The organism is bacterium, assembly GCA_030018315.1.
Lineage (GTDB): Bacteria > Hydrothermota > UBA3073 > JACQXS01 > JAGMCI01 > JASEGA01.
On the sequence record JASEGA010000011.1, the window covers coordinates 1 to 57,671 of the forward strand.

General features: G+C 37.2%; 43 protein-coding genes and 6 tRNA genes (1 of these 49 running past the window's edge). 11 read left to right on the forward strand and 38 right to left on the reverse strand.

The features are described 5' to 3' along the window. Positions 1-176: 176 nt before the first annotated feature. From QMD71_04845 to rplJ, 17 genes are all read right to left on the reverse strand, one after another. Complete coding sequence (locus QMD71_04845; GenBank protein MDI6840163.1) at positions 177-368, reverse strand: hypothetical protein; 192 nt, start codon at positions 366-368, stop codon at positions 177-179. Positions 369-567: 199 nt separating this feature from the next. Next, positions 568-4,200 carry a sigma 54-interacting transcriptional regulator gene (locus QMD71_04850; GenBank protein MDI6840164.1) on the reverse strand — a complete coding sequence of 1,211 codons (3,633 nt, stop codon included), beginning with the start codon at positions 4,198-4,200 and terminating at the stop codon, positions 568-570. A 144-nt stretch (positions 4,201-4,344) separates the two neighbouring features. After that, positions 4,345-5,664 (reverse strand): RNA polymerase factor sigma-54, encoded by a 1,320-nt coding sequence (gene rpoN / locus QMD71_04855; GenBank protein MDI6840165.1) that lies wholly within the window; start codon positions 5,662-5,664, stop codon positions 4,345-4,347. Further along, complete coding sequence (gene lptB / locus QMD71_04860; GenBank protein MDI6840166.1) at positions 5,661-6,383, reverse strand: LPS export ABC transporter ATP-binding protein; 723 nt, start codon at positions 6,381-6,383, stop codon at positions 5,661-5,663. Before lptB ends, rpoN begins: the two co-directional genes overlap by 4 nt. After that, on the reverse strand, positions 6,371-7,171 hold the full coding sequence (locus QMD71_04865) for a hypothetical protein (GenBank protein ID MDI6840167.1): 801 nt from the start codon (positions 7,169-7,171) through the stop codon (positions 6,371-6,373). The genes lptB and QMD71_04865 overlap by 13 nt, the downstream gene beginning before the upstream one ends. Continuing rightward, positions 7,155-7,652 (reverse strand): LPS export ABC transporter periplasmic protein LptC, encoded by a 498-nt coding sequence (gene lptC / locus QMD71_04870; GenBank protein ID MDI6840168.1) that lies wholly within the window; start codon positions 7,650-7,652, stop codon positions 7,155-7,157. The genes QMD71_04865 and lptC overlap by 17 nt, the downstream gene beginning before the upstream one ends. A 333-nt stretch (positions 7,653-7,985) precedes the next feature. Beyond that, positions 7,986-8,747, reverse strand: a complete 762-nt coding sequence (locus tag QMD71_04875) for a hypothetical protein (protein MDI6840169.1) — start codon at positions 8,745-8,747, stop codon at positions 7,986-7,988. Between the two features lie 68 nt (positions 8,748-8,815). Then, on the reverse strand, positions 8,816-9,457 hold the full coding sequence (locus QMD71_04880) for a hypothetical protein (GenBank protein MDI6840170.1): 642 nt from the start codon (positions 9,455-9,457) through the stop codon (positions 8,816-8,818). 231 nt (positions 9,458-9,688) lie between these two features. Further along, complete coding sequence (locus QMD71_04885) at positions 9,689-10,792, reverse strand: DegT/DnrJ/EryC1/StrS family aminotransferase (GenBank protein MDI6840171.1); 1,104 nt, start codon at positions 10,790-10,792, stop codon at positions 9,689-9,691. 136 nt (positions 10,793-10,928) lie between these two features. Further along, positions 10,929-12,434 (reverse strand): DHH family phosphoesterase, encoded by a 1,506-nt coding sequence (locus tag QMD71_04890; GenBank protein MDI6840172.1) that lies wholly within the window; start codon positions 12,432-12,434, stop codon positions 10,929-10,931. Positions 12,435-12,501: 67 nt separating this feature from the next. Beyond that, a complete protein-coding gene (locus tag QMD71_04895; GenBank protein MDI6840173.1) occupies positions 12,502-13,818 on the reverse strand; it encodes a hypothetical protein in 1,317 nt (438 codons plus the stop codon). Next, positions 13,790-14,812 carry an S-methyl-5-thioribose-1-phosphate isomerase gene (gene mtnA, locus QMD71_04900; protein MDI6840174.1) on the reverse strand — a complete coding sequence of 341 codons (1,023 nt, stop codon included), beginning with the start codon at positions 14,810-14,812 and terminating at the stop codon, positions 13,790-13,792. Before mtnA ends, QMD71_04895 begins: the two co-directional genes overlap by 29 nt. Positions 14,813-14,846: 34 nt before the next feature. Then, positions 14,847-15,230: a 30S ribosomal protein S12 gene (gene rpsL / locus QMD71_04905; GenBank protein ID MDI6840175.1), complete on the reverse strand. Its 384-nt coding sequence runs from the start codon at positions 15,228-15,230 to the stop codon at positions 14,847-14,849. A 28-nt stretch (positions 15,231-15,258) separates the two neighbouring features. Continuing rightward, positions 15,259-19,224: a DNA-directed RNA polymerase subunit beta' gene (gene rpoC, locus QMD71_04910; protein ID MDI6840176.1), complete on the reverse strand. Its 3,966-nt coding sequence runs from the start codon at positions 19,222-19,224 to the stop codon at positions 15,259-15,261. 69 nt (positions 19,225-19,293) lie between these two features. Further along, positions 19,294-22,845: a DNA-directed RNA polymerase subunit beta gene (rpoB, locus tag QMD71_04915; protein ID MDI6840177.1), complete on the reverse strand. Its 3,552-nt coding sequence runs from the start codon at positions 22,843-22,845 to the stop codon at positions 19,294-19,296. After that, positions 22,842-23,234 (reverse strand): 50S ribosomal protein L7/L12, encoded by a 393-nt coding sequence (rplL, locus tag QMD71_04920; GenBank protein MDI6840178.1) that lies wholly within the window; start codon positions 23,232-23,234, stop codon positions 22,842-22,844. The genes rpoB and rplL overlap by 4 nt, the downstream gene beginning before the upstream one ends. A 1-nt stretch (position 23,235) precedes the next feature. After that, on the reverse strand, positions 23,236-23,751 hold the full coding sequence (rplJ, locus tag QMD71_04925; GenBank protein MDI6840179.1) for a 50S ribosomal protein L10: 516 nt from the start codon (positions 23,749-23,751) through the stop codon (positions 23,236-23,238). 765 nt (positions 23,752-24,516) lie between these two features. On the opposite strand from rplJ, the gene QMD71_04930 reads away from it, so the two are divergent. Beyond that, positions 24,517-25,020: a transposase gene (locus QMD71_04930; GenBank protein ID MDI6840180.1), complete on the forward strand. Its 504-nt coding sequence runs from the start codon at positions 24,517-24,519 to the stop codon at positions 25,018-25,020. A 251-nt stretch (positions 25,021-25,271) separates the two neighbouring features. Here QMD71_04930 and rplA read toward each other — a convergent pair whose 3' ends face one another. The 12 genes from rplA to QMD71_04990 all read right to left on the reverse strand — a co-directional run bounded on the left by rplA (position 25,272) and on the right by QMD71_04990 (position 29,738). Beyond that, positions 25,272-25,967, reverse strand: a complete 696-nt coding sequence (gene rplA, locus QMD71_04935) for a 50S ribosomal protein L1 (GenBank protein MDI6840181.1) — start codon at positions 25,965-25,967, stop codon at positions 25,272-25,274. Then, complete coding sequence (gene rplK, locus QMD71_04940; protein MDI6840182.1) at positions 25,964-26,389, reverse strand: 50S ribosomal protein L11; 426 nt, start codon at positions 26,387-26,389, stop codon at positions 25,964-25,966. The genes rplA and rplK overlap by 4 nt, the downstream gene beginning before the upstream one ends. Before the next feature lie 3 nt (positions 26,390-26,392). Then, the gene (gene nusG / locus QMD71_04945) at positions 26,393-26,914 is read right to left on the reverse strand and encodes a transcription termination/antitermination protein NusG (protein MDI6840183.1); all 522 of its coding nucleotides are present in this window, start codon (positions 26,912-26,914) and stop codon (positions 26,393-26,395) included. Beyond that, positions 26,911-27,096, reverse strand: coding sequence for a preprotein translocase subunit SecE (secE, locus tag QMD71_04950; GenBank protein MDI6840184.1), 186 nt, complete (start codon positions 27,094-27,096; stop codon positions 26,911-26,913). The genes nusG and secE overlap by 4 nt, the downstream gene beginning before the upstream one ends. A gap of 2 nt (positions 27,097-27,098) precedes the next feature. Continuing rightward, positions 27,099-27,173 (reverse strand) — tRNA-Trp (locus QMD71_04955). A 22-nt stretch (positions 27,174-27,195) separates the two neighbouring features. Next, a complete protein-coding gene (gene rpmG / locus QMD71_04960; protein ID MDI6840185.1) occupies positions 27,196-27,345 on the reverse strand; it encodes a 50S ribosomal protein L33 in 150 nt (49 codons plus the stop codon). Between the two features lie 52 nt (positions 27,346-27,397). Beyond that, a tRNA-Thr gene (locus tag QMD71_04965) sits at positions 27,398-27,469 on the reverse strand. 206 nt (positions 27,470-27,675) lie between these two features. Beyond that, a tRNA-Gly gene (locus QMD71_04970) sits at positions 27,676-27,748 on the reverse strand. A 47-nt stretch (positions 27,749-27,795) separates the two neighbouring features. Next, positions 27,796-27,878: transfer RNA gene (locus QMD71_04975), tRNA-Tyr, on the reverse strand. A gap of 92 nt (positions 27,879-27,970) precedes the next feature. Next, positions 27,971-28,045 (reverse strand) — tRNA-Thr (locus tag QMD71_04980). Between the two features lie 107 nt (positions 28,046-28,152). Next, the gene (locus QMD71_04985) at positions 28,153-28,797 is read right to left on the reverse strand and encodes a DUF799 family lipoprotein (GenBank protein MDI6840186.1); all 645 of its coding nucleotides are present in this window, start codon (positions 28,795-28,797) and stop codon (positions 28,153-28,155) included. A gap of 2 nt (positions 28,798-28,799) precedes the next feature. Further along, positions 28,800-29,738, reverse strand: coding sequence for a CsgG/HfaB family protein (locus tag QMD71_04990; protein ID MDI6840187.1), 939 nt, complete (start codon positions 29,736-29,738; stop codon positions 28,800-28,802). Positions 29,739-30,514: 776 nt separating this feature from the next. On the opposite strand from QMD71_04990, the gene QMD71_04995 reads away from it, so the two are divergent. Further along, positions 30,515-34,192 carry a FlgD immunoglobulin-like domain containing protein gene (locus QMD71_04995; GenBank protein MDI6840188.1) on the forward strand — a complete coding sequence of 1,226 codons (3,678 nt, stop codon included), beginning with the start codon at positions 30,515-30,517 and terminating at the stop codon, positions 34,190-34,192. Positions 34,193-34,206: 14 nt separating this feature from the next. Further along, positions 34,207-36,030 (forward strand): PorV/PorQ family protein, encoded by a 1,824-nt coding sequence (locus QMD71_05000; GenBank protein ID MDI6840189.1) that lies wholly within the window; start codon positions 34,207-34,209, stop codon positions 36,028-36,030. Positions 36,031-36,260: 230 nt separating this feature from the next. Here the strand turns inward: QMD71_05000 and QMD71_05005 are convergent. The 7 genes from QMD71_05005 to lysS form a co-directional block, all read right to left on the reverse strand. Next, positions 36,261-36,334, reverse strand: a tRNA-Met gene (locus QMD71_05005). 39 nt (positions 36,335-36,373) lie between these two features. Next, complete coding sequence (locus QMD71_05010) at positions 36,374-37,093, reverse strand: type III pantothenate kinase (GenBank protein ID MDI6840190.1); 720 nt, start codon at positions 37,091-37,093, stop codon at positions 36,374-36,376. A 12-nt stretch (positions 37,094-37,105) separates the two neighbouring features. After that, entirely contained in the window at positions 37,106-38,143 is a 1,038-nt protein-coding gene (locus QMD71_05015; GenBank protein MDI6840191.1) for a protein arginine kinase, read from the reverse strand. A gap of 9 nt (positions 38,144-38,152) precedes the next feature. Then, positions 38,153-38,635, reverse strand: coding sequence for a UvrB/UvrC motif-containing protein (locus tag QMD71_05020; GenBank protein MDI6840192.1), 483 nt, complete (start codon positions 38,633-38,635; stop codon positions 38,153-38,155). After that, positions 38,632-39,321 carry an ABC transporter ATP-binding protein gene (locus QMD71_05025; GenBank protein ID MDI6840193.1) on the reverse strand — a complete coding sequence of 230 codons (690 nt, stop codon included), beginning with the start codon at positions 39,319-39,321 and terminating at the stop codon, positions 38,632-38,634. The genes QMD71_05020 and QMD71_05025 overlap by 4 nt, the downstream gene beginning before the upstream one ends. Continuing rightward, complete coding sequence (locus QMD71_05030; GenBank protein ID MDI6840194.1) at positions 39,314-40,474, reverse strand: ABC transporter permease; 1,161 nt, start codon at positions 40,472-40,474, stop codon at positions 39,314-39,316. Before QMD71_05030 ends, QMD71_05025 begins: the two co-directional genes overlap by 8 nt. A 2-nt stretch (positions 40,475-40,476) precedes the next feature. Next, the gene (gene lysS, locus QMD71_05035) at positions 40,477-41,928 is read right to left on the reverse strand and encodes a lysine--tRNA ligase (GenBank protein MDI6840195.1); all 1,452 of its coding nucleotides are present in this window, start codon (positions 41,926-41,928) and stop codon (positions 40,477-40,479) included. Between the two features lie 157 nt (positions 41,929-42,085). Here lysS and QMD71_05040 point away from each other — a divergent pair, with 157 nt between their 5' ends. The 3 genes from QMD71_05040 to QMD71_05050 all read left to right on the forward strand — a co-directional run bounded on the left by QMD71_05040 (position 42,086) and on the right by QMD71_05050 (position 51,582). Further along, positions 42,086-45,694: a sigma 54-interacting transcriptional regulator gene (locus QMD71_05040; GenBank protein ID MDI6840196.1), complete on the forward strand. Its 3,609-nt coding sequence runs from the start codon at positions 42,086-42,088 to the stop codon at positions 45,692-45,694. 193 nt (positions 45,695-45,887) lie between these two features. After that, positions 45,888-46,079, forward strand: a complete 192-nt coding sequence (locus QMD71_05045; protein ID MDI6840197.1) for a hypothetical protein — start codon at positions 45,888-45,890, stop codon at positions 46,077-46,079. After that, positions 46,072-51,582: a C25 family cysteine peptidase gene (locus QMD71_05050; GenBank protein MDI6840198.1), complete on the forward strand. Its 5,511-nt coding sequence runs from the start codon at positions 46,072-46,074 to the stop codon at positions 51,580-51,582. The genes QMD71_05045 and QMD71_05050 overlap by 8 nt, the downstream gene beginning before the upstream one ends. A gap of 32 nt (positions 51,583-51,614) precedes the next feature. Here the strand turns inward: QMD71_05050 and hypE are convergent, their stop codons facing one another. Together hypE and hypD are read right to left on the reverse strand one after the other, a co-directional pair. After that, positions 51,615-52,592 (reverse strand): hydrogenase expression/formation protein HypE, encoded by a 978-nt coding sequence (hypE, locus tag QMD71_05055; protein ID MDI6840199.1) that lies wholly within the window; start codon positions 52,590-52,592, stop codon positions 51,615-51,617. A 3-nt stretch (positions 52,593-52,595) separates the two neighbouring features. After that, positions 52,596-53,699: a hydrogenase formation protein HypD gene (gene hypD, locus QMD71_05060; protein ID MDI6840200.1), complete on the reverse strand. Its 1,104-nt coding sequence runs from the start codon at positions 53,697-53,699 to the stop codon at positions 52,596-52,598. A 356-nt stretch (positions 53,700-54,055) separates the two neighbouring features. Between hypD and tgt the strand changes: the two genes are divergently transcribed. The 5 genes from tgt to uvrB form a co-directional block, all read left to right on the forward strand. Next, positions 54,056-55,138 carry a tRNA guanosine(34) transglycosylase Tgt gene (tgt, locus tag QMD71_05065; GenBank protein MDI6840201.1) on the forward strand — a complete coding sequence of 361 codons (1,083 nt, stop codon included), beginning with the start codon at positions 54,056-54,058 and terminating at the stop codon, positions 55,136-55,138. 13 nt (positions 55,139-55,151) lie between these two features. Then, the gene (locus QMD71_05070) at positions 55,152-55,781 is read left to right on the forward strand and encodes a SatD family protein (GenBank protein MDI6840202.1); all 630 of its coding nucleotides are present in this window, start codon (positions 55,152-55,154) and stop codon (positions 55,779-55,781) included. Positions 55,782-55,869: 88 nt separating this feature from the next. Next, entirely contained in the window at positions 55,870-56,031 is a 162-nt protein-coding gene (locus QMD71_05075) for a hypothetical protein (GenBank protein ID MDI6840203.1), read from the forward strand. Between the two features lie 21 nt (positions 56,032-56,052). Then, positions 56,053-56,238: a hypothetical protein gene (locus tag QMD71_05080; GenBank protein ID MDI6840204.1), complete on the forward strand. Its 186-nt coding sequence runs from the start codon at positions 56,053-56,055 to the stop codon at positions 56,236-56,238. A 1-nt stretch (position 56,239) separates the two neighbouring features. Continuing rightward, positions 56,240-57,671: the 5' portion of an excinuclease ABC subunit UvrB gene (uvrB, locus tag QMD71_05085; GenBank protein MDI6840205.1), read on the forward strand. The gene runs 647 nt beyond the window's last position; the window shows 1,432 of its 2,079 coding nt (coding positions 1-1,432); the start codon lies at positions 56,240-56,242; the stop codon falls past the right edge of the window.

Consider the following 57,671-nt stretch of genomic DNA (forward strand, 5'->3'; position numbering starts at 1 on the left):
TCTTCCCTGCAAGAGCGGGATTTCCGCTACGTTTCAACATTTTACACCTCCCTTTCGGCATCTGTATACCCTTTTTAGCAAAGGATTTACAAGTGCCATAACTTTTTAACAGACCCAAAGGTCTGTTTCTACAGAGTTTGTCCAAACCCACAAAAAATCCCAAAATCCTCTTCATCTTACACCTTCTTGTAATTCTCCTTTTTTATTATTAAATAATTGGAATTAACAATCTCCTCATATTTCCTAATACTTTCTTCACTTAAACCCGTTAGCTTCTTGATCTCCTCTACCTTATATCCTTTAAAAAGTGAGTCTTTCACCACATTATAATTTTCAACCCAATAAGCAAATACAGTATCTTTCTCCATGACCTAATGATTTATATAGCAAAATCTGTGTCAAATTATCTACGGCTCAATTTTTCAAATTCATAACCTATTGAAAAACAAGGGGATAAGTTTATAAAAAATTTTTTATAAAGTCAAAAGAGACTTATAAAATGGAATTAAACTGTAGCATATCCGCACGGGGAGTGTGCGATATTGCGCTAATATGCTCTACATCTAATTAATGTAGGTTAAGAGCTTTCATCCTTCGGTATAATTTCCATCTACTCCAGCCAATTATTTTTGCAGCTTTAGTTTTATTTCCGCCAGTCTTTGCGATAGCATTTATAATCATTCGTTGCTCCTCACTCATTATTTCTTCTTTCACAGGCGTAGCTATGCGGAGATTATCAGCTCTAATTATATTATCACGACATAAAACTACAGCCCTTTCAATCTCGTGCTCAAGTTCTCTAACATTCCCTGGCCAGTTATAAGCGAGTAGTAAATCTATTACCTCTTTTTCAAAGCCTTTGATTTCTTTGCCTATTTGAGTTGAGTATTTTTTTAAGAAATGTTGTGCTAATAAAGGTATGTCACTTTTTCGCTCTCTAAGAGACGGCAATTCAATCTTAACCACAGCTAAGCGATAGTATAAGTCTTCCCTGAATCTACCTTCTTTTACCTCTTTTTCAAGCTCTTTATTTGTAGAAGCAATAATGCGGACATTTACTTTCTTTGAAGATACCCCACCTACAGGTCTTATCTCCTTATCCTCTAATACCCTTAATAGTTTCGCTTGTATTCCTGGAGTCAAATTAGCAACATCGTCCAGAAATAAGGTACCCCCATCTGCTTCTTCAAATAAGCCTTTCTTTGTACTTACTGCTCCAGTAAATGCACCTTTTACATAACCAAATAGTTCACTCTCTAATAAGGTCTCAGGTAAAGCACCACAAGCTAAAGCGATAAATTTATTATTCTTTCGTTTACCATTGTAGTGTATAGCTCCTGCAACCAGTTCTTTGCCTGTACCTGTTTCCCCAGTAATTAAGACTGTTGCATCTGTATCAATTACCTTGTCTAAAATGGAATATAATTCCTGCATTTTAGGATGTTCACCTATTATATCTTTAAATCTATACTTTACTTCCTTTTCAGGCGCATAAACTACTTCTTTTGGAGCTCTCTTTACTTTTTTGAGACGGTTAATTGCTGAAGAAATATTTTCCTTAAGTGCCTGTTTTCCGATAGTAGGGGTTTGATTAATCAAACCCCTACATTTTTCTAGCCAATGTAATGTTTGCTCATCCCCAATCCGCCCAAGGTGGACTAATCCTTCTATTACCCATCTTTGGATTGATTCGTCTTTTATTTCAAACAACGAAGTTAGAGTATCAAATACAGGAGGACCAATCTGTGATAGTATAAAAATTGCGTATCGGGGTTCAATTTTGTTCCTAACTGCAAAATCAAGAAAAGAAGGATTATGTCTACAATTTTTAATTAAAAAGTAGTCATACCCATGCTTCCTTGCTATGCTCAGTGTCTTTTTCATGTAATGCATTAGCCTCTGTTCTTCTTGAGATTGCTTCGTCGTTTTGCTCCTTGCAATGACACTCGGCAGTGCTTTTTTAAGATAAAGTTGAGCCAGCCAAAAGTAAACCTGCATTAAATCGTAATTAGCATCAAGATTTTCAATTATATGGAGGGATTTCAACAAAGTACTTTCGGCTTTTTCGAAAGCTCCGGTTGCTATTTCAATCTCACTTTGGGTCATAAGCACTTGGGCAAACCGCAAACTCTTATCACTTTTTTCGACAGCTTTCAATGTTTTGTTAATGTATTGCTCTGCACGATAATAATCACCTTGAAGCAAATATAGCTTGGCAATACCTTCCAAACACTCGCTTTCTGTCTCCTTATCTTTAAGCTCCAAATTAAGCGTCAATGCTTCTTGATACTTTTTCATAGCAGACTCGTATTCTTCTGTTTCGCCCAGCATCTCACCCATTACCAAATAAGCATGCGCTAATCCCCCTTTATCATTAAAATCTTTACAAGTTTTGATACCTTTCTCTAACCATGTTTTACACTGAGGATAATCTCCTTTCATCAATGAGAGCTCAGCCATATTATTATAGGCAGTTCCCGTCCATAGAAAGGGGGTCTTGCTATATATTTCTATAATCTCCTTATAGCTTCGGTCTACGCGAGTAAAATCGCCTTGACAGTAATAAATCGCCCCCATGTTATGCAATATTTTGGTTTGAAGAGGTAAATTCTCTATTTTTTTACATAAAGAAAGCGCTCTGGTTAGATTTCTAATTGCTTCCTTGTATTCACCCATTCTTCGCAAAGCACGACTCATTTCGCTTAATATCTCTGCCTTGAGAAGGTGTTCTTCCTCTTGTATCAAGTACATAGCATCTTTCTCAATCTTCAGTCCTTCACTTGCGTCCCCTCGATTGATAGCTATTGTTCCAATCCAACTAAGTGAGTAGGATAATCCAAGCTTATTATCTCTCTTTTCAAAGATTTTCTTCGCCTTCTCAAACATTTGCAATGCATCATCCCATTCGCCCCACCTATAAAGTATTTCGCCCTTATAAGCCAAAAGCCAAGGATGATTATCTACCAAATCTTGTGGTAAACTATTTATCCAATTATTAACTGTGTCTATTCTTCCCTTATTAAGCCTATCACCTGCCACTTTTTCTATAAGGGCCGCTGCTTCCTTCCAGCACTCTGAAGCAAGCCAATAGGAAATTGCACTTTCTATATCACCTACCCGAGCAAAGTATGTAGCAGCTTTTTGATACAAATCTTTAATTAACTCTTTGCCAAAAATTTTGTTTAGCTGATTCATTAAAAAATCTCTAAAAAGTGGGTGATACTTATAGACATCCTTCTCACCGGGAACGGTAGAGACGAAAAGATTAAGTTCCATTAGCGAATTTAATGTCTCATCTGAGTTATTTATTTCAAGTAAATTGTTTAAGAGTCTTGGGTCCATTGATTCCAAAATAGATGATTTAAACAGAAAAGATTGCAGTTTTTCTGGTAGTTTCTGGATTATCTCATTACCAAAATATTCAAATGCTCTTTTACCAGCTTTTGAGTAAACATCTATCACTTCATCTGTTTTTTTATAGCTCAATTCCTGTAATATAAGCTGAAGTGCAGTAATCCAGCCTTTAGTATACTCTTCAATCTTGCTCAATTCTACCTCTGGAACCTCCGTATGGTAAATATCGTTAAAGAGAGCTTTTACCTCTTCTTCCGTGAATTGCAGCTCCTCTTTTTTTAGTGCAAATAATTGCTGTTTTGCAGTTAACTTTGCTAATTGAATAGTAGGTAAAGTGCGGGTTGAGATAATCAGATGTAATTTTTGAGGCTGATGCTCGATAAGATAGTTTAAAGCATCGTTTATTGGCTTTGATTCACTTACCTCCTGATAGTCATCTATGAATACAAAGAGCTCATCCTTTAAAGTGTCTATGAGTTCATTAATGAATGTACCAACTAAAATTTCAATGTTAGGAGATATCTCCTTTATATTCTTAATCACAATCTTAGTTTTATTACCAAAATTTGGATAAGCTTGGCTAATACTTTCTACAAGATAAGACATAAAGACCACAAAGTCAGCATCACCTTTATCTATAGTATGCCATGCTTTTCTATGTTGCTCAATCTCTGACGCCAAGTCTGAAATTAGTGTCGTCTTCCCATAGCCAGCGTCAGCTGAGATTAGGACAAGTTTCTTATCCAGATTATCACGAAGTAAGTCTAACAGTCTTTGTCGTTTAAGTATATTTTTACCAAGCTTAGGTGGGGTAATCTTTGTCTTTACAATTAAATAATTCTCCATCTGATTTAATATATAAACAATTTATCATAAAATAATTAATTAGCAAGAATTTTTAAGCAGGGGCGTCTAAATTTTATTGAATAAGGCGAATGTTAACAGGCTGTAAAAACTACAGATTACGAATTACATATTTCAGATTACAAATTAATAGCTGACTCTTCTCTTATCAGCGGCTGGTATTCCGAGTTGAGCTCTATATTTTACTATAGTAGTTCTTGCAATATCAAATTTTTCTTTTTTTAAAATGTTCATAATTTCTTTATCTTTCAATGGGCAAGCTTTGTCTTCTTTGTCAACTAACTCTTTTATCTTGTACAATATTTCTGCGTAGCTTTTTATCTTTCTACCCGAAAAAAAGCTCTTGAGCTCAAAGATACCGTCAGGCAGTTGTATCCACTTTCCTTTAATTGCCCTTGATATAGTAGATGTATCCCTCCCTATAGCTGCTGCCACTTTTTGCATAGTAATTGATTTGAAAAAATTGGTCTTATGTGTCAAGAAGTCAATTCCCCTTTTTGTAATATAGTCTGCGATAGCAGTCAATGTCTCTCTTCTTTTTTCTATCCCTTTAATTAAAAGATTGGCTTCGTTCCATTTCTTCTTAATATATCCAATTTCCTGTGCATTGAGCTTGGCAGGATTTCTGAGCATTTGCCGATATGAATCCGACAACTTAATTTTTGGTATCCAATCCTCCACTAATGAGACAACCCATCCATCCATGTTGTGTTCAACTACTAAATCTGGCAAAACATAAGTAGCCTCGCCTTCCCATATTCTACCGGGTTTAGGTCTACACGATTTAATCCGCTGTATTGCATCTTCTAATTCAGAGACTGAAATTTTCATCTCTTTCATAATTTTTTTGTAATTTTTATCCATGAACTCTTTAAAGAATTTTTCAACTATTTTTATAGCATTCTTTGAAGTCCTTTGTTTAGCTCTGAGCTGTATAAGTAAGCACTCTTGTAAGTTCCTAGCAGCCACTCCAATTGGGTCAAATTCCTGAATCTGTTCAAGTATAAGTTCAACACTCTTTTGGTCTACTTGTCCACATGATCCTTTGGCTAAAGCTTCAGCAATCTCTTTTGTTGATATTGGTAAATATCCGTCTTCATTAAGTGAGTAAATTATGTACTCACCAATTTTAATAAGATTAGGCTCTTTAAGTGTAACTCTAAGCTGTGATAACAGGTATTCTTTAAGTGTAGGTTTAGGTGCAATCACTGGCATCTCTCTTTCTTCAGTCGGGTTATAGTCTACAGATTTTGGATACTTATCCCAATCGTCTATATCTTCTGGTAATGGAAGCTCCCTTTCTTCTGGTTCTCTTTCCAGAACTGGGTTTTCTTCAATTTTTTGCTCAATTAGTTGTCGCAACTCAAGTTGTGGCAACTCAAGTAAATTAAGCCTTGCCAATAAAACCTGTGCTAACCTAAATTCTAACCTGTGTTCAAGTCTCATAATCTAAATTTTTCACCCAGGTATAACTTTCTTGCAGTAGGGTCTTCAACTAATTCACTTGAACTACCTGACATCAGTATCTTACCCTCATACATTATATATGCACGGTCAGTAATTTCAAGTGTCTCTCTCACATTATGGTCTGTGACAAGTATTCCAATTCCCTGTGTTTTCAGTTCTTTAATTATCTGTTGTATATCCTCACGTACAATAGGGTCAACTCCTGTAAATGGCTCATCTAACAGTAAGTAAGTTGGGTTTATTGCAAGCACTCTCCCAATTTCAACCCTCCTCCTTTCACCACCTGAAATTCTATTTCCTAATTGTTTTCTAATCTTGTCTATACCGAGCATTGATATAATCTGTTCAAGTCTATCGCTTCTAACTTTATGTGATGTCTCAACAATTTCTAGTACAGCCATAATATTTTGCTCAACAGTCAGCTTCCTAAAAATAGATGCCTCCTGTGGCAAATACCCAATCCCCATCTTAGCTCTTCTGTGCATAGGCTCATAAGTAATATCTTTCCCATTAATAAATACTTTCCCATATTCTGGAGCAATAAGTCCTATAACCATATAAAAAGTAGTCGTCTTTCCTGCGCCATTTGGACCAAGTAGCCCAACAACTTCACCCCTTTTAAGCTCAAGTTCCACATTATCTACCACTTTTCTCCGTTTGTAACTTTTAGAAAGAGATTCAGTTCTTAAAATCTCCATCTTGTCCCCCAGACTCTACCTCCAACAATAATCTTATCAACCTTTCTCTTGTTAAGTATAATCTTAAGCTCATCTCCTCCAAGGCTGTCTGTGTCAGACACAATCCATGGGCTCCCGTAAAGAAAAGTTTCGTTTCTTTTTATGAAATATGATAAGCTATCAGCATGGCACACAATTGAACTTAATTTAATAGTGACATTACGATTAACTTGTGCTAAAGTATCGCTAAAAAGTTTTATAGTATCACCTGTAATTTCAATGGAATCGGTATGGGCTTCAAATTTAGGTAATAGAGTCATTATCCCATAATTAGTATCCAAATTATAGAAACACTCGTCTCCGCATACTGTCATACTGTCAGCCTCGTTTATATATTTTACATCCTCATATAGCCATAATTTATTTTCAAAATATTTTCCCCTCTCTCCTATTAAGAGCTCATGTTCTTTGTGTGCCTCAAATCCATTATATAATTTAATTTCCTTATTCCAGAAGTATTCACACGAGTCAGTCAGTATTTTAAGTTCTCCTTTTCCACGTGATCCTCTGGATAATACATCTACTGAATCAATAGCTATGACCTTATCCTTAGTAATAACTCCTTTTTTTGCCTTTATTTTTAAATCCTTATGCGTAAAATTCACATTTCCATAAAGGTAAGTGATAGAATCAACCAGTACCGAGCTATCCGCTTTTGCAACATATTTAGGAAATAGATTGCTTTGTCCCGCTAAATCGGGACTTGCAATGCCATCTAATGTAATGAATAAACTAATCACCATACCCATAAGTTTCCTTAAGTTTTATATGAGATAGCCCTGGGTCGCTTTCAAAGCATCTGCCTTCAATTTTTTTATTCTCTTTTGTTGTAATAATAACCTTATCCTCAGTCATTATTTTATTAATTGCATTAACCCATTTTATCATCTCAGTTTCAAGCACAGTGCCATCTATTCCAACAACTTTAACATTTCCCATCGCTTCCATATCATTAGAAGGGATAAATAAGACTCCACTATCCGAAGCGAGTGTAGCGTAAGGGGCTCCACCCTTATAAAATACGAGTGTAACTCCATAGACAACAGTCCTATCTTTGTATGATAGCGCTTTATTTGCTTTAAGTCTAAAATTTGAAATCCCTTTAACTGTCTCAACAAGTTCAAAGTTCATCACTATCTCATCAGCTTCCCTATGCGGTTGAACTGTTTCTTTTTCCTTTGTTTTACAGCCAAAAATAAAAATAGGGATTAAAATTAATAGATACTTCATCGTTAATATATATATACGATTTTAGAAAAAGTCAAGTAAAATCTGCTTTATTGAATAATTCGCTTTACAAAACTTGCAACACCTTGATTGACATCGATTTATGAGATTCTTCACTTCGTTCATAATAACAAGGTCAAAATTGTCTAAAACCAAGTCAGAGGTTGAAAATCAAAGGTACCCAAAATATTTATTCAACAAAGCGAGTAAAATCGTAATTCTGTCAGAGTGGTTGGGTTTGTTAGTTTCAATATTCGTGATAAATAAAGTTGCAGGCAATTTTTTGTTTATTACAAATTACAAATTTCAAATTTCAAATTAAGAATGTTTGTTATTTTATTGTGTGATTTGTGTTGCAATGCTACGTGAGTAAATGGCATTGGATGTGAAGAATAAGAATATGATGAGTTGTGTGTTAATAGATAGTGTAAGTTTAGGTTCTATGTAGATAGTAGCTTTACCATCTTTTCTCTTAGCGGCTGGTAGTACAGGTATCCATATTTTAATCTTTTTCCATGGTTTGAATGTTAATTTTTTTGTTTGCTTCCAGTAAATAGGTACAATATGAGCGTTATCTTCTGTTTTTCCCTTAAGTAATGTATTTGTAGTCCACTCTATTTGTAGTTTACCTGTTGAAGTAGTATATTTTGCTTTGGTTATTTGTGTCTGTTCGAGCAGGTCACCTTCAGTAATTATAATTGATTTCAGTTTTGGCATATTTGTGTAAGATATAAGTCTTTGTTTGTCTGGTATTGACTGATATAGTGGGCTTGTATTGTACTTCATAAATAGGTCGTAATGAGTGATATTCTTTTTTTGCTGTATTAGTATTCGCCATGGTTCCTCGATTATTGGCTTTAGTTGTGAATATATGAAACTCACTGTTCCGAATACTATCTTTGTGTTAATTCTACGTATGTTAACTTCACTCTCCTCTATCTTGTGTTTAATTAGTTTATTCATTGTGTTCATTGAGCCCCTATCCTTAGGGTATGGGTTATGCATCTTGATAACTCTTGTTTTTCCATGTCTCTGAAATACCAAGTTCCCAATTTTACCTGTAATTGTGCCAAATGCTGAGCCGAAATATTTAGCCATAGCTATAATGACAAATTCTAAATCCTAAATACTAAATCCTAAACAAATTACAAATTCCAAATTTCAAATTACAAACAAATCTTAAGTACTGAATAACTGACTGATTGTGAGTATTGTTTACCCTTTTTAAAGTATACATACAGGATAGGCTTATGTACTTCCTTATCCAGTTTTATCTCTATTGGCATAGTAGAATAGTGTCTCGGATTAAAGTGGTATAGGTTAAAATTCTCTGTCTCCATCACTGCTATGCCGACCTCTTTGTCATATGCATTTTTGATCTGTATTTTCACTGTTTTACCTTCACATGTAGCCTTCAATATCTTTGGTGGTTCTATTTCACCATCTGCTATTTTCATATTTGTCCATATAGGTGGGTTACCAAGTTCTCTCATATTGACGGCTATAAACATAGTCTGTCCTGAGAAATACTTATGCTTTGCTATAGGGTTCCAAATTTTGTGTATGATTTCTTTTTTGTATTTATGCGTAATCTTTCCGAGTGTAGCAAATTTTGTTCTTATGATTTGCTGTTTTTCAGTTTTAGGGTTTTTCCTTTTTACAAGGTTACAAATACATATCCGGTTACCTCTTCTTTGAAAGAATATTCCGGTAGCGTCTTTTTTCATATTGAATCCGAACATTCGTTTTGCCTGTTCTGGTGTAGTTTTGATTTTACCTACAATTTTGACTGGAAAATTAAGCCACATCTCTCAATAAAAATTCCAAATTTCAGATTTCACATTTCACCCTATATTAATATATTTTCTACAAAATTCTTTTTCATTCTTTATTTTTCTAAATTTTTCACATCAAGTCCCGAGCCAATTTATGGGCATTCATTTTTTCTCTTAATTTCTAATCTTTATAGAGTATTGATACTCCACAGGCTATGGTGTGTAAAATTATTATGTATTTTATCAATTTTCTATTATTTTTTTTTATTGTAAACTAGCTTGTTTAATCTCTTTCACAATGAGTTCAATCTGTTCCTCTGTGAGTTCAGCGAACATTGGCAGTGATAAAACTTGAGTACAGCATTCTTCAGCAACTGTAAAGCTTCCCTCTTTATATCCGAGATATTTGTATGCAGGCTGTAAATGCAGAGGTATAGGGTAATGTATAGCTGTATCTATTCCTTTTGATTTAAGCCACTTTGCGAGTTTCTCTCTGTGTTTAGTTCTAATCGTATATAAATGATAAACATGTTTAGCATCCTGAAGCTCTTTTGGAGTAATGATTGTAGTGTCTTCAAGCAATGTATTGTATAACTTTGCATTTCTTCTTCGTTTTTCATTCCATTCTTCAAGTCTTTTCAGTTTAACTCTTAAAATTGCCGTCTGTATACTATCAGCGCGGTAATTATAGCCTTCCATTTCGTACATATATTTTTTATGTTGGCCATGACAGGCAAGCAATCTGACCTTATCAGCAATCTTTTCATTATTAGTAACAACCATCCCACAGTGTCCGTATGCACCCAGATTTTTACCTGGATAAAATGAGAAGCATGCGGCATCGCCAAAGCTGCCAACTCTCTTTCCTTTGTATTCTGCACCATGTGCTTGAGCAGCATCTTCTATTACTATTAAGTTGTGTTCATTAGCAAGTTTAATGATTGGTTCCATATCACAAGGGTGGCCAAAAATGTGGACTGGTATTATGGCTTTAGTGCGTTTTGTAATTTTTTGTTTAATTTCATCGGTATTAATATTATATGATTTGGGTTCAATATCTGCAAACACTATCTTGGCGCCAACGTGTGTGATAGCTTCAGTTGTAGCAATAAATGTAAATGGTGTGGTAATCACTTCATCTCCTTCTCCAATTCCAAATGCAAGAAGCGCCAAGTCTAAAGCAGTTGACCCAGATGCTGTAGCAACTCCATATTTAGCTCCACAAAAGTTTGCAAATTCAGTCTCAAATTTTGAAATTTCATCTCCTCCAACAAAGTCCATTGAGTCAATGACTCTTTTAATTGCGCTATCTATTTCAGACTTTATAGATAGGTATTGGGCTCTCAAGTCAACAATTGGTATGTTCATATTACCTCCAATTTTTAAAACAAATTCCAAATCCTAAGCACCAAGTTACAAATAAATTACAAATTACAAACAAAACATCATACTGTTTTGAATTTGTGTTTTTTGTCATTTGGTATCGTCTATGAGTTTTCATAACTCAATCTATCTTGGATACAAGTTGTGGTTTTCTATTTTTTATTGTCCATATGATGTCGAACTCGCCGTCAGGGAGTGAATCAAGCCACTCCATCTTTCCTCTTTTGAGTTTTCTTGTAAGTAATAAAGGTTCTGTGTTCTCCGGTCCATATGGCTCAAGTAGTTTCAATTCGTTCAAAAAATTAGGTGTAATTTCCTCTTGTTTGACTTCTGCGTCTATTTTTATAGCTACTAGTTTTGGGTCAGGAGCCCCAAAACTACCCGATAAAAGTTTAGCTACTCGTTTCTTAAATTCTTTCAATCTGTTAGCTTCCATTGAGAACCCTGCTGCCAGCTTATGACCACCCCAGTCAATGAGAATATCATCAAATTTCATAAGTAATTTTATAAAGTCAAATTCCTCAGGTGCACGGCATTCGCCTACAAGGGTTCCATCTTTTCTTTGAGTTATAATAATACACGGTGCCTCTTTGTAACTTGCTACCCTAGCTGCACAAATTCCTATAACATCAGGGTCTATAGGAGCTGCATCAAAAATGTAAATTACTACGCCGCCTTTGGTAATTGGTTTGAGTTCACTTAACTTCTGATACGCTTCTTCTATTTTTTCGTCCTGTTCTTTTTTAGCATTAGCAAGTTTTGATAGTATTTGCTCATCGTTATGTAACAGGAATTCAACTCCTTGATTTGGGTCAAGTCTGCTTACTGAGTTGAGCAACTTAATTGTCTCAGATATACCGATGCGTTCAAAAATAGAGCCCTTAATAGCTTCGTTTCCGAGCTTAACAAATACACGATTCTCATTCACTAACTTAACTTTATCTGCAATTGTTCCGATAAGGACAAGTGGCAATAGTTTACGAGTAGCAGAATTCCATTGCAAAGCTGTAATATTCATTTTTTGCATTCCCACAGCTTGTGCTAATTTATAAGCGACACCAACTCCTGCGAGGTCGTCAAATTTATAGTTATTTTTAGGATTTATAAAAGCCTGTACTGGTGGTATTCCTTTAGGGAACTCGTGGTGGTCAGTAATAATGATATCAATTCCATCAATTGGTTTCGTATTTGAGCTCCCGCAGTCAACTGTGATTGTGAGAGTCACGCCTTTTGAAACTAACTCGTTGACTTTGTCTGTGTCAAGTCCGTGGCTATCCTTTTTTGGGATGTACCATTCAACGATTCCACCAATGTCTCTAATCACATTAACAAGCAGTGCTGTAGCACTCATTCCGTCAGCATCTTCATGTCCCCAAACAATGATATGCTCTTTGTTTTTAACTGCATTTATAACTCTTTCAACTGCAATTTTCATATTGGGTAACTCAAATGGGTCTCTTAAATTTTCAAATTTTGGGTTAATGAACTCGTTAACTTTGTCTATACTCTCATATCCTCTTGCTATAAGTATTTGTGCAAAGGCTGGTGTTATCCCTATAGCATTAGATAGCTCCACCACTTTAGCGTCATCAACAGTAGACAGTTCGTAATTTAATTTTTTTGTCATTTAGTTCTCCAGTGAAAACTTCATCAAATTAAAGTTTAACTGTCAAACAAATTACAAATTTCAAATTTCAAATTCTGCACCATTGGAGTGTGAAGCCTGCTTGAATAGAGCGGCCGTGGCCATATACTCCTTCAATGATTTCGTATTTTGTATTGGTTAAATTATTCAATCTAACGAAAACTTCTCCATATTTTATCTTTTTTAAAAGACAAGGTGAAAACAGCCAATAATTAGCCATAGGACCTATATCCATATAGAGATTCTTCACTTTGTTCAGAATGACATACCTTTTTTCAGTGTACTTACTCTCTAATCCTATTATTATGTTATAGGGGAAGAATATTTCAAAGGTATTAATAAATGAGATGGTAGGAAGAAAAGTTTCACAAACAAAATCAAATGGGATCACATATTTTTTTTTAAAAGGTATATATGTAAGATAGGCTGTATTTTTAATTTTTTGCCATTTTAAATCGACACCCCCTCCCCACTCATGTTGTTTATTTCCATTCACTGGTTTAACAGATTCAGTAGAACCGAACATACCCTGTGTCCAATAAATTCCATTTTCTATCTCTTTATAAGTTATTTCCAAAGTTATATTATTGCCGAGTATGAATTTGATATCGCCAAGTGCATTCCATCGTTCTTGTTTAAGTTCAGGGTTTAGTATTACATAGGGCTGGTTCATATATATACTCTCAAGAGTCCTTGTAACTTCTTTATTTCTATATGATGTATTTATAGAAAAGTAGTCGTTAACCATCCAGTTTAATTGAATAACTGGTGCTATATGAGGGATACTAACTCCTAATCCGACAAATATGTTCTCATATGGGTTTCTACCCAATAGGAAAGCGGCATCCCATACAAGGTCAGCTTCGTAATAAGCTGAGTTCAGAATTTTGAATATGTTTTCCCTTATATAAAAGGACGATGAACTATTAGCTAAGTAGTAGATACGAGCATCGGTGTTTCCTATTTTGTATCTTTTAGCTTCGGTCTCAACTTCTATTATACTTTTAATAGATTCTTCCCCTGAAGTTATTTCAGGGTCAGAATGACAGGGGGGGGTGATATTTCTCATTCCAATTCCACATCCTATAGAATTTTTATCCTCAATTTTAAAAAAATTTGCATTAAATGAACTGTTTATTCCGGGCTGCATATCTAATTTAACCTCACTTATTTTACCGATTTCACTTTTACCGAAGTTTGACCAAATAGATAAATAAGGAAACCTCTTAATTTCCCATATTTTAAGGGTCTCTTCTTTAGCTTCAGGTGGTATAAGGTCAATAGCTGGTTCAGGTTCGTTTTCTTCTACTGCATTTAAACTAATTGGAAATAAGATACTAATTAAAAGGAGGCTTTTGTATCCCATTTTCTGTAATATATCCTGTGATATACTCATGCGGCGTGACATCAAATGCTGGATTAAAAACTTCCACTCCTCTGGGCGCTATTTCAAAATTTCCTATCTTTCTAACCTCATCTGGGCTACGTTCTTCAATTGGAATTTGTGCTCCAGATAAGATTGTATTGTCAAAGCTTGAAATAGGGGCAGCGACATAAAATGGTACATTGTGCATCTTAGCAATTACTGCCAGTGTATATGTCCCTATTTTATTAGCCACATCTCCATTTTTAGCAATCCTATCAGCTCCAACAATACATATATCTACTTTTTTATTCTTAAAAAGCGCTCCTTTTGCACTGTCACAGATTAAAGTAACTTCAATTTCTGCTTGTAACAGCTCCCAAGCGGTAAGTCTAGCACCTTGTAGCACTGGTCTAGTCTCTGTGACAAACACTTTTGGCTTTTTACCATCCCTCTTTGCTAAATAGACAGGCGCCAATGCAGTTCCAATTCCGGCAGTAGCGAGTGCACCAGCGTTGCAATGCGTCAAAATATGTGCTCCATTAATGATAAGATGTAACCCATTTTCGCCTATTTTCTGACAAATTTCTTCATCCTCTTTTTTGATAAGATGGGCTTCTTGTAAAATAAGTGATTTAAGTTCGTTGACTTGTTGAGTCGGTGAGTCATTGAGTAGTTGAGTCATCCGCTTTAAGGTTGAAAATAGATTGTATCCGGTGGGGCGTGTACTTTTAAGAATATCAATTGAAGCTTTAACATCTTTCTTAAATTTCTGATAATTTTTGGCTTTTGAATTATATGCAGCAAGTGCAACCCCATAAGCAGCTGCTACCCCTATTAATGGTGCGCCTCTAATTTTAAGGTTCTGAATTGCATCAGCTATTCCGAGATGTGTCTGAATATTTTGATAATAGACTTTTGCAGGTAGTAGGGTTTGGTCAAGTATTTTTACTTTACCTTTGTCCCAAGAAATTGTTGAGAACTTAAGATTATACACCCGCCTATAGTTTGGGTCAGGAGACCCAAACCAATTATTTTGTTCCTTCTTTAGGCCTTTTTACTCCATATCTTGACCTTCCCTGGCGTCTGCCATCAACTCCCACAGCATCAAGTGCCCCTCTAATTACATGATACTTAACACCTGGCAAATCTTTTACCCTCCCTCCCTTAATAAGGACAATTGAGTGCTCTTGTAAAGAGTGTCCTTCCCCTGGAATGTAGCATATTACTTCATCACCAGTTGTAAGTCTAACCTTAGCTACTTTCCTTAAAGCAGAGTTTGGTTTTTTTGGTGTAACTGTATACACTTTAGTACACACCCCCCTCCTTTGCGGTGCACCTAATAATGCGGGTGCCTTAGATTTACTCTTTTGGACTCTCCTCCTCTTTCTTATCAGTTGATTTATTGTTGGCATCTGTCTCCTCTCCGCCTTTCCACGGGACTCAGCGAGGACTCAGCGAGGCAAGTAATGCTCTCACTCCTGTTCCAGCCGGAATTAAGCTACCCATTAAAACATTTTCCTTCATTCCAAGTAATGTATCCTTTTTTCCTTGAATAGCGGCATCTGTAAGTACTCTTGTAGTCTCCTGGAATGAGGCAGCTGAAATAAATGAATCCGTAGTCAGAATTGAGCGCGTAACGCCCAAAAGGATAGGCTCAAATGTAGCCCCTTTACCGCCGAGCTCTGCAATCTTATCATTCTCATCCATTAACTTTAATTTGTTGACCAGTTCTTCCTCAACAAACATTGTGTCACCCGGCTCTTTTATCCGTACACTAGCTAACATCTGACGTACAACAAGTCCTATATGTTTATCATCTATCTTGACCCCTTGCAGTCTGTAAACTTCCTGAATCTGATTAACAAGGAATTCCTGTGCAGCTTGCACTCCCTTTATTCTCAATACATCGTGCGGATCAATAGGTCCTTCAGTCAGCTTGTCACCCGCTTTAACTTCCTCACCATTATAGACAAGCAGATGCTTTCCGTAAGGAATACGATACGCCCTCTGTTCATGTGTTCCCTGAATTGCAATAATTCTATAGCCATGTTCTGGTTGCTTAAACTCCACTATCCCATCAATCTCAGTAACAATTGCTTTATTATTTGGATGCCTAGCTTCGAATAGTTCTATCACTCTAGGAAGACCGCCAGTGATATCACGTGTCTTTGTAATTTCACGTGGAATCTTAGCAAGTATATCACCTGAAGATACCTTTGCTCCATCTTGCACAAGTATATGCGCTTTTATAGGAAGTAAGTAACTTCCAAGCTTACTCCCATCCTTACACACATGTAATTCAGGATGAATCTTCCTGTGAGCCACCACAACTGGCTGTTTTCTACCTGTTCGTTCATCGTACTCTAGTCTGTATGTAACATTTTCTATTAAGCCAGAAAACTTCACATTTCCATCAGCATTAGAGATTATCGGAAATGAATACGGGTCCCATTCAAACATAATCTTATCTTTAGGTACAAATTCACCATCTTGCACTCTAACTGCCGCTCCGTATGGGACCTTGTAAGAAAGCTTCCCCATCTTGTGTTCTAAGTGAATTTTCCCATCTTTAAAGCCGCATACCTGAACTCCATCTTTCCGAGTATAAAGTTTTAAGTTCTCAAATCTAACCTTTCCTTCGTGTGGAGCCTTCATCTGTGATTCCTTAGCTATTCGGGTAGCTATCCCTCCTATATGGAATGTGCGTAGTGTTAACTGTGTGCCGGGTTCACCAATTGACTGAGCTGCTACCACACCCACCGCTTCACCAATTTCTACTAATCTACCTGTAGCAAGATTCCTACCGTAACACTTTTGACAAACTCCACGTTTCGCCTCACAAGTAAGCACAGACCTAATCCGCACCTTTTCTATTCTACATTCCTCAATCTCTAAAGCCTTATCCTCTGTAACTTCTTGCCCTCCAAATACTATCACACGTGAAGTTATTGGGTTAATCACATCTTCAAGCACAAACCTACCTTCAATGCGTTCAGATATAGGCTCTATAATCTGCTCACCTTCTTTTATTGGGCCAACATCTATCCCCATAATTGTACCACAATCTTCCTCAGTTATTATGATATCTTGGACTGCATCTACAAGCTTCCTTGTGAGATATCCTGCTTGTGCAGTCTTAAGTGCAGTATCTGTTAGCCCTTTTCTTGCCCCATGAGTAGATATGAAGTATTCAAGTACATTTAAGCCTTCTCTAAAATTTGAAGTTATAGGAGTCTCTATAATTTCACCTACCTCGCCGCCCATCTTAGGTCTTGTCATAAGTCCCCTAACTCCTGTAATCTGCCGTACTTGGTCCATATTACCTCTTGCACCTGATTTAGCCATCATATATAATGGATTAAAACCACCCTTATCTTGTTCAAGTGCACGCAGAGTCTCCTTCTCAATCCGATTCGTTGCATGTATCCAAGTATCTATAACTGTATTATACCTTTCACTTTCAGTTATTACCCCTTTCTTGTATCCATCTTGAATCCGCTCGACCTCCGTAAGTGCACGCTCTATAATCTCATGCTTATGCTCAGGAATTATCATATCATTTATTCCTATAGTTAACCCGGACTGTGTAGAGTATTCGTAACCAAGTCTTTTTAAATCGTCAAGAAACTTTACTATTACATAACTTCCAAACTTTATATAAATAGCCTTAATAAGTTCTCTTAATTCATTTTTATCTAATGTCTTATTAACAAATTCCATCCCTTCTGGAAGAATCTGATTAAAGATTACCCTTCCTATAGTCGTATTAATAAACTTATCACCGACCCAGTATCTTATCCTTGTATGGAGTGCCACCTCTCCTTGTAAATGCGTATTGTAATACGCCACTACTTCATCAGCGCTCCCAAATACTTTACCCTCTGTGGGCTCTCCTTCTTTTTCTTTTGTCAGCCAATACACTCCTACTACAACATCCTGAGTTGGCACAGAAATAGGACTACCATTAGCGGGTGATAGAATATTATTTGCAGAAAGCATTAGAATAAGGGACTCAATTTGCGCCTCAGCCGATAATGGGACATGGACTGCCATTTGGTCACCATCAAAATCTGCATTAAATGGGACACAGATTAGCGGCGATATCCTTATGGCTTTACCTTCTACTAATTTTGGCATAAAAGCTTGTAACGAAAGTCTATGTAATGTCGGTGCCCGATTTAACAGCACTGGCCTATTCTTCACTATACGCTCAAGGATACCCCATACCTCTTTTGCTCCCTCCTCAAGTAGTTTCCTTGCCACCTTTACTGACTGGGCATAGCCTTCTTTCTCAAGTTCTCTTATGATGAATGGTTTAAAAAGTTCAAGCGCCATTATTTTGGGTATACCACACTCATAGATTTGGAGTTCAGGGTCCACCACAATAACCGACCTACCAGAATAATCTACCCTCTTCCCTAATAAATTACGCCTAAATCTGCCTTGCTTACCTTTTAAAGTATCGGATAGAGACTTTAGTGGCCGTCCCCCTTTACCTTTGACTGGCGTACTACGCCTCAAATTATCAAACAGAGCTTCAACTGCTTCCTGTAGCATCCTTCTCTCATTCTTAAGAATTATTTCCGGCGCTTTAATGGCCATTAGATTTTTAAGTCTATTATTCCTTGTTATAATTCTTCTATACAACTCATTCAAATCTGAAGTCGCAAATCTACCGCCCTCAAGTGGGACAAGAGGACGTAAATCCGGAGGAATTACAGGTAAAACTGTGAGTATCATCCATTTAGGCTCTGTTTGCGACACCCTAAAGCCTTCCACTATTTTAAGACGTTGAAGAATTTTTTTCCTCTTTTCCGGTGCAGTCTCTACTTTTATAAGCATCTTTAGATTAGCTGATAGTTCATCAAGGTCAAGTTCGGCTAATAGATCAATAAGTGCACTTGCTCCCATTTTTGCAACAAAGCCATCAGGATTTTGACTCATTATCCTTTCATAATCTATCTCTGATAGTAAAGTTCCTTTCTTATAAGGCGTATTTCCCTGATGAATCACGATGTAAGACTCGTAGTAGATTACCCTTTCAATCTTATTCACTGATAAGTCTAACAATAATCCCATCCTTGATGGTGGGACCTTATAAAACCAAATATGCGCCACAGGTGAAGCTAGCTCTATATGACCCATACGCTCGCGACGCACCCTTGAAAGAGTTACTTCCACCTTACAACGCTCACAGATTATACCACGATACCTTATCCCTTTATATTTACCACAACTACATTCATAGTCCTTTACGGGACCAAATATATGTTCGCAAAATAGACCATCTCGCTCTGGCTTCTGAGTCCGGTAATTTATAGTTTCAGCCTTTGTTACCTCCCCCTTTGACCAGCTGTGAATTGTATCAGGCGAGGCTATCCTTATTTGGATAGCGTTAAAATCCATCAACCCTCCTAGTTAAGTCAGTTATTTTGTGTAAATTAATTCTCCACAGATCCTTCGGATTTGTTTTTTTTACACAATTTTTCTGACATTCTCCTCCTTTACTAGTTCCATGTCTAAGCAAAGAGCATTTAACTCTTTTAGTAACACATTAAAAGATGTGGGAATCCCAGGTTCCGGGAATTTATCTCCTTTGATAATCGATTCGTACAAATCTTTCCTCCCAGTTACATCGTCAGATTTAATTGTAAGCATCTCCTGCAAAGTATGGGCTGCACCATAGGCTTCAAGAGCCCATACCTCCATTTCACCAAATCTTTGACCTCCAAACTGAGTTTTTCCACCTAGGGGTTGCTGTGTGATTAATGCATACGAACCCACGGATCTCGCATGGATTTTGTCCTCTACCATATGACCAAGCTTCATCATGTAAATATATCCAACTGTTACTCTCTCTTTAAATAGCTCACCTGTCCTCCCATCAAATAGTACGGTCTTACCGTCTTCCGCGAGTCTTGCTTTACAAAGCTCTTTCTTTATTTCTTCAACTGTGACCCCATCAAATACAGGTGACACTGCCTCAAACCCTAAAATCTTTGCTGCCCAGCCAAGATTGGTTTCAAGTATTTGCCCAATGTTCATCCTTGATGGTACACTTAATGGATTAAGCACAATCTCCACATGGGTACCATCAGGTAAATATGGCATATCTTCTTCTGGTATAATTTTGGCTATTGTGCCTTTGTTGCCGTGCCTACCAGAAAGTTTATCACCTATTGCAACACTACGACGTTCACCAATATAAACCTTTATAATCTTAAGAACCCCGTGTGGTAACTCATCACCCCGTGTAGCCTTATCAATCTCAATCTGCTCCTTCGCCTTTAATTCACGAATATGTTTAGAGAGGACTTCAGTCTTTATACTACCCCGCCTTGACTCGGCGAGGCGGGCCTGTTTTTTAAGCTCCTTTATTAAATACTTTGTACGTGCCTTTATCTCATTCGTACGTCTTTTCATCTCCTGCTTATATAACTGGTCTTCCGATCTTCTCGATAAAATTCTTACATCAATAACTTTGCCCTTCACTCCTGGTGGAACACGAAGTGAGGAATCCTTCACATCTTGTGCTTTCTCTCCAAAAATAGCTTGTAGAAGCTTCTCTTCTGGAGAAAGTTCTTTCTCACCCTTAGGTGAAATCTTTCCTACAAGAATATCATCCACATCCACAGAAGCCCCTACTCTAACAATTCCAGACTCATCAAGATTTGCCACTGCTTCATCTGGAACATTTGGAACATCACGAGTGACTTCTTCTGGGCCAAGAGCTGTATCTCTCACTTCAATTTCAAATTCCTGAATAGTAACTGAAGTAAAAACATCATCCCTTAAAAGACTCTCAGAGATAATTATTGCATCCTCAAAATTGTATCCCCTCCATGGCATAAATGCAACTATGACATTCCTTCCAAGTGCAATCTTCCCATGCTCAGTTGATGCCCCATCTGCTATTACCTGCCCATTTTTTATTTTATCACCTACCTTGACTATAGGCCGCTGATTAATACATGTATCCTGATTTGTTCTTCTAAACTTTATTAATGGGTAATAATCAAGAGAAAATTTATCTCCATCAGGTTTTATTAGTATCCCACTAGCTTCTGCTTTAACCACTCTCCCACTCCTTTTTGCAATAACCAAAACTCCTGAATCTCTTGCCACTTTTTCTTCTATTCCAGTCCTTACAATTGGCGATTCAGGAAATAAAAGTGGGACTGCCTGTCGTTGCATATTTGACCCCATAAGAGCACGATTAGCATCGTCATGTTCAAGAAAAGGGATGAGTGCTGCAGTAACACTGACAAGTTGCTTGGGAGAGACATCCATATAGTTTACATCTTTTGGACTCACAATAGGAAAACTGCCTCTCTTACGGGCGAGGATTAATGATTGTGTAAATTTACCATCTTCGTCTACTTGAGTGTTGGCTTGAGCAATTATGTATTTATCTTCCTCATCAGCCGTTAGGTACTCAATTTCGTTAGTCACCCTCCCATTCCTTACTCTCCTGTAAGGGACTTCTATTTCTCCATATTCATTTACATTTGCGTATGATGCAAGTGAGGTTATAATTCCTATATTTTGACCCTCAGAAGTTTCTATTGGACATATCCTGCCATAATGTGAGTAGTGCACATCTCTTGCCTCAAGTCCTGCAGTATCCCTTGTTAACCCTCCGGGGCCGAGTCTTGATATACGACGCCTATGAGTGAGTTCAGCTAATGGGTTTGTCTGCTCCATAAATTGGGAAAGCTGTGAAGTGCCAAAAAATTTTTGAAGCACAGTGGTAACAATTGTTGCATTCATAAGTCCTCTCGGTGTAAGAATTTCACTATCCCTCAACATCATCCGCTCCTTTATCACCCAAGTCAGTCTTGCAAAAGCAATACGAAACTGTTCTTCAAGCAACTCACCTACCCTTCTTAAGTGGCGATTCCCTAAATGTTCTGGATCATTGACAGTCTCTTCACCCCTTGAGAGAGCTATTATTCCTCTTATTGTATTTACAAAATCTTCAGGAGAAAGAGCGAGAGACTCAATCTTGGTCCCAAATTTACGGTTTATCCTATGCCGGCCAATTCTTGCAAAATTGTATCTTAACTCATTAAAATACATAGTATTAAAGAAAGTCTCAGCTATTGCCCTATCCTGGATAGCTGTTCCTCTGAGCAATGAATATATTCTTAGTAATGCATCGGACTGATTTTCAATTCTTTCTTTTGCAAGAGTATTTAAGATAAATGGAGGCTCCTTATCCTCGAGGACTTCTACATTCTTCACCCTAAACGATTCTAAGGATGATATAAGCTCTTGGTCAACTCTTGTACCAGCTCTTGCAAGTAGAACATTCCGTTTATTGTCTTTAACAGGACTTGATAGAATAAATCCAATAGACTCATTAAGAGGGCGAGTTATTGACTTAAAGAAAAGCTTAAGTATTTGCTCGGTAGTATTGTATCCGAGCGCTTTTAAAAGGGTAGTACATAGAATTTTATGTCTCTTATCAAGTGCTACATGTAAAACATCGTTTACATCTGTTGAAAATGTTATCCATGGACCACGATAAGGAATTATCTCACCTATAAATAACCTTTTACCTGACGGGTGTATCTCTTCTGAAAAATAGATACCTGGTGACCTTCTTAACTGACTTACAACAACTCTTTCTACACCATTTATTATAAATGTCCCACGGTCAGTCATAAGTGGAAGCTGTCCAAGATATACATCTTGCTCAATTGCTTCCTTTGTTGTGCTATCTGATTCACGTGTAATAAGTCTAAACTCACCACGTAATGGAGCTTCATAACTTACGCCACGCTCAATAGCCATATCTGGTGAATAATCTGGTGTTCCTATATTATAGCTTCTAAATTCAAGTCTGTATTGCTGATGCGCATCTTCAACAGGAAATGCTTCCAAGAAAGCAGATTGTAAGCCTTTGGGTTCCCTTTTTGATGGTGGAATATCAAGTTGTAAAAAATCGTTAAAAGAGCTTAGCTGTGCCTCTATAAGGTTAGGCAGAGTCTTAATTTCCTTTATCTTTTGGTAGCTTTTAATCATTTTATCTCATAAGTAGCTCCCGCAGCCTCAAGCTTTTTTGCAATTGCTTCTGCTTCTTCCTTTGAGACTTTCTCTTTGACAGGCTTAGGGGCTGAATCTACAAGCTCTTTTGCTTCTTTTAAACCAAGTCCTGTTATCTCACGGACTACTTTTATTACCCTTATTTTATTATCTCCAAATGACTTAAGAATGATATCAAACTGTACCTTTTCCTCTTGCGGCTTAACTTCAGGGACCGCTTGAGCTTGAGGTTGGGCAACTGGTGCTACTTGAGGAGCAGCTTTTACGCCAAATCGCTCCTCAATCTCTTTCACGAGCTCTGATAGCTCGAGTACAGACATCTTCTCTATAAGCTCAATTACCTTTTCTTTTGACCCTACTTTTGCCATTTTATACTCCTTTTTTCTTAACTACCTCATCCAATATTAAAACCAATTTTCTTAAGATAGATTGAAGTGTGAAAATAAGGTTGGATAGAGGGGCTACTAAAATATTTAAAAACTCAGATAATAACACATCACGGCCAGGAATCAATGCTATATCTTTAATCTCACCGGGAGATAAAATCTTACCATCAAACCACCCCACTTTAAGGTTGGGTGCACCCACTTCCCTCTGAAATTCAGTCAAGATACGTGCAACAAGAACTGGGTCATCACCAAAACATATACCAGTGGGTCCATCGAGATACATGGTTAAAGGCTCAATTTTTGCCTTTTGAAGAGCGAATTGGAGTATAGAATTTTTAACCACTTGATAGCGTAACGAATTTTCGCGCAACCTTCTCCTTAGCTTTCCTATAGTCTCTACATCTAATCCTCTAAAATCTGTAAGCCATATACCTTTGGAATTACTTAAAGCTGACTTTAGTTCATCCACAATCTTTTCCTTAAGCTCACGTTTCATTTTAGATATAACTGCACTCTACCTAAAAATTTTTTATCTATCCTTAATTAGGGAATAACATTTATTTTCTTATAATTTTTACTATTTTACAACAAAAATCTAAAAAAGCAAGAATTTTTAAAAATTTAATTTAATTTTCTTAACTTTGTTAAAAAATTTTGCTTTGTTGGATAATTCGCTTTACAAAACTTGCAACACCTTGATTGACACCGATTTATGAGATTCTTCACTTCGTTCAGAATGACAAGGTCAAAATTGTCTAAAACCAAGTCAGAGGTTGAAAATCAAAGGTACCAAAAATATTTATTCAACAAAGCAAGTTTTTTAAAAAATTTTTTATATGCCCTCTCTAAAATAAGACTTTACAAGCAACTAGAAAGTTGTAAAATCTATTCCTAAGGAGGGCATATACATATAAATCCCGCCCATCGTCAGATGGGCGTGGATAAATTTTTCACCAGAGCCTCTAAAGGCTCTTAAAATCTACATCCGCAAGTTTGAACGCCATTTTTCAAAGCGTCTAAGGTCAATTTTTATGGCTTATATTACTTGTCTGATGTTGGAATATAAAAGATGTAGCCTCCAAACAATGAGCCAGAAAACTACTCTCACCAGTTATGAGTCCCTCCTATATCATTGATAGGCAGGATGAACGACTCCAATACTTCATTTCTAAATTACGAACATGGGACTCAGAAAAATCAAATACTCAACGAATAATAGAGCTACAAAAGACACACTCCACTAAAACTTGTAGAAGATGTCTTGTTTGACAGTTGGTATTTTAACGAGAGATTCGTAGATCACATCGAGAGTAGGGGAAGCTATTGGATATCAAAAGCGAGGAGTGATAACTTAATCTGGTTCCTCAATAGGAATTGGTGTCGCGTGGATGACCTCGTGAAAGTCATCCCTTCCGTGAAATATAGGAGATTTGTGTACACTAATTCTCGTGGGGAAAAACAGAATTATTACATCTATGGATTCGTGGGCAAGGTTAAGCATCTTGGTGGCAGGAAGTATAGAATTGTTATTGTCAAGTCATCGTGGGAAACTACAAATATGAACGAGATATCTGTTATTGTAAGTAATCACACTGGGCTTGGGAATGAGGAAATATTCACAAGATACAAAAGGAGATGGGAGATAGAATGCGTATTTCGTGAGCTCAAGGATAATTTTTATTTTGACCGATATCAAGTAAGAAGTCTCGCTGCTATAATGAAGCATTGGCATCTTTGTTTTCTTGCTTATACTTTTCTTCCCTGAACTTGTTTCAGGGTTACCGGCTCATATAAAAGGGCACTAAACCGTAAGCTATATACGATAGTGGAATATCTTTTTCTGTATCGGAGTCTTCAGTCGCTCATCTCTTATATTTGGATTTCAAAGAACAAAGAGGCTTATTTCAAGTCCCTACAATTAAATAGGATATAATTTTATCTAAATTTTAACAAAGCACAGTCTTATCTTATATAGCCTCTTCTCTTTCTATGTTTACTTGTAATTCCTTATCAACTTTATTTCATTACTTCTGATACAAATTTTGGGTCTATTTTTATACTGGGGCTCATTGTTGAGGATAGATAAATACTTTTAAAGTAAGTTCCTTTAGCCCCTGCTGGTTTTGCGTTCCATAACTCTTTTAAGAATTGAATAACATTTTCCCGAAGTTTATCTGCATCAAACGAAGCCCTGCCTACTACCCCATGAACACACCCTGTTTTATCCATTTTGAATTCAATTTTACCGCCTTTTAATTCTCTTACTGCTTTACCTACTTCCTGAGTTACAGTTCCAGTTTTAGGGTTTGGCATAAGTCCCCTTGGTCCGAGTAGTTTACCAAACTTACTAATTTTTGGCATTAATTCTGGAGTAGCTATTACGATATCGAAATCAAGCCATCCTTCTTGAATCCGATTAAGGAATTCATCTCCACCTGCAAAGTCAGCACCCGCTTTTTTTGCTTCTTCAATTTTTTCTCCTTCTGCAAGGACAAGGATTCTCCTTGTTTTACCTGTTCCATATGGAAGAGAAACCATTCCTCTAACATGATCCTTCTTAGGGTCGATTTCTAATTTCACAGAAATATCTACAGCCTCATCAAACTTGGCTGTAGATAACTCTTTTAATAATTTAATTGCACTTGAGACTTCATAAAGACGTCCCTTTTCTACTTTACTCTCAATTTCACGGAATCTTTTTGATCTCTTCATTCTTCCACTTCTATTCCCATACTTTTTGCTGTCCCCTCAACTATACGCATCGCATCTTCAATAGTATATGCATTAAGGTCTTGCATTTTTTGTCTTACTATCTCTTGGAGTTGTGCACGTTTTATTTTTGCTACTTTGTTCTTATTTGGCTCACTAGAGGCTTTTGCAATTCCTACAGCTCTTTTTAACAGCATAGATGCAGGTGGGGTCTTAAGAATAAATTCAAAGCTCTTATCATTATATATTGTAATAACAGCTGGAATAATGTATTCCTCGCGTCCTCTTGTTTGATCATTGAATGCTTTACAGAATGCCGGTATATTAATACCATACGGACCGAGAGCTGTACCAACAGGAGGTGCAGGTGTAGCTTGACCACCAGGAATTTGGACCTTTATTTTAGCTATAACTTGCTTTGCCATATTTTAAATTGGTTCTACTTGAAGAAACCCAACTTCTACAGGAGTCTGTCTACCAAAAATTGTAACCATAAGTTTTATCCTCTCTCTTTCAGGATATATTTCCTCAATTACTCCTGTAAAGTCTGCAAATGGGCCATCTATAATTTTAACTGATTCTCCTTTAGTGAAAGGAATTTCAGAAATTTTACTCTCCTCCGGTTTTATATATGCAAGCATTCTATCCACTTCTTCTTTACTCATATGCTGTGGATTTTTACCCCTACCCCCAAAACCCAACACCCCTGGAGTCCTTGAAATTAACTTAAATAAGACATCGTTTGGCTCCATTTGGATTGCTATATAACCTGGGTAAAGTTTTCTCTCTACTGTCATTTTACCCTTCTTCCCTAATTTGGATATCTTCTTTGTTGGTACAATTACTTCTATTTGGTTATTAACCTCTTGGTGTGCAACTTCCTCCCGAATAAGATTGGCTATTTTATGCTCCTGTCCTGAATATACATGAAGAATAAACCACTGTCTCATTTCAAAATCCTCCCAACCACATGGGAGAACAAAATATCCATAAATCCTATAAATATTGCAAGTAATAATGAGATAACTATAACTACCAAAGTAGAGCCCCACAATTCTTTTCTTTTAGGCCATGCTACTCTTGAAAGCTCTATTCTCATTTCATAAAAAAATTTCTTAATCCTATCCATCATTACAGGCCTGGGAGGACTCGAACCCCCAACCCCCGGATTTGGAGTCCGGCGCTCTCACCAATTAGAGCTACAGGCCCAAAAAATAAATTATAAATGCATTTATTTTGTTTCCTTGTGTATTGTATGCTTTCTGCACCATGGACAGTATTTTTTATACTCAACCCTATCCGGATGTTTTTGCTTATTTTTTGTAGTCGTGTAATTTCTACGATTACACTCACTACAAGCTAAAGTTATTATAACCCTCATTCATAAGCCCATGGCCGGAGTTGGGTCGGTGACCCCTTCTCCCGCACTTTTAAGCCTGGAGCGGGGATTGAACCCACGACCCCTTCCTTACCAAGGAAGTGCTCTACCACTGAGCTATCCAGGCACCAAAAGTGTGGTATGCTTTACCCCTGAGTTACATGGGCATAATAAATTAAACTATACACTTTAATCAGAATTTTGTCAAGTCTTTTCAAGCAAGTTTTCAAAAACTATAAGGGCACAATTCGACTCGTAGTGAAGTACAGAATTTAAGTTTAAAACAATCCTAAAAGCGAATGACAGGACTTGAACCCTCACCCATTCCGATTAAGCGGGAGATGGGTTTCGAACCCACAACCCTCAGCTTGGAAGGCTGATGCTCTACCAATTGAGCTACTCCCGCATTCGTTGATTTAAACAGATAAATACCCTCTGTTTAAATCAATGTAATGGGGAGGGAAGGATTCGAACCTCCGAAGGCATACGCCAACAGATTTACAGTCTGCCCCCTTTATCCACTTGGGTACCTCCCCAAAAACACATTGATTAGTAATAAGTGAAATCTATATACAAAAAGCCTACAGAGGGAATTGAACCCTCGACCTGAGATTTATCCCGCACTTTTTGGAGCCGGCGAAGGGAATCGAACCCTTGACCTGAGGTTTACAAAACCTCTGCTCTACCTCTGAGCTACGCCGGCAAAATTATACGTACGAGTTAATCCATTCTTTATTGAGCTCCATTAAGTCAAATCATATTATATAAAAATTTAAAGCTTGTCAACAAATTAAACCACAGGGCTTTCCCTCATAGACAGCCTTTTCGTCTCGTATAGTAGCCAGAGGGCCAAGGAAGATTAGCTAATGCCTCATCAACCGCCTGTTCCGCCTCTTCGCGTAAAGGATGATCGAGTATACCACGAACTACTTTCTCCTTTAGTTGCTCAATAAACTCCTTGCCTGCCTCTTTGAAATCTAAATGGAGTTCACTTTTAGTCCCCTCCCCTTTTCCTTCCCAAATAGTTGCGCCATTCAGAGCGTTCACTATATTAAAATTTAGTTTTACACTCTTTTTTAAGTATATACCCGTCGTAATGTAGCTCGCTTCAACGACTGTCCCATATACAAGCCAGTCTGCACCAAGACTGTCGCCGAGCTCACATGGAGCAACTACACCTAATTGACCACCATCAGTAATGCCCAAATTTAGAAGTAATGTATCTACAACCGCTAATGGTGCCAAATTGAATCCTCTATCTGCTAACTTTTTAAAAAACACATCCCTCACAAGCCCGGCAATCTGGAGGTCATTTGATTGGTTATCCAACAAAAGGATGGCAACTAATTTAGGTGGTGCGAACTCTGGAGCAGTTTTTACTCTGGGATAACAGGCACCAATTATGGCTAATACCCAGAAGCTCAGTAGTATTGAGCTTATTATTCTCTTGCCCATTCTTATTCCAATCTCGCATAATCTCCTGATACTGGTGATTCGCCTGATACCACACGAGCAATTGCACCATCATCACCAAAGTAATTAGTGACCTCTATTTTACCAACAGTAGCCTCTACCCTGCCAATGACTATCCCTGTTTCAGGGCTTCTTATTTCCTTGCCCGGTCTCTTTACTACAAGCACAGTGCCTATATCTAATCTGCTTTCCCTGCCAGCATCAAGATACACCTTGTCAGCCTCAACCTCAGCTATTCTGCAATACCAAGTAATCTTCTTATCCACCTGATACATAAGATTACGCGTAAATTTAACTATCGCAGCCCGCAATGCTTCGTGCTCAATTGTTTCATCATACCCACCAGATGTCCCTATACCAAGAACTGTTATATACTTTACATCAGCTACACCGCTTCCGGTCTCTGTGTATATTATCTCACCAGTCCCAACATCTATAACCCGGACATCCACAGTCGCTTCAGCAGTCTGCTTCTTATGACCGTAAAGGATACAATTTGAGCCCTCAGTCCTTACACCAAAAGCAGACACACTGCCTGTAACTATTGCATTCACGCCAAGTAGCTTACCTGCATGGACTATCTGACTGGGGTCTACCTGACCAGATCGTTCAAATTCTTGTTCCTTAAGTATTTCGCTAATCTTTTCTCTTTCCACTAATATAAACCTACCTGCCTTACCAAGTTCTGTCAGAAGTATATCTGAAGTAGCAGAGCCAAGTCTTGCCCTACCATACTTGGTTTTATCAACAAAATCAACCACAGCAATCTTCTTCCTGGGCCCTAATAGCTCTGCCTCGTATTTCTCAGTTTCCTTCAGAGTTACCCCCCTCTCCTCACGAACTACTCTGGTTGCTGTACATCCAAGAATAGCCATTATGAAGAAAACGAGCAATGTATCCACAATGCTAATCTTTTTAAACATAAAGCCTCCTTTCAAAGCTATATTATCACGATATAGATAGATTGTCAAGATATAATTGCTTTGTTGAATAAATATTTTTGGCACCTTTGATTTTCAACCTCTGACTTGGTTTTAGACAATTTTGACCTTGTCATTCTGAACGAAGTGAAGAATCTCATAAATTGGTATCAATCAAGGTGTTGCAAGTTTTGTAAAGCGAATTATTCAACAAAGCAAGATATAATATAAAAAATGTTTGTAAAAAATGATGCCCTCCTTTCTGAAATGTGATATTATGCAAAGGGTCGGAACCCGACAAGAAACGAAAGGAGGACATCATGAGTGATTATATTATACACTAAGGGGATTTGCACAAGAAATTTTTTAACTTTTTCTGCCTGGACAACAGAACAGGGATAGAAACAGAAGAAAAAGTTTATAAAGTAAGGCAAGGTGGACTTCCCAAGGATGCACAGCTTGTATTGAAATAGACTTTTATTGAGATAGCGAACCAGGCTATGTTAAAGAAATGGATGAGTTTTGAAACTTTTCCATGTCCCCTCCTTTCTTGTCTGAAGGGGATTATACACCATACGGGACATTCTTGCTTGAAAATTAAAACCTTCATTTTAACCCTCTTAGTTTGTTTAATCTGCTGCAAATTCGCTTCACTATTTCTATTAGACAGATAGAGGACATTTTAGCTTAAAAATTAAAGAGGACATTTTTGCTGAAAAGTAACAAAAATTTATTTAAACTTGACAATATGTTTAATCAGGTGTATAAAATTACCTTGAATGATGTGTAAATCTATCATTTTAGGATTAGTATTTTCTATATACTATCCACTCTATGCTCACTGGAGTGTAATTGAGAATATACATCCAGGAAACATAGAGTACGGTAAGACAATGGTAGTAGACAAGTTTGGGCATAAACATGTAGTGTATAGAACCAAAATAACCACTCCTAAGGCAGATAGTGTTGTATGGATGTATCAGTTAAAAGATTCATCAATGACCTATAATCACTGGGAGACACCTGAAACATTATGGAGTTATAATAATCAACAGCGGGAAGCACGTGATTACACTCCTGCTATCGCCGTAGATAATGTTGGTAATATCTATACAGTGTGGTCATACACTGATGCTACAACAGGAAGGGGTGATGTTCTATTCAGGAGAAAAGTAGGTGGAGCATGGCAATCAATTAAGTCTATTAGCACAAACAAACTACAACCCGGTAAGGTCGCAATAGCAGTGAACTCCGATTTATCAGAATTATTTGTGGCATTCCTACATGGGAGTGTGGATTTTGCAACGCTTGAGTGCTACTACTCAAGTGACCAAGGCACAAGTTGGTCGAGTGCATTTTCCCCTATTACAAATGTGACAGGCTATCCCAGTGTTTGCTACGATGCTACCGGACTTAGATATATTATTTATGCATCAGGAGCCGACCTCCATTGCAGGATAGTAAATGCAGACTCAATTATTGGCGCAGTTTGGAGTTGGGCACAATGTAGTTCTGACCCCATAAATGGGAATGTTCATCTTGCATACATACAAAGTGGTGAAGCGCCGCGTAACTTAGTATACAAATTCCACCCAAATGGTAATACGGACCCTAAAATATGGGATAGTACAACTGTAGTATATAAAACAAATGAAGCACCTATCTCTATATCAGTATATAATAATGTAGTAGGTATTCTAAACAGAGGAAACTATTTTGAATACCGTAGTGCTTGGGATACAATTCCGCTACCTCAGCCTGTAATATATCCTGGATGGTGTGTTAGTTTGGATAAAAATGGGTGGTCACATATTGTTGGACACTGGGAACCAACAAGTGATAATATCTACTATTTTACAAACTACACTATATCAAAGATAAAGATTGCACCCGATAGCTCATTTGATATAACTTATCCGGGGATAGCAGTAAAGTATCCATTAACAATAGTAAATAAGGGAAACATAATAGATACAATAAAGCTGATAAGTGCTGGCACAAGACCGGGGTGGATAGCCGATTTCTCTAAAGATACTATATATTCCATAGCACCTGAAGCCACTGCATACGATACATTAATTATAACACCACCTGATACTGCTAAGCCTTGTTCAACGGATTCAACTAAGTTTATTGCATCAGGAGTTGACTGGGCTGTTACCACGACTAAAGATACTGGGTTCACTTTTACAAAGGTAAATATAGATGTTAAACTTGTTAAGAGTGTAATTCAACCACCCGAGAATAGCACTGTAGAGCCTGGAGATACAATAACGTATCAAATAATATGCGCTGATACATGGAATGTAAAGATAGATTCAGTGACTATTCTTGATATAAAAGATGATGAATTAGTAAGGTTTGACACTGTATGGTACAAAGCTCACAGTGATAGCCATAAAGTGAGTATCAGAGATACACTTATTTGGAAAATATGGGGACTTAATCCTAAGCGTGCTGATACCCTCTGTATATGGGGATTAGTAAAGACATTTGTATGTAATGATAAAGTAGATTCAATTGTAAATTTTGCATATAGCACAGAAACGGGCTGTATTTATGCCGATACCTCTAACCGTACTGTGCATAATATTATAGGTACAACAGCACTTGAGCTAACAAAACCTGCCCAAATGCCAAACGATACACTCATCCCTGGTGATACAATATCCTATGTGCTTAAGTGTGCTAATGTAGGAAAGATGCCAGCCTTAAATATAGTAATTATTGACTCGCTTGATACACTTGATATTGAAGGTGTCACAAGTATCTATCCGGCACCATCAGAGGTAACAACAGCTTTTATAAAATGGGATATACCGTGTATACTACCACAAGATACTTTGCTGTGCACATTTAGGGCAGTTGTGAACCGTGAATACAAATGTATCAGAATAGATACACTGTCTAACTATGCCGTAGCATTTGGTGATACTTCAATAATTCCACATACTGCATATTCAGAGACTACTTCAAACAATATTTTGAGAATAGTAAAACTAAATGTAGAGAAGAAGGCTAACCCTCCAAATGGGAGCTGGGTACAGGGCGGTGACTCAATAAATTACAATATATTAAGTTATAATGCCCCTATTGCAAATTGTATAGCAAGAAATATTGACCTTACAGATACACTTGATGCAATAATTGACACAGCAATTAATATCTCAGCTGGTGGAGTCATCTCTAATAAAGTGATAACATGGCATATTGACTCATTAGCTCCTAAGGATACCTTCTATGCATCCTATACTGGTGTTGTCTCCGATACTTTTGTTAAAGATTCTATACTTAACTGGTGCTGGTTATCTTACAGATGCGAAGACATTAGTTCGGACACCATTATTCACCATTACCTGCTATTAATCTCTGCTACTTTGGAAAAGGAAATGAAATATAGAGATATGATATGGCCTGATTTTTCTATAGTGTTACCAAATGATACAGTGGAGTATATTATCACCTGTAACAACACAGGAAAAGGGGTGCTGAGGAATGTTATAATTAAAGATACAGTTGATACAGGAGTTATAGTGAAGGTTATACCTGAATCAGAGGGTGAATATGATAGTATATCAGGTGTTATCACATGGGAAATCGGTAATATACTACCGGACTCGTCAAAAGCGGTAGCTTGGCTTGGAGTGATTAAGTCCTTTGGTAAACAGGAAAATATTTTGGATACACTCATGAACTCTGCTTTTATGTATAGTGATAACTTTACTGGGCCTGCTTTATCAAATACTACTATACACTTGGTAGCTGAACGAAGAATACAGATACTGGTGGAACCTGATACAAGCGGCATTACTACACCTAATAGTGATAAAGACTATACCATTAGAGTTATAAACCTTGGAAACGATTTTGATGTTGTAGATATACAGGTAAATAAAATAGAGGATGGCTGGAGCTATAATCTTACTTATACGGATGGTTCATCCCTTATAGATACAGATAATGATACTAAAATAGATGTGGGTCCAATACCACCAAATGATACCACAGAATTAAAACTTAAGGTAATGTCACCTACTGACTTCATGACTGGAATCAATAAATCTATCGATACACTCGTAATTTGGGGAATATCAAGCCTTGATACCATTGTTAGAGACAGTGCCTGCATTATTACCGAAGCTATACTGCCAGAAATTTCAGCTAAATCTATACATAATTATCCAAATCCATTTGAAAAGGATAAAGGAACTAAATTTGTATTAGCACTACCTACTGAGACTAATCCTACTCTTATTATATATAAACGGACAGGTGAAGTAATCAAAACTTTACTTGATGGTACCAAAACACTGACACGCGGACTGCATGAAGTTCAATGGGATGCTACAAATGATTCAGGAAAGAAGATATCTGCCGGTACATATATTTATATTTTAAAGGCAGATGGAAAAATGATAACAAAGAAGTTAGTTGTGTTACCACCGCGTCGTCATTAGATATGAGAAGAATAATGCAAATATTATTAGGAATTTCGTTCTTTACTCTTCCTATTTACGGGCAATTTGATAAAACAACTACAGGTGGAGCTACTTTTTCAATACTTGAAATTGACCTCGGTCCCAGGATGGCTGCTATGAGTGGAGCATTTTGTGCTATTTCAGACGATATAACTGCAATATGGTGTAACCCAGCAGGATTGGGCCAGCTATCATGGAATGAAGTAAATTTATGTCACCAGGAATGGGCATCAGGGTTTAGGGACGAATATGGAGGAATTGGAGTTAAAACTGCAGGTGGTATTGTTGCTACAAGCTTTCTATATTCAGGGGCTAGTGGAATAGAAGGATATACAGAGGTTAACCAGCCTCTAGAAGAGTTCAGAACCTACGAATCAATGCTAAATATTGCATATGGGATGAGAATTAAAGAGAAGTTGTATTTTGGGTTATCTATGAAAGGATTATACCAGAACTTGGACCCCGGAATTACAGGTCTTCATGGTGATAAAGGGGAAGCTATCGCTAGTGATATAGGTTTCTTATGGAGAGGCAATAAAGCCGGTTTTGGAATAAGCCTACAAAACATAGGAAGCGATGTAAACTATTCTTTTGGAGCAACAGAAAAATTGCCAATTAACATAAAAACAGGCTTCAGTCTAACTCTATTACATGCTCTAAACATTGCAATTGATGCAAATGTGCCACAATTTGGCAAGCCACATTACCATTTGGGTGGTGAACTATGGCTTGGTGATGTATTTGCAATTAGAGGTGGCTATAGATACAGGGACGAAACTCAATTATCTACTAATAATATAAGCGCAGGCTTCGGAATAAGGGCTAAAAATATAGGAATAGACTATGCCTATGCATCCTGTGGAGACTTAGGAATAACACATAGAATTGCGTTGAATTGGATATGGGGCTTTATGCCTAAACCATTTATTAAAACAGGAGATGTTGTTGTTAAAGTGTTTAATGCTGAGACACAGGAGCCACTTCAAGCAATAGTTATAATAAAAGGAGTAATGAGTGATACAGTATTAACTTCTAAAGATAACGGAGAGGTTAGGTTTAAAGACATACCTACAGGCAGACTTAAGGTTACTGCACAAAAAGACTTCTATACATTAAGCGAAGAAACACTCACAGTAGTGGCCGAAAAGACTAAAAGGATAGAGCTTGCTATTAATTATATAGGTCCAAAAGAAAAACTACCTCCAGGAATAACAGGGATATTTGGGAGAGTGACAGGGAGTGAAGCTAATGAGCCATTACTAGCTACTATCCACTATACAGGACAGGTAACTGCTACTACTACCACAGATGCTGATGGCTGGTATGCAGTCACTGATATACCACCAGGAACATATACTGTCTTTATAGAGGCGGATGTGCATAAATACTTTACGCAAACTATACCAGATGTTATTGTTGAGCAAGGTAAAGGGACTTTATTACATTGTATACTTAAAAATGTTAAAACCCTAAGGCTATACTTTGAGAGTGCAAAGTCGTATATTCACCCAGCCGCTTACGAGGAACTGGATACATTAGCCGCCTTTATAAAGCAATACACAGAAAACATATTTGAAATACATGGCCATACTGACTCAAGACCTATCTACACAAAAGAGTTTAAAAATAATTTAGAGCTCTCTTATGCACGTGCTAATGCAGTAAGAGATTACATTATGAGAAAACACGGTGTATCCGGGGATAGGCTCACCGTAAAGGGATTTGGGGCTACAAAACCAATTGCAAATAATAAGACACAACAGGGAATGGCACTCAACAGAAGAATAGAAATTATAATGAAATTGCCACAAGAATAAACCCGTTTAAATTCAAATTCAAACAATGCTTTGTTAAAATTTTGATGCTTTTACTTTCTTGTTCCTTATTTAGACTTATTTTAAGCATAGGACATCACGAAAATAAAAGAAGGACACGAAGTCTTTTAAAAATACCAATTTTTATGCTTAAATCCTTTTCGTGCTTTCATTCTTTCATGTTTTTGTGATAATTTTTAACAAAATACTTTCCAAAATCCAAATATAAAAATTGGCGGCGGAGGGACTCGAACCCACGACGCGAGGATTATGATTCCCCTGCTCTAACCAACTGAGCTACGCCGCCAGAAGGAATAACACAAAATGTTCGTTTTATATTCTACTATTATCTTTTATCTTTAACCCAAATAAAATTAAGTCCGTATAGGCTTAGCCAGGGCTCATATAGGACATTAAGTGGCTTGCTAAAAATATTACCTAATCCACCTGTGATTACAAACTTGAGGTTGCACCTCTTTTTGTTAAAATTTTTCTTAATTCCATTCAATAACCCATTAATTCTACTTATCTCACCCCAGTATGCACCTGCTTTAATACACTCTTTAGTAGACTTACAAAGGATAGCTGTCGCCACTTTTGGTACAGAAATAATAGGAAGTAGTGCTGTATGTTGATGCAATGATTGAAGCCCTAATTTAACACCGGGTAAGATAATCCCACCAACATATTCACCTTTTGCTGATAAAACATCAATAGTTGTTGCACTCCCAAAATCAACTACACAAATTGGTAATCCGAAAAGCTTGCTTCCGCCAATTAAGTTTGCTATCCTATCAGCACCCATCCCTGCATAGGCTCCATTAAGGTATTTAGCATTTATAAAGATTGGTGCTATTTTGTAAAATCCATAAATTACACGAGTAAAAACTTCGTCTTTTTCTGGGATAACGGATGAGATTATCACGGCTTCCAATTTTTTATTTGGCAACCATTCCTTTATCCCGGCCAGCTTATTATTTGCTATTCTTTGTGGATTTATGAGTTTTCTACCCTCAAATAACCCGATACAGGTTGTAGAGTTTCCTATACCTATAGCAAGAACCATTTTATACAGTAATCACAGCCTCTGTCTCACATACATTGCCCTTCTTGCATCCCTTTCACTGGGTTCCATAGGCTTTCCTGTAATTTTCTGTAAATGGGCTGGCTGAATAAATATCAACAGCTCATTTAAAGTCTGTAACCGTAATCCTTTTAAGATTCCAACTCCAATCCCAAATCTTACAGCAGATGATAGATTTATGAACTCTTCACTTGATATAAGTCTTGCATTTTTGAGTATTGAATATGCACGCCATATTTTATCCTCAATTTGGAGTCTTGCACTCTTAAGCAATAGTTCCCTTGCATTATTCTCGTATTCTACAATTTGTAGTACCGTTTTATGCAAGCCGTCAACAATTTCTTCCTCCTTCCTGCCTAGTGTTGTCTGGTTTGATATCTGGAAGAAATTTCCCTCTACTTTTGTCCCTTCACCATATAAGCCCCTTACTGATAAGCCAACTTGACCAAGTTTTTCAAGCACCTTTCTTATCTTACCTGAATGTATAAGACCTGGTAAATGAATAAGTACAGATACTCTCAATCCTGTTCCAGTATTTGTAGGACATGCTGTAAGGTAACCAAATTGGGATGAAAATGCGTATGGGAGTTTCCCGGATAGCTCATCATCAAGCTTATTTACAAGTTCATACGCTCTCTCCAAGTTTAACCCCGGAGTCAGTGCTTGCAGCCTCAAATGGTCCTCTTCATTTATGACAACAGCTAAACTCTCACCTTTCCATATCTCTACACCTTTCCCTTTACCATTTTTAAGAAACTCACGTGACACAAGATGGCGTTCGGCCAAGAATTCTCTCTCAGTAGGAGAGAGCTCAGCCAATGGAACTATAAGTTTATCGCCACGAACTGTTGCTACCCGCTCTTCTATGAAATTAAAGATTTCTTCAAGCTCATCCCTTTTTGCTCTTAACGGAAATTTAAATTGAGAAAGATTTCTTGCTATTCTTATCCTTGACGACAGTACAATCTCTGCAAACTCACCTTCAGCATTAGTCCAGGAGGGTGAGCTTGTAAGTAAGTCAGCAAATTTCATAATAAAAATCTACCATTTTGAGTTTTTAATCTTCCTTATTTCATCCCTTATACGGGCTGCTTCCTCGTACGACTCGTTCTCTACTGCTTTTTTAAGACGGCTCCTTAACTCGTGTATTCTATTATCTTTCTTATATTCATCAGGCTCAGCACCAATTGTCTTTCCAATGTGTTGTGTACTGCCATGGATTCGGCGGAGTAATGAAGATATCTTTTTTTCAAATGTCTTGTAACAATCTGCACAGCCAAATTTAGTAGTCTCTCTAAATTCTCTATATGATAAGCCACATCTTGGACATTTAAGTTCCTCAACTTCTGGCTCATGTGGTATTAATGGGATAAACTCCTTAAGGTCAAATAGGCTAGATGGCTTAATAAGACCCTTCTTTTGGGCACAGTCATCACATAAATGAAGCTCAGTCTTCTGATTATTCACAATTACAGTGTAAAATACAGTAGACTCCTTTTCATGGCATATATCACAAAGCATCATACCTCCTTTAACTTTCCAGCTTCCAATTTTAACACTCTACTCCCTATATTAGCAAGTGACTCTTTATGGGTAGCAATTAGAAATGTTACATTGTGTTCTTTATTAAGTTTCAAGAAAAGGTTATGTAACTCTCCACTTGTCTCTGGATCCAAGTTCCCTGAAGGCTCATCTGCAAGCACAATTCTCGGATTATTAACAAGCGCCCTCGCTACTCCCACTCTTTGACGCTCACCACCTGAGAGATGCGGTGGAATTTTATGCTCTTTACCTTTTAGCCCTACTGCATCAAGGAGTAGGGTACATCTTTCAGTAAGTTGATTTTCTCTACCAATTAGAGTGGGGAGCTTGACATTCTCAAGTGCAGTAAATTCAGGCATCAGCTGATGAAACTGAAATACAAACCCTATCTCTTTATTCCTTATTTTAGAGAGTTCTTTATCTGAGTGTGCAAAAATATCTACCCCACCAAGTAGTACCTTACCTTGCGTTGGCTTATCAAGCCCACCAAGTATATGAATCAAAGTAGTCTTACCACATCCAGAAGGACCAAAAATCACAACTATCTCACCCAGAGCGACCTGAAGATTCAAGTCTTTTAAGACTTCAACTTTCTTTGTATCTTCTTTATAAATCTTGTAAATATCTTGAGCCTCAAGTATAATATCCTTTGAGCAAACTTTACTCATATCTTATTGCTTCTGATGGTAATAATTTTGCTGCTTTTGAAGCCGGATAAATGCTTGCAATAAATGATATAAAGATAGCACCTATGCCAACAAGGATAAAATCAGTTAATCTCATACAAACAGGTAATGTCTCAATTCCATATACACCGGGCGGCAACGATATAAAATGATATTTACTAAGTATAAAAGATAGACCCAACCCAATTCCTGTCCCAACTATAGTCCCTACCAGCCCTATTAACAGCCCCTCTAACATAAAAATACGTCTTACCATATTTGAAGTCGCCCCTATAGCTCTCAATACCCCTATTTCTCTTGTCTTCTGTGTTACAAGCATAATAAGAGTAGCCGCTATCCCAAAACAGGCAACTACAATTATTAGTAATAGTAATGTAAACATTGTCACTTTCTCCAATCTTAACGCAGAGAATAAATTTGAATTTAACTCTATCCAGTGTGTAGCATAATATGGGTAACCAATCTCTTTATTTATAGCAACTGCAACCCCAGGTGCTTTGTAGATATCATCAAGCCGTAGTTCAAGTCCTGTCACTTTATCGCCAATGCCAAGAAAATCTTGAATAGAGCTAAGTGGTAAATAAGCGAGTGATGAATTATATTCATAAAGCCCAGCATTAAATATACCAGTAACTTCAAATTTTCCTGTCCTTATTCCAAATGGGCTTAACTCTTGTACTCCAAACAATATCAATGTATCGTGCAAGAATGCACCAAGCCCATCTGCAAGAGTTTTGCCAAGTACAAGCCCGGTAAGCTCACCATCTAAATTCTTAATCTTATCGTTTCCAATTACACCCCTCAATATAACTCCATCCTGTGTTGTCCTACTCTTTAGTATTCCCTTGGAATAAATAAATGGCTCAACACTTTTTACATGCTGAATCTTATAAATACGCTGTATCAATGATTTATAATCTGATATGGACTCATTGTGAAACTTAAGAACAATCACATCAGGGCTTGTAGCTAATATCTTATCACGTAACTCTTTATGGAATCCATTCATAACTGACATAACTACAAGTAAGCAGCCAACTCCAATTGTAACACCTCCAACTGAGATACCCGAAATTACTTTCCTGAATACACCACCCGACGCAGTGATATGCCTACGCGCTATAAAGAGTTCCAATCTCATGTCCGCAGTTGTGGGAATAATATCACATCCTTAATAGAATACGAATTTGTAAATAGCATCACTATCCTATCAATCCCAAGCCCCAGCCCCCCAGTAGGCGGCATACCAACGCCAAGTGCTTCAATGAAGTCTTCGTCCATAACCTGTGCCTCCATATCACCTTTACGCCTAAACTCTTGCTGCACTTTAAACCGCTCAATTTGCTCTAATGGGTCGTTGAGCTCCGAAAACGCATTCCCAAGCTCTATACCACACACAAATGGCTCAAAGCGCTCAACAAGAGTTGGGTCACCCCTCTTCTCTTTTGCAAGTGGTGATATATCTTTTGGATAATCAATTATAAAAACAGGCTCAATAAGATTTGGTTGAATGAGGGTATCAAAAATTGCATTTAGAATTTTACCACGATGATATCCTTTGTCCACAGTGATACCATTTTTTTCTGCAATCTTAACTAATTCTGATTCAGTAGAATTTTTTAAATCCATTCCTACATATTCCTTTAGTGCTTCAAAGAATGGCATCCTATTCCATTTTGGGCTAAATTTTATTTTTGTCCCCTGGTATTCAATTTCATTGCCCCCCTTCAACTTCACACACAATGTCTCAAACAACTCCTCTACAATTCTCATCATATCCTCATAGTCTGCATAAGCTTGATATAATTCAAGCTGTGTAAACTCTGGATTATGGACTCTGTCCATACCTTCATTTCTGAAATCTTTGCCAAACTCGTAAACCTTTGTAAACCCGCCAATAATGAGCCTCTTAAGGTAAAGCTCGTCCGAAATCCTTAAGTAAAAGTCGCGTTCCAAAGTCTTATAGTAGCTCTTAAATGGTTCAGCAAAGCCACCACCATAAATTGGCTGTAATATAGGGGTATCAACTTCAATAAAGCCATGGCTATCTAAAAAATTACGTATTTCCTGAATTATTTTAACCCTCGTAAGAAACACATGTTTAACTTCAGGGCTCATAATAAGGTCAAGATGCCTCTTACGATACCTTAACTCCTTATCCTGTAATCCATGCCACTTCTCAGGTAATGGATGAAGAGACTTGGAAAGTAAAACAAAATCGTTTGCTAATACAGTAAGCTCCTTAGTCCGAGTCTCAAATATTTTACCCTCAACTCCAATAAAATCGCCTATATCAATGAGGTCAAAATTTTTATACTTATCACCAAGTACATCAGATTTAAAATAGAGCTGAATTTTATCTTCCTCATCTTGTATATCTACAAAACTTGCCTTCCCATGTCCACGGATAGCTGTTATACGACCGGCAAGCTTAACTTGCGTTTTCTTCTCTATAAGTGAACCGCTATTACCACGAATAGACTGAATAGTATGGCTTATCTCAAACTTGTAAGGATAAGGATTTATACCACTCGCCTTAATTTTGTTCAGCTTATCAATCCTGATTTTTTCCTGCTCTTCATTAAACATATTCAAATTATATCCTACTCATTAGACCTGTCAAGATATATTTTTGTAACTACGATTTACACGGATTTAATTAGAAAACGAATTATATTAATGATGTAATCCTCTCTGTTAACTGATTTAGACATAATTGCTTAAAAATTTCTTGCTTATTAAACTATTGTGTGATAGATTATTTATAGAGGAATTGTTAATGGAAGACCACTTAATTGTAAAGACGAAGATTACACCACCTAAACTTGGCAAAAATATACTCAAACGACAAAGGCTGTTAAATTTACTTCGTGATAATCTTGATAAGAAACTTATTCTAATTTCAGCAGATGCTGGCTATGGGAAGACGACACTTATTTTAGATCTGGCCTCAGAGATTGAGCAACACAGAAGGGCTTGGCTTACTGTAGATAAAGGAGATACTGAGCTTATAGTTTTCATGACTTATCTTGTAGAAAGCATTATCCAAGCTTATCCAAATTTTGGTAATAAAACAAAGATTGTTATCAAAAATATTACATCCGCTAACATTGAAATGGTAATCGGCACATTTATTAATGAACTTATGGATACTTTAAAGGATGAGCTTTTTATATTCATAGATGACTATCATTTAGTAAGTGAATCGAAATCAATAAATGATGCATTAGACTATCTACTTGAGCATCAGCCCCCAAAATTACATCTGATTATCTCAACTCGCACTTTACCTACTGTCCAATTAACAAAGTTAAGTGCAAAACAGCAACTGTTCGCACTTAAAAAAGAAGACCTCCAGTTTACAGAGGAAGAAGTAAAAACCCTATTTAAAGATATTTATCATATAGATATTCCTGAGATAGAATTAACTAAGCTTGAAGAGTATACTAAAGGTTGGGTTACTGCACTTCAACTTATATCCCAGGAATTAAGCTATAAAAGACCGGATGAAGTAACAGATATTTATTCAAAAGCTGGTGAAAAAGTATTCGAATACTTTAGCAATGAGATAATGCAGAAACTACCGAAGTCTTTACAAGACTTTATGCTTAAATCGTCTATTTTAGAATCTATGGAGTCAGAACTCTTGAATAATTTGCTTGAAATAAGTAACTCTGCTGAGATGTTAGATTCATTAGTGAAACTTAATCTTTTTATTTCTACTATTCCGGGCAAGAAAAATGCCTTTAAGTATCATTCACTTTTTAGAGAATTTTTGATAAACCTGGTGAACAAAACTTTTGATAAAGAGTTAATTAAAGATTTATATAGGAAGGCTGCTACATATTTTACTCAAGTAAATGATATAGAGAGCGCAATTCTGCATTGGCTTGCATCGGCAGATTATGAGAAAGCGGCAGACCTTATAGAAAAGGGAGCAAAAGACATGATTGGTAAAGGGAGGTTGAATACGGTCAACAGCTGGATAAATAGTTTACCACTCGATTTGGTAGATAATCATCCTTGGCTTTTGACTTATAAAGGTGAGATATTCTATAGATGGGGAGAATGGGATGAGGCGTTACAACAGTTCGGGAAGGCAGAAAAAATCTTTAGTAAAAGAGGTAATAAACTCGGATTATGCCGCACACTTTATGGGATTGGAACAATAACTATTTTAAGAGGAGACGCTAATAAAGGATTAGAACTTTTAGGAAAGGCGCTCAAATTGGCACCCGAAAAGGAGTATTCTCTTAAGGCAAATATATTAAATGCAATAAGAAGTGCTTTCCAAAGACAAGGTGAATATAAAGAGGCAATTAAAAATTTAACTGAAGCGCTCTCTTTATGTAAAAAGATAGAAAATGTTCCTCTTCAAACTATGTTATTACATAACTTGGGAGCGATCCATCATCGTCAGGGCGATTTTACTCGTGCAGAACAGATTTATAAAGAGGTCATGGAAATATATAGTAAGATTCTACCACCCTGGGCAGGCGGTACCTATAATAATATGGCTGGGCTTTCATTGATGAAAGGAGATTATTCTCAAGGTAAAATGTGGTTAGAAAGAGGCATCCAAATTTGCAAAGATTTCAATGACAAAAGAGGATTAGCCAACGCTTACTTAACAATGGGGGAGGTGTTGAGTGAGACTCAAGAATATGAATCTGCTATGGAGAAGTATCAAGAAGTATTAACACTGAATTTGAAATTCAAAGATATGCAGCTACAAATTCTGTGTTTGGATGGCATCGCTAGACTGCACTTACTTCAAGCCGATTATTATCGTGCAGAACAATGTATCAATAAGGCATTAGAAGTCGCCAAGGAGGGGAGCAAAAATTTATGGCTTGCCCAAGTACTCTTGACCAAAGGTGAAATTGCCATAGCTATTGGAGCTTTAGATGAGGCTGAAAAAACTTTATTAGACTCACTTTCCATAATTGAAAATCTTGGAGTTAATTATGACCTAACGCAAGTTTACTTCTGGCTTACTCAACTTTATCTTAAAAAAGCTATACCTACTCAAAAGGAAAAATTAAAATATTATATAAAGGAAGCATTAAGGCTAGCAAGCAAATATGGGTATGACCACTTTTTGATTAAAAAGTGCAGAAATAATTTTTCTTTCCTTGATATTGCTGTAAGGAACAAAATTGAACCCCGATACGCCATCTTTATTTTATCACAAATAGGAACCTCAGCTTTTGGTACTCTAACTTCATTATTTGAAATAAAAGATGAGCATATCCAAAGATGGGTAATAGAAGGATTAGTAAATATCGGCGATGAGCATGTATTACATTGGCTAGAAAAGTTAAAGGAAGAAGAATATCCTTCACTTAAGGGAAATATCTCACAAGCAATTACCAGAGTTCAAAAGGTAATAAAAGAGATTCCAAAAGAAGTAGTTTATGAGGGTGAAAAAAAAGTAAAGCCCAGATTTAAAGATATAATAGGTAATCATCCAAAGATGCAAGAGCTATACAATCTTTTAGAAAAAGTAATTGATACAGACGCTACGGTTTTGATTACCGGAGAGACAGGTACAGGTAAGGAATTAGTTGCGAGGGCTATACATTACAATAGTAAGCGAAAGGATAATAAATTTATCGCTTTAGCTTGCGGAGCTATGCCCGAAACCCTGTTAGAGAGCGAGCTATTTGGCTATGTAAAAGGTGCATTTACAGGAGCGGTTAGTACAAAGAAGGGCTTATTTGAGGAAGCAGATGGTGGTACCTTATTCTTAGACGATGTCACAAACTTGACTCCCGGGATACAGGCAAAATTGTTAAGAGTGCTTGAAGACAAAGAGATAAGACCTGTAGGCGGACTATCCTCAAAAAAGGTAGATGTCCGTATTATTACCTCAACAAATAAAGATTTAGAGAAAGAAGTAAAAGAGGGCAAATTTCGTGATGACTTATATTATCGATTGACTGGGATTACAATAAAATTACCTCCACTCAGAGAACGAAAGAGTGACATACCACTACTTGCACAGCATTTTCTTAAGAAATACTCAATAAAAATGAATAAAAACATTAAAGGGTTTGAGAAAGAAGTTATGGATTTATTGCTTTATCATGACTGGCCCGGAAATGTGAGGGAACTGGAGCGTGAAATTGAAAGATTAGTTGTTTTATGTCATGATAATATAATAAGGGCTGCAAATTTAAGCATAGCTACTTCTATAGCTCCTTTCAGAGAGGAAACAATGAATGAAGAGCAACGAATGATTATAAATGCCATTACAAAAGCAAGTGGTAATAAAACTAAGGCAGCAAAGATAATTGGCTGGCCCAGACGGAAACTATACAGAAGAATGAAAGCTCTCAATATACCCTACTAAATCGAGTCATATCTGACACATCTCTGTCACACTGTGTCCATATGTCACATTTTCCCTATCTTTTCATAAGTTTTTTTCGGTCCCCTTTTTAAAATTTCTATAAGCTATCTTTTTATTTTTCAATAGGTTATAGTTCTTGAGAATTGAATTGTACATAATTTGACACGGAATTTGCTATACTATAAATAGCGACATGGAAAAAATTGATGAATTTCCTTATTGGATTAAAAATTATATTGTAGTAAAAGATTTGCTTTTTAAAGGATACAAGCCAAATGAAATTAGAGAGTTGACTGGTTTAAATGAAGAGAACATCAAAAAATACGAGTTTATCGTTAAATCCAATTATTTGATAGTTGATTTTGATAATAAAGAAGGTGTATGATGGATTTAGGTTTATAGGTATGGATGAAGTAATAAATAGAAGGAGAGAAGAGAAAGAGAGAATAAAGTTTCTTTTCCGCTCTTTCAAAGGGAGGTATGCAATGAGGAAATGTGCGAGTATAAAGGTTGGGATGATGGCTATGGCTCTTATTTTAGCCATCCCTGCGTTTGGAGGAGAAATTATTCAGGAGCTCAGATTTAGTCCAGCAGATTTGGAGTTTAGCAAACTAAAAGAATATGATGTAGTTAAACTTGGTCTAAATAGTGCTACATCCAGACTCGGAGAGCCTGCATTGCCACTGATAAATTTACATGTGCTTATTCCACCTGGTGCATCCGTTGAGAAAGTGGAGATAATTGATAAAGAGAAGGTATCTATTCCTGGAAATTATAATATCATACCTGCCCAACATCCTGTAAAGCTCTCTATAAATGATGAGCTCCCACCCTGGGTAGAGCCAGTTCCAGGAATATATAGTTCAATGCAGGAGTATCCAGGGGAAGTACTTCAGTATATCCATACTGGAACGATGAGCGGCTATAGGATTGCAGGAATGCTTGTCTATCCATTACAATACATTCCGCAACAAAAGAAATTATTTCTTTACACCAAGATTAAAGTGAGAGTTACCTATAAGGAAGGAGCATGCCCAGTGACTGCCAAGTCTGGACGTCAGAATAAAGTGTTTGGTGATATAGTAAAAGGATTAGTTGCAAATCCTACAGATATGGCAAGATTTATGCCACCAAGTAGTAAGGCTGTGACAGATACTCAGTATGTGATTATTACTGATACAATCAAGGTCGGCTCTTATTTTAAAACACTTGTGAATTGGAAGCGAGCGAGAGGAATATCTGCAACTCTTGTAAATGTTGACCGGATTTACGCACAGTTTCCAGGGGGCTCTTATAAAGAGAGGATTCGCAATTTTATTAAGTATGCAAATTCTGAATGGGGTACAAGCTGGGTTCTGTTAGGTGGTGGCGAAAATGTCCTGCCAAGGGTATATGGATGGTTCCCAGATACCTATCCCGATGGCACGCCAGTCTTTCAAGATTGGGAGATGCCACCTACAGATCTATACTTTGCAGACCTTGATGGTAATTGGGATGCAAATGGAAACGGTCAGTATGGAGAGATGTACTATGATGATGCTCATAATTTCCAAAACATAGATAGTCTTGATTTATATCCTGATATTTTTCTGGGTAGGGCATCTGTCAATAATGCAAAAGATTGTACTACATTTGTGAACAAAGTATTAACTTACGAAGACCCAACCAAGCGACCCACAGATTATCAAAAGAAGATGCTTTTAATTGGCGAATACTTATTTGGAATCAAATGGGGTGGTATGATAGGCGACTCAATAGCATCAGTTACTCCATTAGATTATACAATAACTAAATTGTACGAAGAGATGGGGACTTTGAATAGGCAGACAGTTTTTAATTCACTCAATTCTGGATATCATCTCCTGTTTTGGGCTGCTCATGGTAATAATGATGTAATTGGGGCGGGACAGCACCCAAACAGAGAACTCTTTTACTCTGAGGATGCTGATGCCTTAACAAATGGGGATAGATACCCTGTTTGTGTTGCAATTTCGTGCTTTATTGGGTCGTATGATTGGGGAGAGTGCATAGTGGAACATTTTATGAATAATAGAAATGGAGGGAGTGTAGCCTGGGTAGCAAATACGAGGTACGGCTATGGCAACATAACCAAAAAAATTGGTTATTCTGGTTTATTATGTATAAACTTTTTTGACGCCTTGTTTAATCACAACGGGTATTCAACTGGCATAGCCCTTAATAGAGCAAGGCCTCTCTCAGTACCAATGGCATTTGTAAATCCGATTTCTCGATATTCCCTGTACAGCCTTAATATCTTTGGTGACCCGGAATCACCTATATTTTTTGATGCCACTCCGCCGCCACAGGATGATACTCCTCCTATAATATCTAATCTACAAGTAATTCCTGAAGACCACCAAGCCACTATTACTTGGACTACGGATGAATTAGCCAGTTCATGGGTAGAATATGGACTTACTCCAAATTATGGGGATAACTATATACAGTGGGAATATGTAACAGAGCACCAAATAATACTCTCTGATTTGGGAGCCGCAACAACTTACTATTATCGGATAAAGTCTGCCGATTTAAATGGTAATTATAATGTGTTAGAAGGCTCCTTTGTTACATTGGAAGATATCACTCCACCTACGTTCTCTTCAGTTTTTGCATTTGATGTCATATCTCCTTTAGCATCAATTTATTGGGAGACAAATGAGCCGAGTAATTCACAAGTGATATATGGCACCACTCCTACTTGTGAAAATAATACACCAGTCGATGAAGAGCTCGTTAAAAGACATTTTATTACCATTGAGGGATTAGTCCCCTTTCAACTCTATTATTACTGTGTAATCTCAACTGATGAATATGGCAACTGTGATACATCAAACACTTATACTTTCACCACCTACTCTCAGGCGCACGCACTTAACACGCTCTGGACTGAGGAGATGATTCTTAATTACCTGGGTTCGGCAGTGAGGGGCGCTTGTTTAGCTAATACATATGGTGATGAAAAAATGGAAATAATTGTAGCTCATTGGTATACAACTTCATCGTGTGGTGGCCCAGGGGTATATAGCTGTGATGGGGATTTGCTCTCAGGTTTTCATTCCTATTCAGGATATGCGTTTCCTATTGTTGCAGATATTGATAATGATGACTTGTTTGAGATTATTCATGTAATACGTCAATTTGGGGTAACATCCAAATTTGTTGTAGAGGTATTAAATATGGATGGTATCAAAGTATGGGCTACTTCTCTTCCATGCATCCCGAATTCTCCCTATAGAGTTGTCTCATCGCCTGCCTTGGTTGATGTAAATGATGATGGAAACTTGGATGTTTTGATAGGAGGGTCAGATGGGCAACTATGGGCGTTAAATTCAATTAATGGAAACACAATATGGACATTTGAGATGGGGGGCGAGATAGTTGTTTCTCCAGTTGTCTCAGATATTGATAGAGATGGAGAGTTGGATATCATCGTAGGTAACGGAACCAGCTGGGGTGGTTTGACGACACTGTGTGTTTTAAATAAGAATGGAGCTAAGAAATGGGAATATAGTTTTCAGGGTATTCCTTATAGCAATGGTATAGTTGCAACTCCAGGGGTTGCAGATATAACTGGTGACCAGCGGTTAGAGATAATACAACCTATTGATGGGTGGGGTATTGTTGTCTTCGATTGTGAAGGAAACATAATCAGGCAGAACCTATTTACAAGTTTGGCTTATTCTTCACCTGCAATAGGTGATATTGACCGTGATGGCTCATTGGACATAATAGTTGGACTTGGCTCAATGCTCTATGCCTTTACAGATAATGGAGAAACAGAGCTTACAGAAAAATGGGCTATAGGGACACATCCTGACTGGGACGTAACTTCCTCCCCTGCATTGGCGGATTTTAATAATGATGGATATTTAGAGATAGTGTTTGGAGCAAGCACGTCATCACGGTTTTGGGAAAGCTCACTTTCTCCGGAGGGGAAGATTTATATACTCGACCATAATGGAACGATATTGGCCTGTAAGGAGACTATAGGTGGAATGGTTGAAGGTTCAAACCCAACAATTGCAGACATAAATAGAGATGGCAAACTTGAGATAGTAGTGGGAACAGTGATTTCCAGAGCCTTTACTGATGCACTGGAGGTCTTCCAAATACCAGATTTTAACTGTGCTACTATTAGTCAAGTTGAGTGGCCTATGTTCCATCACGATATATGGCATACAGGACGATATGGGTTTAACCCATATAATCGGCCACCAAATGAGCCAGTTTGTGTATATCCACGAGATAAGAGTAGTCGTGTTTGGCTCATCCCAATAATTAAATGGAGCTGTGAAGATCCGGATGGTGACTTACTCACCTATAAGCTTTATTTAGATACATTCAACCCACCTACTACTTTAAAATACACTGGCTCTGATACATTCTATACTCCTGAGACCCCTCTGAATTATAGCACCACCTATTACTGGCAGGTAATTGCTACAGACAGGAGTGGTGCATCTACTGAAAGTCCTGTTTGGTCATTTACTACATGGACAGGTAAGGAAGAATGCCATGAGTTTTATACAACAGTATGCGACTCTTATGATGTAACTATATGCTCTAACTCCTATATAGAGGCTAAAACTCAGGATACACTTGATTTCGATCGTCGAAGTAGGAAACTAAGTTTTAAGGTTATTGGGCTTGAACAATCTGGTTACTGTGCAGTTACTATTCCATGGGGTCTGCTACACGATACTCTAAAAATAAGTGGTAAGCATACATTTATGGTTACAGTTGATGGAGTTCCTATAGCAGAAGATGCTCTGGAAATAGAACAAAAAGCAGACACCTTTATAAACCAACAGGGAGATACCTTTACTTGTGGTGGGTTCTCACAGTTATCTTTCAGGTACGACCACTCTGGGTGGCGTACAATTGAGATTTTAGCTCCAATCCAAATATGTGATATTGGGGGTGGAGGGGGTCAATACGAGGGCGAAGACGGAAAGATTAATATACTTGACCTAGTCAAGGTAACTAGTGTATATGCACTTACACCTGATGCTCCAAATTGGAATCCAAAAACTGATTTTAACAAGAATAAAAAAATAGATATATTGGATGTGGTTCTACTCTGCACAGGGTATGGTATGGGGGGTAAGAAAGCTAACTTATTGTCTATTTTAAAGAAGACACTTCAAAGAAACGAGGTTGTGACAGTTAGTGTAGTTCCTACAATGTCTGCTATATTACCTGGTGATACATTTAATATAGATATAGACATCTCCAATGTTAATAGGCTCAAAGGGTACGATTTCAAGTTAAAGTATAATCCGAATGTCTTAAAGGCGATTAAGATTATTCCTGGGTTGTTCCTTGGTGATGATACTTATACTATTAAGAATGAACTCTATGATGAGGGTTGGGTATGGTTTGCTATAGCATCTTTAGGACAGAATCCTGGTGCAAGTGGTGATGGGACACTGGCAACAATTACATTTGTAGTCAAGGGAACTGGTGAGTCTATCTTAGACCTATATGAGGTTGAACTTGCAGACTACAATGCTAATCTAATTCCACACGAGACAATTGATGGTGAGTTTAATAATTCACCAATAGCAATTGAAGACGCTGCTTCAATAAACAGTGTTCCTCAGATGTTAGCTCTTAAGGAGCCGTATCCAAATCCATTCTCTTCTAATACTGTGATAAGGTATGGAATCCCGAAAACTGGGATGGTATCACTTAAGGTTTACAATATAGCTGGTGAGATAGTTGCAACACTTGTCAACGAGGAGAAGTTGCCCGGCTATTACTCTGTCAACTTGAGTAGTAAAGAATTAGCAGATGGCATTTATTTCTTAAAGCTTAGGACTCAGGAAAAAGTTATTACCAAAAAAACGATAGTGCTACAATAGTTAAGTTGTAATTCCTATATGTGTAATGGAGTTTAGCATATTCTTGGGAGTAATTCACCACGCGGGAGCTCTATAAGCCTTTTGCCACCTATTTTTGTGTGTAAAATTACATCACCAGGATAGTCTCTTACCACCTTTCCAATAACTGCTGCATCCTTTGCTTTTGAGTCTTTTTTAACTTTATCTAAGACTTTGTCACTTTCATCAAATATTACAAACTTACCCTCATTTGCAATATATAGAGGGTCTAATCCAAGTAACTCACACGTAGCCCTCACCTCTGATCTTATAGGGATGCTTTCTTCATCAATCTCTATCCCCAAATTGGCTGCTATTGCTACCTCTTTCAATATCCCACCTAAACCGCCACGCGTCGGGTCCCTAATGCAATGGATGCCAGGACTCTTAAATAGGATATTAGCAACTGATAATAGGTTAGATGCATCACTTAAAATTGGAACATCCAACTCCATCCCTTCTCGCTCAGATAATAGTGCTATACCATGGTCTCCAATAGTTCCAGTTATCATCACAATGTCTCCTACACATATATTCTTAGGTGAGAGTGGATGCTCAATTTTACCAATTCCAGAAGTATTTATATAAATTCCATCCCCTTTACCATGTTCTACAACTTTAATATCACCGCATACTATTTCTACATGAGACTGGCTTGCCTCTTTTGCTGAGGAGTCAATTATTCTTTCAAGGTCAGCTAATTTAAATCCTTCCTCAATGATAAGTGCAATGCTGATATATAAAGGGATAGCACCTACACATAATAGGTCATTTACAGTGCCTGCTACTGCTAACTTACCAATATTTCCACCTTTAAAGAATATTGGCTTTACCACATAAGAGTCAGTAGTGAATGCAATTTTCCCAGTTAACCTTGCACTGTCCTCAAGTAGCTTCAGGGTGGAATTTTTGAAGTATTTAAGAATTAAATCGTTAAGTAACTCTGATTGCAACTTACCACCACTCCCATGAGCTAATAAAACAGAATCCATAAGCTATTTGATTTTTGAATTTCCTTTTTTACCGTATTTATAGTATGCAGCACAGGTGCCCTCAGATGATACCATACACGGACCAAGTGGTTCCTCTGGAGTACATAAGGTGCCAAAATTTGTGCACTCGGGTGGAGTGATGACACCACGAAGTATGTCACCACATAGACAGCCGGGCTGCGGTTTTACAGGCTCAATCTGCCTCAGGTGGATGTTAAACTTTTGCTCGGCATCAAACTCAATAAACTCATCCCTAACGGCTAATCCGCTCCCTGGTATGACTCCAAGACCACGCCAGTTTGAATCCACAACCTTAAATACATTATCAATAACCTCTTTTGCTAGAGTGTTACCATAGAACCTCACTGCGCGTTTATATGCATTTTCAACATCAGCTCTATCAGTATTTATCTGTCTGATAAGCGCATAAATTCCCTCCAAGATATCAAGTGGCTCAAATCCTGTTATTACACATGGAACCTTATATCTGTTGGCAATCTCTTGATAAGGAGCAGAGCCTATAATAGTTGATACATGTCCTGGGCATATAAAACCGTGAATATTTAGGTTACCTTGACATAAAGTCTCCATTGCAGGTGGTATAAGTTTATGGCCACACAGGATAAAGAAATTATCAATTTGCTTCTCCTTTGCCTGGATCAGTGTATAAGCAGTAGCTGGCGTAGTAGTCTCAAATCCAATTGCAAAAAATACAACCTCTTTATCCGGATTCTGCATAGCAATCTGTAATGCATCCTGTGCAGAATAAATAATTCTTACATCGCTACCTTTTGCTCTTTCTTTTTCTAAAGAAGAACGAGAACCCGGTACCCTAAACATATCGCCATAAGTAGCAATGACTGCACTTGAAGCGAGTTCAATAACTTTATCAATCATTTCTTGTGGTATAACACACACAGGACAACCGGGGCCAGCGACTACATTGATGTTATTTGATAATATATCTCTAATCCCAAATCTAAACAATGCCATAGTATGAGTCCCACATACCTCCATTAAAGTACATTTCTTGGTTGCAATTTTATTTATTTGATTAATTATACCAGTTGCTACTTCCTTATTTGCAAATTCGTCTATAAATTTCATAGGATAAATTTGTAAACCTAAAGTCCACGCTACACTATGCTTTATATTATTTTAGTAATATCATCTTTTTTACTAATTTCAAGTCTGATGAAGTTAGTTCGCAAAAGTAAACCCCTTTTGAGCAATTTTTAGGATTCCACACTATAGTTTTTATCTCTTCGTCCATTATTTTCTAAATCGGATGAATCTTAGTTTACTAACTGTAATAATAAAATAGCAAAAAGTCAATCAAAAATTGGTGTTTGTATCTTTTTACAGAAAATTTTTTGTGCAAAAATGTCATTGCGAGCGTGAGCAAAGCAATCTCATAACAAAAAAATTGATTTTTAAGTAATTTTAATGTAAATTTATTAAATATGAAGACTTTTGAAATTGTGCATGAAGCCAGTAACTCAAATGGCAGGCTAGGTAAATTATACACCCAACACGGAATAGTAGAAACACCAGTGTTTATGCCAGTCGGTACTCAAGGCACTGTTAAGACACAGATGTTTCGTGATATACTTGATAATGGAGTTCAAATGATATGTATGAATGCATACCATCTCTACTTACGCCCTGGAATTGAGACTATTAAAAAGGCAGGTGGAATTCATAAGTTTACTGGATTTACTCATCCTATACTTATAGATTCTGGTGGCTTCCAAGTGTTCTCTTTAGCTGACTTAAAAGAAGTAGATAATAACGGTGTAACTTTTATGTCACACCTTGATGGCTCACATCATAAATTTACACCTGAACTTGTAGCTGAAATCCAGAACTCATTGGCACCTGATATCAAGATGACATTTGATGAATGTTTACCATGGCCAGCTACACAAGACCAAGCAGAGCGTGCAGTTAAGCATACAATTGAATGGGCAAAACGATGCAAGGCTGCAAATAATGGTGGAATTTTATTTGGAATAATCCAGGGTAGCACTTATCCTGATTTAAGAAAAAAGTCATGTAAAGAGGTATTAGAACTTGATTTTCCTGGTATTGCAATAGGTGGAGTCTCATGTGGTGAACCAGTCGCTATCTCTCACGAAGTGGTAAAAACTGTAATAGATGAGTTACCAAAGGATAAGCCACGCTACCTTATGGGGGTGGGAACACCTGAAGATATAGTTGAGTATGTAAAACTTGGAATTGATATGTTTGACTGTGTCCTGCCAACAAGGGATGGTAGGACTGGTACTGCGTTTACAGCACAAGGTAAAATTGTGATTAAAAATGCAGCCTATAAAGAAGATTTTACTCCATTAGATCCAGATTGTGACTGTCACACTTGTACTCATTACACACGTGCTTATATAAGGCACTTGTTTCAGGCAGGTGAAATACTTGGGCCGGTCCTCGTTACTCTTCACAACATCCATTTTTATATAGAATTAATGCGTAAGATAAGAGAAGCTATTAAAAATAATCAAAGCCTTGACAACTTTAGTATTAAGTAATATAATGAGACCTATGGAATATGCAGTAATTACAGATGATATTGTTAGGTCAAGTAAGCTATCTAATAGAGCAGCTGTGCAGAGTGAGATAAAAAGTATCTTGCACAAAATAAATAAAAGGTTTGCTAATGATATAATAGTTGAATTCTCATTTTCTGGCGGCGATGAGTTTCAAGGGCTTGTTAAATTAGATAGTAAAGTATTTACTATTATAAAAGAATTTCAAAAACAGCTTTATCCAGTTAAAACCTATTTTGGCGTAGGTTTTGGTAAAGTAACTACTGATATAGCCAAGACTACGGTGGAGATGGATGGCAACTGTTTTCATCTTTCTCGCGATGCACTTGAGCAAGCAAAGAAGAGTTCGCAGGAAATAGTGTTCTTTACAGGTAATAAAGAAAGTGATGTAGTGCTCAACACTGTATTTTTGCTTATTAGTGCAATTAAATCATCTTGGAAAGATATCCATTATCGCAGAATTTGGGAGTATGAAGAATTAGGGACATTAGAAAGAGTAGCTAAAAAAGAGGAACGAAGTGCACGGGAAATCTCCAAAACCTTACAAGATGCAAAGTATAACGCTATAAAAAGGGCAGAAGAATTTGTCCATAATTATCTTTCAAATTCAACCCTATTGGGTTGAAAAAAAGAAAATCAACCTTGTTAGGTTGAAAAATGAACTCTGTTAGGTTCAAAAATAAATTTAAACCCTATGTGGTTCAAGGGCAATTATGGAAAGTAATAGTGTATTGAGGATAACTTACTTAATAATTGGTTATATTTTTGTTATATTTACGGGTAGTCCAATTGTTTCAGTAGTTTGTAGGAAGTTTAGACCCAATGATATGGACCAAATAGGAAAAGGGGCTGGCAGGTATATTGGATATTTTTAGCGGTTTCTTATTTTGAGTTTTGTGCTCCTGAACCAGTACGCTGCAATAGGTTTGGTATTGACTGCTAAATCAATAGCAAGGTTTGATGCTTTAAAAGATAGGAATGTTGCCGAATATTACCTTATAGGAACTTTATGTAGCATCTCTATTACTGTTTTCGTTGGTATGATATTAAAATTTGTGCTACAGCTTACATTACAGATTTAAAATGGAGTTTAATCTTGTATCTAATTATAAACCAAAAGGTGACCAGCCTAAAGCTATTAAACAGCTTGTTGATGGTATAAAGCGAGGTGATAAGTTTCAGACTCTACTTGGAGTTACCGGGTCTGGCAAAACCTTCACAATTGCTAATGTTATTCAAGCAGTGCAGAAGCCTACACTTGTTATATCACATAACAAGACACTCGCTGCTCAACTTTATGGTGAATTTAAGGGCTTCTTTCCAGAAAATGCAGTAGAGTATTTTATATCTTATTACGATTATTATCAACCAGAAGCATATCTACCACCAACTGACACATATATTGAAAAGGATGCCTCTATTAATGATGAAATAGACAGGCTACGGCTTAAGGCAACTTCGTCAATTTTGGAGCGTCGCGATGTCGTTATAGTTTCATCAGTCTCCTGTATTTACGGGATTGGGACACCTGAGTCATACAAGGAATTTGTTGCCAGCATAAGAGTAGGTGAATCTATAGCGAGGGATGAGTTCATTCAAAGATTAGTTGACATTCATTATACTCGGAATGATGTAGAGTTTGCACGTGGCACATTTAGGGTTAGGGGTGATGTAGTTGAAGTGCATCCAGCTTATGAGGAGTATGGAGTAAGGGTAGAATTTGATGGTGATGATGTAGCAAAGATTTCTGAAATTAATCCATTGACTCAAGAAGTAAATAGGAAGTGCGACTGGATTCATATTTATCCTGCAAAGCATTTTGTAGTCACAGCGCCAACTATTGAGCAGGCAATCTTGGGTATAGAAGATGAGCTCGCTGAGCGGGTTAAATATTTTAAATCAGTCGGCAAATTACTTGAAGCACAGCGGATTGAGACCCGTACAAGGTATGATATAGAGTTAATGCGTGAAGTTGGCTATTGTCCGGGGATTGAAAACTACTCAAGGTGGCTATCCGGGCGTAAGCCGGGTGAACGGCCAGCTTGTCTGATTGATTATTTTCCAAAAGATTATTTACTTATAATAGATGAATCACATGTCACTATTCCACAGTTAAATGGAATGTATAACGGAGACAGGTCAAGGAAGGAAGTCCTTGTAGAATATGGGTTTAGGCTACCATCAGCATTAGATAATCGGCCACTTAAATTTGACGAGTTCTTATCACTTACAAATCAGGTAATATTTACATCTGCAACCCCTGCAGAGTTTGAGCGTCGTAATTCAGCACAGGTAGTTGAACAAATAATAAGACCTACTGGACTTGTAGACCCTAAGATAACTGTTAAGCCGACCAGAGGTCAAATTGACGACCTTATAGATGAGGTTAAGAAGCGAGCAGAAAGACATGAGCGAGTCCTTGTCACCACTCTAACAAAGCGTATGGCAGAAGACCTTGCTGATTATCTTGCAAGGGCTGATATAAGAGTTAGATGGCTACACTCAGAGATTGATG

Excerpts from the sequence above, each read along its gene's own strand:
- QMD71_04845 (MDI6840163.1), bottom strand. The coding sequence starts at position 368 with ATGGAGAAAGATACTGTATTTGCTTATTGGGTTGAAAATTATAATGTG.
- QMD71_04850 (MDI6840164.1), bottom strand. The coding sequence starts at position 4,200 with ATGGAGAATTATTTAATTGTAAAGACAAAGATTACCCCACCTAAGCTT.
- rpoN (MDI6840165.1), bottom strand. The coding sequence starts at position 5,664 with ATGAGACTTGAACACAGGTTAGAATTTAGGTTAGCACAGGTTTTATTG.
- lptB (MDI6840166.1), bottom strand. The coding sequence starts at position 6,383 with ATGGAGATTTTAAGAACTGAATCTCTTTCTAAAAGTTACAAACGGAGA.
- QMD71_04865 (MDI6840167.1), bottom strand. The coding sequence starts at position 7,171 with ATGGGTATGGTGATTAGTTTATTCATTACATTAGATGGCATTGCAAGT.
- lptC (MDI6840168.1), bottom strand. The coding sequence starts at position 7,652 with ATGAAGTATCTATTAATTTTAATCCCTATTTTTATTTTTGGCTGTAAA.
- QMD71_04875 (MDI6840169.1), bottom strand. The coding sequence starts at position 8,747 with ATGGCTAAATATTTCGGCTCAGCATTTGGCACAATTACAGGTAAAATT.
- QMD71_04880 (MDI6840170.1), bottom strand. The coding sequence starts at position 9,457 with ATGTGGCTTAATTTTCCAGTCAAAATTGTAGGTAAAATCAAAACTACA.
- QMD71_04885 (MDI6840171.1), bottom strand. The coding sequence starts at position 10,792 with ATGAACATACCAATTGTTGACTTGAGAGCCCAATACCTATCTATAAAG.
- QMD71_04890 (MDI6840172.1), bottom strand. The coding sequence starts at position 12,434 with ATGACAAAAAAATTAAATTACGAACTGTCTACTGTTGATGACGCTAAA.
- QMD71_04895 (MDI6840173.1), bottom strand. The coding sequence starts at position 13,818 with ATGGGATACAAAAGCCTCCTTTTAATTAGTATCTTATTTCCAATTAGT.
- rpsL (MDI6840175.1), bottom strand. The coding sequence starts at position 15,230 with ATGCCAACAATAAATCAACTGATAAGAAAGAGGAGGAGAGTCCAAAAG.
- rpoC (MDI6840176.1), bottom strand. The coding sequence starts at position 19,224 with ATGGATTTTAACGCTATCCAAATAAGGATAGCCTCGCCTGATACAATT.
- rpoB (MDI6840177.1), bottom strand. The coding sequence starts at position 22,845 with ATGATTAAAAGCTACCAAAAGATAAAGGAAATTAAGACTCTGCCTAAC.
- rplL (MDI6840178.1), bottom strand. The coding sequence starts at position 23,234 with ATGGCAAAAGTAGGGTCAAAAGAAAAGGTAATTGAGCTTATAGAGAAG.
- rplJ (MDI6840179.1), bottom strand. The coding sequence starts at position 23,751 with ATGAAACGTGAGCTTAAGGAAAAGATTGTGGATGAACTAAAGTCAGCT.
- rplA (MDI6840181.1), bottom strand. The coding sequence starts at position 25,967 with ATGAAGAGATCAAAAAGATTCCGTGAAATTGAGAGTAAAGTAGAAAAG.
- rplK (MDI6840182.1), bottom strand. The coding sequence starts at position 26,389 with ATGGCAAAGCAAGTTATAGCTAAAATAAAGGTCCAAATTCCTGGTGGT.
- nusG (MDI6840183.1), bottom strand. The coding sequence starts at position 26,914 with ATGAGACAGTGGTTTATTCTTCATGTATATTCAGGACAGGAGCATAAA.
- secE (MDI6840184.1), bottom strand. The coding sequence starts at position 27,096 with ATGATGGATAGGATTAAGAAATTTTTTTATGAAATGAGAATAGAGCTT.
- rpmG (MDI6840185.1), bottom strand. The coding sequence starts at position 27,345 with ATGAGGGTTATAATAACTTTAGCTTGTAGTGAGTGTAATCGTAGAAAT.
- QMD71_04985 (MDI6840186.1), bottom strand. The coding sequence starts at position 28,797 with ATGGGCAAGAGAATAATAAGCTCAATACTACTGAGCTTCTGGGTATTA.
- QMD71_04990 (MDI6840187.1), bottom strand. The coding sequence starts at position 29,738 with ATGTTTAAAAAGATTAGCATTGTGGATACATTGCTCGTTTTCTTCATA.
- QMD71_04995 (MDI6840188.1), top strand. The coding sequence starts at position 30,515 with ATGATGTGTAAATCTATCATTTTAGGATTAGTATTTTCTATATACTAT.
- QMD71_05000 (MDI6840189.1), top strand. The coding sequence starts at position 34,207 with ATGCAAATATTATTAGGAATTTCGTTCTTTACTCTTCCTATTTACGGG.
- QMD71_05010 (MDI6840190.1), bottom strand. The coding sequence starts at position 37,093 with ATGGTTCTTGCTATAGGTATAGGAAACTCTACAACCTGTATCGGGTTA.
- QMD71_05015 (MDI6840191.1), bottom strand. The coding sequence starts at position 38,143 with ATGAAATTTGCTGACTTACTTACAAGCTCACCCTCCTGGACTAATGCT.
- QMD71_05020 (MDI6840192.1), bottom strand. The coding sequence starts at position 38,635 with ATGATGCTTTGTGATATATGCCATGAAAAGGAGTCTACTGTATTTTAC.
- QMD71_05025 (MDI6840193.1), bottom strand. The coding sequence starts at position 39,321 with ATGAGTAAAGTTTGCTCAAAGGATATTATACTTGAGGCTCAAGATATT.
- lysS (MDI6840195.1), bottom strand. The coding sequence starts at position 41,928 with ATGTTTAATGAAGAGCAGGAAAAAATCAGGATTGATAAGCTGAACAAA.
- QMD71_05045 (MDI6840197.1), top strand. The coding sequence starts at position 45,888 with ATGGAAAAAATTGATGAATTTCCTTATTGGATTAAAAATTATATTGTA.
- hypE (MDI6840199.1), bottom strand. The coding sequence starts at position 52,592 with ATGGATTCTGTTTTATTAGCTCATGGGAGTGGTGGTAAGTTGCAATCA.
- hypD (MDI6840200.1), bottom strand. The coding sequence starts at position 53,699 with ATGAAATTTATAGACGAATTTGCAAATAAGGAAGTAGCAACTGGTATA.
- tgt (MDI6840201.1), top strand. The coding sequence starts at position 54,056 with ATGAAGACTTTTGAAATTGTGCATGAAGCCAGTAACTCAAATGGCAGG.
- QMD71_05070 (MDI6840202.1), top strand. The coding sequence starts at position 55,152 with ATGGAATATGCAGTAATTACAGATGATATTGTTAGGTCAAGTAAGCTA.
- QMD71_05075 (MDI6840203.1), top strand. The coding sequence starts at position 55,870 with ATGGAAAGTAATAGTGTATTGAGGATAACTTACTTAATAATTGGTTAT.